This window comes from Moraxella sp. CTOTU46934 (assembly GCF_031979465.1).
GTDB lineage: Bacteria > Pseudomonadota > Gammaproteobacteria > Pseudomonadales > Moraxellaceae > Faucicola > Faucicola tetraodonis.
This window is the reverse complement of sequence record NZ_DALZEG010000005.1, coordinates 57,672-115,342: the sequence shown is the minus strand read 5'-3', so window position 1 is coordinate 115,342 and position 57,671 is coordinate 57,672. Positions and strand designations below refer to the sequence as shown.

General features: G+C 44.1%; 43 protein-coding genes and 2 tRNA genes (2 of these 45 cut by a window edge). 29 read left to right on the top strand and 16 right to left on the bottom strand.

What is annotated here, in order from left to right; all coding sequences use genetic code 11:
- Window positions 1-709 carry the 5' portion of a DegV family protein gene (locus RTN07_RS06065; protein ID WP_312176634.1) on the bottom strand. The gene continues 128 nt to the left of window position 1, outside the view, so the window shows 709 of its 837 coding nt (coding positions 1-709); the start codon lies at window positions 707-709; its stop codon lies beyond the left edge, outside the window.
- A gap of 305 nt (window positions 710-1,014) precedes the next feature.
- On the opposite strand from RTN07_RS06065, the gene RTN07_RS06060 reads away from it, so the two are divergent.
- Entirely contained in the window at window positions 1,015-3,120 is a 2,106-nt protein-coding gene (locus RTN07_RS06060) for a 2,4-dienoyl-CoA reductase FMN-binding domain-containing protein (RefSeq protein ID WP_312176579.1), read from the top strand.
- Window positions 3,121-3,187: 67 nt separating this feature from the next.
- Here the strand turns inward: RTN07_RS06060 and RTN07_RS06055 are convergent, their stop codons facing one another.
- Entirely contained in the window at window positions 3,188-3,970 is a 783-nt protein-coding gene (locus tag RTN07_RS06055; protein WP_312176576.1) for a YbjN domain-containing protein, read from the bottom strand.
- A gap of 284 nt (window positions 3,971-4,254) precedes the next feature.
- Between RTN07_RS06055 and ccmA the strand changes: the two genes are divergently transcribed.
- The 5 genes from ccmA (at window position 4,255) to ccmE (ending at window position 7,390) form a co-directional block, all read left to right on the top strand.
- A complete protein-coding gene (ccmA, locus tag RTN07_RS06050; RefSeq protein ID WP_312176575.1) occupies window positions 4,255-4,917 on the top strand; it encodes a heme ABC exporter ATP-binding protein CcmA in 663 nt (220 codons plus the stop codon).
- An 11-nt stretch (window positions 4,918-4,928) separates the two neighbouring features.
- Window positions 4,929-5,597, top strand: coding sequence for a heme exporter protein CcmB (locus RTN07_RS06045; protein ID WP_007117161.1), 669 nt, complete (start codon window positions 4,929-4,931; stop codon window positions 5,595-5,597).
- A 105-nt stretch (window positions 5,598-5,702) separates the two neighbouring features.
- A complete protein-coding gene (locus RTN07_RS06040) occupies window positions 5,703-6,494 on the top strand; it encodes a heme ABC transporter permease (RefSeq protein ID WP_312176574.1) in 792 nt (263 codons plus the stop codon).
- Between the two features lie 116 nt (window positions 6,495-6,610).
- Window positions 6,611-6,820, top strand: a complete 210-nt coding sequence (gene ccmD / locus RTN07_RS06035) for a heme exporter protein CcmD (protein WP_060994525.1) — start codon at window positions 6,611-6,613, stop codon at window positions 6,818-6,820.
- A gap of 84 nt (window positions 6,821-6,904) precedes the next feature.
- Window positions 6,905-7,390, top strand: coding sequence for a cytochrome c maturation protein CcmE (gene ccmE / locus RTN07_RS06030; RefSeq protein WP_040404183.1), 486 nt, complete (start codon window positions 6,905-6,907; stop codon window positions 7,388-7,390).
- A 219-nt stretch (window positions 7,391-7,609) separates the two neighbouring features.
- Here the strand turns inward: ccmE and RTN07_RS06025 are convergent, their stop codons facing one another.
- Window positions 7,610-7,933 carry a hypothetical protein gene (locus tag RTN07_RS06025; RefSeq protein WP_144918729.1) on the bottom strand — a complete coding sequence of 108 codons (324 nt, stop codon included), beginning with the start codon at window positions 7,931-7,933 and terminating at the stop codon, window positions 7,610-7,612.
- 582 nt (window positions 7,934-8,515) lie between these two features.
- On the opposite strand from RTN07_RS06025, the gene ypfJ reads away from it, so the two are divergent.
- Window positions 8,516-9,400, top strand: coding sequence for a KPN_02809 family neutral zinc metallopeptidase (gene ypfJ, locus RTN07_RS06020; RefSeq protein ID WP_312176571.1), 885 nt, complete (start codon window positions 8,516-8,518; stop codon window positions 9,398-9,400).
- Window positions 9,401-9,523: 123 nt separating this feature from the next.
- On the opposite strand, the gene rho is transcribed toward ypfJ, so the two are convergent.
- Together rho and trxA are read right to left on the bottom strand one after the other, a co-directional pair.
- Window positions 9,524-10,792 carry a transcription termination factor Rho gene (rho, locus tag RTN07_RS06015; RefSeq protein ID WP_060994528.1) on the bottom strand — a complete coding sequence of 423 codons (1,269 nt, stop codon included), beginning with the start codon at window positions 10,790-10,792 and terminating at the stop codon, window positions 9,524-9,526.
- A 406-nt stretch (window positions 10,793-11,198) separates the two neighbouring features.
- Window positions 11,199-11,522: a thioredoxin gene (gene trxA, locus RTN07_RS06010; protein WP_007117153.1), complete on the bottom strand. Its 324-nt coding sequence runs from the start codon at window positions 11,520-11,522 to the stop codon at window positions 11,199-11,201.
- Between the two features lie 511 nt (window positions 11,523-12,033).
- On the opposite strand from trxA, the gene RTN07_RS06005 reads away from it, so the two are divergent.
- The 5 genes from RTN07_RS06005 to RTN07_RS05985 all read left to right on the top strand — a co-directional run bounded on the left by RTN07_RS06005 (window position 12,034) and on the right by RTN07_RS05985 (window position 17,879).
- The gene (locus RTN07_RS06005) at window positions 12,034-13,557 is read left to right on the top strand and encodes a Ppx/GppA phosphatase family protein (RefSeq protein ID WP_312176569.1); all 1,524 of its coding nucleotides are present in this window, start codon (window positions 12,034-12,036) and stop codon (window positions 13,555-13,557) included.
- A gap of 125 nt (window positions 13,558-13,682) precedes the next feature.
- Window positions 13,683-14,492 carry an acetyl-CoA carboxylase carboxyltransferase subunit alpha gene (locus RTN07_RS06000; protein ID WP_312176567.1) on the top strand — a complete coding sequence of 270 codons (810 nt, stop codon included), beginning with the start codon at window positions 13,683-13,685 and terminating at the stop codon, window positions 14,490-14,492.
- 128 nt (window positions 14,493-14,620) lie between these two features.
- Window positions 14,621-16,078 (top strand): tRNA lysidine(34) synthetase TilS, encoded by a 1,458-nt coding sequence (tilS, locus tag RTN07_RS05995; protein ID WP_312176565.1) that lies wholly within the window; start codon window positions 14,621-14,623, stop codon window positions 16,076-16,078.
- A 223-nt stretch (window positions 16,079-16,301) separates the two neighbouring features.
- Entirely contained in the window at window positions 16,302-17,141 is an 840-nt protein-coding gene (gene proC, locus RTN07_RS05990) for a pyrroline-5-carboxylate reductase (RefSeq protein WP_312176563.1), read from the top strand.
- 105 nt (window positions 17,142-17,246) lie between these two features.
- The gene (locus tag RTN07_RS05985; protein WP_050324582.1) at window positions 17,247-17,879 is read left to right on the top strand and encodes a YggT family protein; all 633 of its coding nucleotides are present in this window, start codon (window positions 17,247-17,249) and stop codon (window positions 17,877-17,879) included.
- Window positions 17,880-17,928: 49 nt separating this feature from the next.
- On the opposite strand, the gene RTN07_RS05980 is transcribed toward RTN07_RS05985, so the two are convergent.
- Complete coding sequence (locus RTN07_RS05980) at window positions 17,929-19,581, bottom strand: phospholipase D-like domain-containing protein (protein ID WP_312176562.1); 1,653 nt, start codon at window positions 19,579-19,581, stop codon at window positions 17,929-17,931.
- Window positions 19,582-19,591: 10 nt separating this feature from the next.
- Window positions 19,592-20,401 (bottom strand): hydroxymethylpyrimidine/phosphomethylpyrimidine kinase, encoded by an 810-nt coding sequence (locus tag RTN07_RS05975; protein ID WP_312176631.1) that lies wholly within the window; start codon window positions 20,399-20,401, stop codon window positions 19,592-19,594.
- 318 nt (window positions 20,402-20,719) lie between these two features.
- Here RTN07_RS05975 and RTN07_RS05970 point away from each other — a divergent pair.
- From RTN07_RS05970 to RTN07_RS05960, 3 genes are all read left to right on the top strand, one after another.
- A tRNA-Ser gene (locus RTN07_RS05970) sits at window positions 20,720-20,809 on the top strand.
- 103 nt (window positions 20,810-20,912) lie between these two features.
- A tRNA-Arg gene (locus tag RTN07_RS05965) sits at window positions 20,913-20,989 on the top strand.
- 304 nt (window positions 20,990-21,293) lie between these two features.
- Window positions 21,294-21,920: an RDD family protein gene (locus tag RTN07_RS05960; protein WP_312176560.1), complete on the top strand. Its 627-nt coding sequence runs from the start codon at window positions 21,294-21,296 to the stop codon at window positions 21,918-21,920.
- On the opposite strand, the gene RTN07_RS05955 is transcribed toward RTN07_RS05960, so the two are convergent.
- Window positions 21,921-22,826, bottom strand: a complete 906-nt coding sequence (locus RTN07_RS05955; protein WP_312176558.1) for a polyprenyl synthetase family protein — start codon at window positions 22,824-22,826, stop codon at window positions 21,921-21,923.
- Between the two features lie 101 nt (window positions 22,827-22,927).
- Window positions 22,928-24,748 carry an acyl-CoA dehydrogenase C-terminal domain-containing protein gene (locus RTN07_RS05950; protein WP_312176556.1) on the bottom strand — a complete coding sequence of 607 codons (1,821 nt, stop codon included), beginning with the start codon at window positions 24,746-24,748 and terminating at the stop codon, window positions 22,928-22,930.
- A 390-nt stretch (window positions 24,749-25,138) separates the two neighbouring features.
- On the opposite strand from RTN07_RS05950, the gene RTN07_RS05945 reads away from it, so the two are divergent.
- The 4 genes from RTN07_RS05945 (at window position 25,139) to RTN07_RS05930 (ending at window position 29,641) form a co-directional block, all read left to right on the top strand.
- Window positions 25,139-26,917, top strand: coding sequence for an ABC transporter ATP-binding protein (locus RTN07_RS05945; protein ID WP_312176629.1), 1,779 nt, complete (start codon window positions 25,139-25,141; stop codon window positions 26,915-26,917).
- Between the two features lie 142 nt (window positions 26,918-27,059).
- A complete protein-coding gene (locus RTN07_RS05940; RefSeq protein WP_007117140.1) occupies window positions 27,060-27,698 on the top strand; it encodes a MarC family protein in 639 nt (212 codons plus the stop codon).
- 324 nt (window positions 27,699-28,022) lie between these two features.
- Entirely contained in the window at window positions 28,023-28,328 is a 306-nt protein-coding gene (locus tag RTN07_RS05935; protein WP_201665637.1) for a hypothetical protein, read from the top strand.
- Between the two features lie 155 nt (window positions 28,329-28,483).
- Entirely contained in the window at window positions 28,484-29,641 is a 1,158-nt protein-coding gene (locus tag RTN07_RS05930; protein WP_409455546.1) for a 5-(carboxyamino)imidazole ribonucleotide synthase, read from the top strand.
- A gap of 79 nt (window positions 29,642-29,720) precedes the next feature.
- Here the strand turns inward: RTN07_RS05930 and RTN07_RS05925 are convergent, their stop codons facing one another.
- Complete coding sequence (locus RTN07_RS05925) at window positions 29,721-30,950, bottom strand: toxic anion resistance protein (protein ID WP_312176551.1); 1,230 nt, start codon at window positions 30,948-30,950, stop codon at window positions 29,721-29,723.
- A gap of 291 nt (window positions 30,951-31,241) precedes the next feature.
- On the bottom strand, window positions 31,242-31,814 hold the full coding sequence (gene efp / locus RTN07_RS05920; protein ID WP_007117135.1) for an elongation factor P: 573 nt from the start codon (window positions 31,812-31,814) through the stop codon (window positions 31,242-31,244).
- A gap of 154 nt (window positions 31,815-31,968) precedes the next feature.
- Between efp and epmB the strand changes: the two genes are divergently transcribed.
- The 9 genes from epmB to RTN07_RS05875 all read left to right on the top strand — a co-directional run bounded on the left by epmB (window position 31,969) and on the right by RTN07_RS05875 (window position 43,762).
- Complete coding sequence (epmB, locus tag RTN07_RS05915; RefSeq protein ID WP_076776427.1) at window positions 31,969-32,970, top strand: EF-P beta-lysylation protein EpmB; 1,002 nt, start codon at window positions 31,969-31,971, stop codon at window positions 32,968-32,970.
- A 154-nt stretch (window positions 32,971-33,124) separates the two neighbouring features.
- Entirely contained in the window at window positions 33,125-34,888 is a 1,764-nt protein-coding gene (locus RTN07_RS05910; RefSeq protein ID WP_312176549.1) for a hypothetical protein, read from the top strand.
- A gap of 225 nt (window positions 34,889-35,113) precedes the next feature.
- Window positions 35,114-37,303, top strand: coding sequence for a GGDEF/EAL domain-containing response regulator (locus RTN07_RS05905; RefSeq protein ID WP_312176546.1), 2,190 nt, complete (start codon window positions 35,114-35,116; stop codon window positions 37,301-37,303).
- A 42-nt stretch (window positions 37,304-37,345) separates the two neighbouring features.
- Window positions 37,346-37,786, top strand: a complete 441-nt coding sequence (locus tag RTN07_RS05900) for a c-type cytochrome (protein WP_312176544.1) — start codon at window positions 37,346-37,348, stop codon at window positions 37,784-37,786.
- A gap of 84 nt (window positions 37,787-37,870) precedes the next feature.
- Window positions 37,871-38,830 carry an AAA family ATPase gene (locus RTN07_RS05895; RefSeq protein WP_312176541.1) on the top strand — a complete coding sequence of 320 codons (960 nt, stop codon included), beginning with the start codon at window positions 37,871-37,873 and terminating at the stop codon, window positions 38,828-38,830.
- Between the two features lie 95 nt (window positions 38,831-38,925).
- Window positions 38,926-39,942 (top strand): DUF58 domain-containing protein, encoded by a 1,017-nt coding sequence (locus RTN07_RS05890; RefSeq protein ID WP_312176538.1) that lies wholly within the window; start codon window positions 38,926-38,928, stop codon window positions 39,940-39,942.
- Window positions 39,939-42,008 carry a transglutaminase TgpA family protein gene (locus RTN07_RS05885; protein WP_312176535.1) on the top strand — a complete coding sequence of 690 codons (2,070 nt, stop codon included), beginning with the start codon at window positions 39,939-39,941 and terminating at the stop codon, window positions 42,006-42,008. Before RTN07_RS05890 ends, RTN07_RS05885 begins: the two co-directional genes overlap by 4 nt.
- Window positions 42,009-42,041: 33 nt before the next feature.
- Complete coding sequence (locus RTN07_RS05880) at window positions 42,042-42,563, top strand: SIMPL domain-containing protein (protein ID WP_081454574.1); 522 nt, start codon at window positions 42,042-42,044, stop codon at window positions 42,561-42,563.
- A 227-nt stretch (window positions 42,564-42,790) separates the two neighbouring features.
- Window positions 42,791-43,762 carry an Abi family protein gene (locus RTN07_RS05875; protein ID WP_007117126.1) on the top strand — a complete coding sequence of 324 codons (972 nt, stop codon included), beginning with the start codon at window positions 42,791-42,793 and terminating at the stop codon, window positions 43,760-43,762.
- 133 nt (window positions 43,763-43,895) lie between these two features.
- Here RTN07_RS05875 and metH read toward each other — a convergent pair whose 3' ends face one another.
- Complete coding sequence (gene metH / locus RTN07_RS05870; protein WP_312176532.1) at window positions 43,896-47,663, bottom strand: methionine synthase; 3,768 nt, start codon at window positions 47,661-47,663, stop codon at window positions 43,896-43,898.
- Between the two features lie 197 nt (window positions 47,664-47,860).
- On the opposite strand from metH, the gene RTN07_RS05865 reads away from it, so the two are divergent.
- Window positions 47,861-48,547 (top strand): hypothetical protein, encoded by a 687-nt coding sequence (locus RTN07_RS05865; protein WP_076776415.1) that lies wholly within the window; start codon window positions 47,861-47,863, stop codon window positions 48,545-48,547.
- Window positions 48,548-48,727: 180 nt separating this feature from the next.
- On the opposite strand, the gene RTN07_RS05860 is transcribed toward RTN07_RS05865, so the two are convergent.
- From RTN07_RS05860 to RTN07_RS05845, 4 genes are all read right to left on the bottom strand, one after another.
- Window positions 48,728-49,507, bottom strand: a complete 780-nt coding sequence (locus RTN07_RS05860; RefSeq protein ID WP_312176530.1) for a hypothetical protein — start codon at window positions 49,505-49,507, stop codon at window positions 48,728-48,730.
- A gap of 92 nt (window positions 49,508-49,599) precedes the next feature.
- The gene (locus RTN07_RS05855; RefSeq protein WP_312176528.1) at window positions 49,600-54,819 is read right to left on the bottom strand and encodes a hypothetical protein; all 5,220 of its coding nucleotides are present in this window, start codon (window positions 54,817-54,819) and stop codon (window positions 49,600-49,602) included.
- 212 nt (window positions 54,820-55,031) lie between these two features.
- A complete protein-coding gene (locus RTN07_RS05850) occupies window positions 55,032-57,107 on the bottom strand; it encodes a beta strand repeat-containing protein (RefSeq protein WP_312176527.1) in 2,076 nt (691 codons plus the stop codon).
- A gap of 103 nt (window positions 57,108-57,210) precedes the next feature.
- Window positions 57,211-57,671: the 3' portion of a hypothetical protein gene (locus RTN07_RS05845; RefSeq protein WP_312176524.1), read on the bottom strand. Its footprint extends 13 nt past the window's final position; the window shows 461 of its 474 coding nt (coding positions 14-474); its start codon lies off the right edge, out of view; its stop codon occupies window positions 57,211-57,213.

Sequence of the window (57,671 nt, the reverse complement as noted above, 5' to 3'; positions counted from 1 at the left end):
GAGGGTTTAAATTACCGCTAAGCACATACATTTTACCCTTTTTACCATTGGCGGCGGTGATGATAGCATCGGCGAGTCGCTCAATACATTTTTCAAAACTACGCACCTTTTCAAAGGCGACTATTTGACCTGAGTATTCGACTTTTACAATCGGTTTAATACCGAATAAATTGGCAAAAAAGCCGACTGGGGCTGAAATACGCTTGGTACGAATCATGCCTTTAAGGTTATCAACGGCCAAATAGATATGGATTTTATCGCGCAGGCGGTTGATTTCGGTGATGATTTGAGGGATTTCTGTGCCTTTTTTGAGTAAGCGTGAGGCTTCTTGTACAAGAATCGCTTCGCCATGTGAAATCGTGCGTGAATCATAAATATAAATTTTCATGCGATGGCTAAACATCGAGCTGATATTGAGCAAGTTTTTGTAGGTCTGGCTTAAAGAAGAGGACAAACAGATGAATAAAACTTCTTGCACGTCTTCTTTGATGAGTTGATAAAAGAATTCAATGAGCTGATTTTCAGTCGGGGCAGAGGTACTGATATCGATATTGGGGGTATCGAGTAGAATACGCGATAGACTGTCTAAGCTTAGGTTTTGTCCATCTAGATAATTGGCACCGCCCATATGGATATTCATTGGCAACATTTTGACATTTTCTGGAATGCCAAGGTCGTCTAGACATGACGTGGACGTGCTCACAATCATTTTTTTCACAGTAATTTCCCTTCGGTTGTACTTTTATCCTAGCTTGATATTAGCATTATCACAAAAATAAGCATGACTTTTTTGTAGACTCATGCGGACAAAATTTGCCTTATGCTTTCAAAGATGACTATTTATAATAGGTTGACCTATTTTTGGTTTGATGTATGCTTAAGGTATATTGATATAGCTACATTGCGTGACCACATTGACGAATTGATTATGATAACGAACTCATTTACAAAATGACAAGATTAATTCCTTAATGTGACCAAATAGTGAAAGGAAATTACTGCCAAGGATTATTTATGCCAAATAACAGCCAGATATCCACTCATAACACCCATTATCCGCATATTTTTAAACCCCTGGATTTAGGATTCACCACGTTAAAAAATCGTATTGTGATGGGCTCGATGCACACAGGGCTTGAAGATAGGTTTTTTAACTATCCAAAGCTAGCCGCTTATTTTGCCGAGCGCGCCAAAGGGGGTGTTGCCATGATGATTACGGGCGGTATCTCGCCCAATCGTGAAGGTTGGTTAGTGCCGGCAGGCGGGACGCTCAATCACAAAGGCGATGTGATAAACCATCGTAAAGTCACCAAAGCTGTGCACCAATATGACTGCAAAATCATCTTGCAAATTCTGCACAGCGGTCGTTATGGTTATCATCCATTGGCGGTATCAGCCAGTCCCATCAAGTCGCCTATTTCACCCTTCAAACCCCGTCAAATGAGTGAAAAAAATATTTTGGCGACTATCAAAGACTATGCCAAAACTGCCAAACTTGCACAAATGGCGGGCTATGATGGTGTTGAAATCATGGGTTCAGAAGGCTATTTACTCAATCAGTTTTTAAGCAATCACGTCAATCAGCGCACCGACCAATGGGGTGGCAGTCTAGAAAACCGTATGCGTTTTGCGCTTGAAGTCATCAAAGCGGTACGCGAGGCGGTGGGAGAAGCGTTTATTATCACCTTCCGTTTGTCGATGATTGACTTGGTGCCCGATGGCAACACCATGGATGAAGTCATTACTATCGCCAAAGCCATCGAAAAAGCCGGTGTGACCATAATAAATACGGGGATTGGCTGGCATGAAGCGCGTGTTCCCACTATCGTCACGTCGGTGCCACGCGCAGCATTTGCCGATGTGATTGCTGAAGTCAAACGCCACGTGACTATCCCTGTGATTGCTGCCAACCGTGTCAATATGCCAGAGACTGCCGAGCAGCTGCTAGCAGATAACCAAGCTGACTTGGTACAAATGGCGCGTCCGTTCTTGGCAGACCCAGATTGGGTAACAAAAGCCAGCCTTGGGCAGACCCATCTGATTAATACTTGTATCGGCTGTAACCAAGCGTGTCTAGATCATACATTTGACAATAAACGCTCAACCTGTCTAGTCAACCCCCAAGCCTGTTATGAAACCGAACTGGTCTATAAACCTGCCAAAAAAGCCAAAAAAATTGCCGTAGTGGGCGCGGGCATGGCAGGCTTATCAGCGGCGACGGTCGCCGCCAAACGCGGTCATCAGGTCACCTTGTTTGAAGCACAGGATAAAATCGGCGGACAGTTTAACTATGCTAAAGTGATTCCAGGTAAAGAAGAGTTCTTTGAAACCATCCGCTATTTTACCAATTTGGTGGACAGTTTAGACATTGAGCTCAAACTGAATCATAAAGTAAGCAAAGAGGAACTAGAGTCAGGTCAGTTTGATGATGTGATTATTGCGACAGGCGTTGTGCCACGGGCGCTTGACTTTGAAGGGGTAGAGTTACCACAAGTGATGAGCTATGCCGAATTGCTATCGGGTCAAAAAGTTGCAGGTAAGCGAGTCGCTGTGATAGGCGCAGGCGGTATTGGTTTCGATGTTAGCGAATATTTGACCTCTACCCATGTTAAACCGTTTGAAAAAGATGCCCAAGGTAACGTGATTTATCAACCCCATCCGCAAAGCGTAGACTCATGGAAACGTGAGTGGGGGGTGGACACCAACCCACACTATGACAGCGAAGGTGGACTGGTAAAACCAGAGCCCATTACCCCGACCCGTGAAGTGTATTTGATGCAGCGTAAAAAAGGTCGCTTGGGGGCAGGTCTCAATAAAACCTCAGGCTGGGTGCACCGTGCTCATATCAACAAGCATGGCGTCAAACAGGTGAGCGGCATTGGCTATGAGAAAATTACCAATGAAGGGATTTGGATTACTAACCCAGACGGTCATAGCCAATTATTGCGCGTTGATAGTATCGTCATCTGCGCGGGGCAAGAATCAGTCAATCACCTAATGCCTGCGGTGGGTGATGACTTGACAGCGCAATATCACTTGATTGGTGGGGCAAAATTGGCAGGCGAATTGGACGCCAAACGTGCCATTCGCGAAGGCGCGGAAGTCGCTGCCATGTTGTAGCAGCTTTTACTATGTCATAAAAAAGGCGATGAATGGATGTCACCGCCTTTTTTATATTGACCGCGTATTATTGAATGGCATCAGAGGCTAAGAAAAAATTGCGGGCTTGCTGAGAGTCTATCAGCTTGTCTACAGCACCTTGCAAATCATGCGTAGTGTGCGGCTGCTCAATCATCTCGCTAATGGTGTCATACAGCCGTGAAAATAACGAGAAATTACTCTGTAGCAAATAACTCATAATTAGCTCGCTCACCCCCGTCACTTCCAAATCAAGCGACGTCTTAAAGCGCAGCTCGCCATCCATCACATCCATTTCTAAATTGCCAATCATCAAATCATAATTCAGATAAGCGAGCATTGCGAGCATCTCAGGGCGATTGGCTTCAGCAATCGCAGTGGGATAAACACTGTACACCGCAATCAATTGCTGCTCACTAAAAAAACGAATCATACAACCCCAATGCCGCTCTTTATCTGACACTTGCATCGTATAATGATGAATGCTTTGCTCATCTTGATCGCTGGCAGGATGATACATAAATTGATAACCCATACTGGCTAAGATATGCTCTATATCATCGGGGGTAATCGGTTGTAGCGCTAATTCGTCATCTGCATCAAGCGACTCACTGGCTAAAAGCGATTCATCTTGTAAATGGCTATGTTCATCAAACGCCGGATTGACTTTATTTTTGACAAAAGGCTGATAGCTAGTAGCATCAGTATGCTCGTTTGTCTCCGCACAATGACTAGGGTCAGTTGTTTTATCGGCTACAGGGAGCGGCGCTGATTTTTCAGCAGTAAACAACAGTTTTAGGCGTTGCCATAAACGCTTCGGATTTTTGGACATTGATTTCACTTACCCAAGAAAAAATAGCTAAAAATAGAAAGAAAAACGAAAAGCAGAACAGTTAAAAAACAAAAAAGTTAACAAACAGGTTGGCAAAACTTTGACGCTATCATCAAGCTTTATATGGATACTTTATATGGATAATTGCAAAGACCCGTCGCAAGTTAGTATATAATAAGCTTTCTACACAACTTTAGCCAATTATCTATACAATGGGTATAAGGCCATGATTTATCAATTTAATCTGTTATCTATTTAATGACTTGCAAATTTTAACCAATGTTATGCCAAATCCAACACCCACTGCTATGCCTATCTCGGCGACCAGTTCGCTGCTAAACTGTCATAATGTCACCATACAACGTGGCGAATTTCCGCTGTGTGAAGCGGTGAATTTGGTGCTAAACCGTGGCGATATTTGTCATTTGGTGGGTGAAAATGGCACCGGCAAAACCACATTTTTGATGCAGCTTGCAGGGTTGATTCCTGTGTTGACCGGTGATATCAGCTGGCAGGGCAAGGCAGGGTTACCTGTGCAGCCATTTTATGTGGCGCACCAATTGGGTATTCATTTGCAACTCACCGTTGAGCAAAATTTGCGATTTTTGTTAGCCTTGTATGGCATCAAACCAAGCGCAGATGCCCTTGAGCAAGCACTCGATTGGGTTGGGTTAGCAGGTTATGAGAAAATCAACTGCTATCAACTCTCGGCAGGGCAGACGCGCCGCGTGGGTCTGGCACGCTTGCTGTTTGCGCTTGAGTATGTAGCGCAATTTCCTTGCTGGCTACTTGATGAGCCGCTAACCGCGCTTGATGTCAATATGATTGCCAAAATTGAACACTTGATGCAGACATTCGTTCAGCGCGGCGGGGCAGTGCTCATGACCAGTCACCAAACTGTCGCCGTCGCCAACAAGCAATTAGATTTAACCTTGTATACGGTTTAGGGGCAACTGCAATGATTGATTTTTCTGCCCTGTGGCAACGCGAATGGCAAATCAAACAGCAAAACAAAGTGCAGTGGTTATATCCACTGGTGTTGTTTTTAATTATCATCACCTTATTTCCACTGGCGATGGGCACGGAGCCAAAATTACTGCAGCAACTAGGCGTGCCTGCGGTATGGATTGCAGCGTTATTGTCGCTGATTATGGGTATGGAAAACTTATTTCGCCCAGCGCTCGATAACGGCACACTGGCGCAATTGGTTGTCGCTCGTGCCTCGATTCCCACTTGGGTTCTAGTACGGCTCATCGTGCATTGGCTGACCAGTGCGGGGATGGTGTGTCTGCTCGCATTTTTAGCGATGCCGCTTTTTGGCTTGACCAGCCAAGCAGCCATTGCCCTGAGTGCTTCTATTTTGGTGGGTAGTCCGATTTTGCTATGCTTATCAGCGATTGCCAGCAGCTTGACATTATCGCTAAAAAACGGCGCGGTGTTAGTGCCATTGATTTCGTTACCGATGCAGCTCCCTGTACTGATTTTTGCCACGGGGGCAGTGGGGCAATTTGCCATGGGGCTTAACGGTTATCCGATTTTAGCCCTATTACTGGCGGGCAGTATTTTGGCAGTCATCGTCACGCCTTTTGTGATTGCATTTTCATTAAAACTGGCTTGGTTAAGCTGATGATTTTTAGATGAAAAAATCCCCAAATACCAGTAAAATAAGCGAACAAATATCTTATTGTTGATGGCTTACATTCATTTTAGAAAAAAAAGCAAGGCGCATTCCATGGCAGAAATTACCCCAAACGTTGGCAAAAATGGCTTTTTTTCTCGCCTTTGGCAAGGGTTTCTTAAAACTGTTGGCACCAAAGAGTTTTATCGTATTTTTGCCCCTTGGGTGAAATATTTAGCTGTTATTGCTGCGCTGCTATTAGCGGTGGGTGCCGTTTGGGGATTAGCGTTTGCGCCACCCGACTATTTGCAAGGCAATAGCTATCGTATTATCTTTATCCATGTCCCCACTGCCAGTCTGGCCATGTCAATTTATTTGGGTATGGCAATTTTGGGGGTGATTTTTTTGGTCTGGAAAATTAAAACCGCCAATTTGGTTGCCCAAGCGATTGCGCCGATTGGCTTTATGCTTTGTGTGTTAAGTCTACTTACAGGCTCGATTTGGGCAAAACCTACCTGGGGCACATACTGGGTATGGGATGCGCGTCTGACTTCTATGCTGATTTTGGCGTTTTTGTACGCAGGCGTGATGGCACTATTTGCTGCATTTGAACATACCGCCAGTCGTGGCAAAGCGGCGGCGATTTTATCGATTGTCGGTGCGGTTAATTTGCCGATTATCAAATATTCTGTCAACTGGTGGAATACCCTACACCAAGGCTCGACATTTACCGTAACTGAGCGTCCAAAAATGCCGCCTGATATGTATATTCCGTTATTACTGATGATGTTAGGCAGCTATTTTTTAGTGGCTGCGCTTACCATCTATCGTACCAACACCTTGATTCTACAGCGCGAAAGTAGCAAACAATGGGTGATTGATGAATGCAAACGGCTATATCACTAAAGAGTTATTGTTAAAGCCTCCTTACTGACGTAAAGTATCGCCATTTAACTAGCGATAGCTTCAATCCTATGACACCAATCCATTCTCTAAACCTACATTCAAACCTGAGGTGACCAATGAGCCCGTATTTTCATAATTTTGCCGAATTTATCGCCATGGGTGGGCATGGTAGTTATGTGTGGTCAACTTGGCTACTGACTTTATTAGGGATTGTCGCGCTCGTCTTTTTTAGTCGTAGTCAGCGTAAAGCAACCTACCGAGATATCACTACCCAGCAGGCGCGCCAGCAACAGCGTCATCAGCGTACGGCTAAGAGTAGCGGATAATAGTATTTATCGCCCTAATCAGTGTTATAATAGACAAGTAGACCCATAGGGTGTGGTTCATCAAAAGTGAGATGAAAAAAAGCGATGAATAAAGTACGACAAAAAAAATTAATGTGGGTGATGGCAACCTTATTTGGCGCAATCATTGCTGTCGTCCTTGTAATTTATGCGGTAGGACAACAAACCGACTATTATTTTGACCCCACAGCCATTAGTCAAGGCAAAGCACCTGAAGATACCCGTATCCGAGCAGGGGGCATGGTCGTGCGTGGTAGTGTCGAGCGAGATAGCACAGACCCACTGAATGTCAAATTTAAAATCACCGATTTTAAATCCACCGTACCGGTATCTTATAAAGGCATCTTGCCAGATTTATTCGCCGAAGGTTCGGGCGTGGTAGCCACAGGTTCGCTTGAAGGCAATACCTTTGTAGCAAGCGAGGTACTAGCAAAGCATGATGAGAATTATATGCCGCCAGAAGTAGCAAAATCATTAAAAACCCAGCATCAAGCCAATGGCACGGATGTCAACCAAGCGCAGTTTATGCCGGCTACCCCTGTCAAACAATAAAGTCACTTAACTAAAAAGTCACTTAGCTAAAAAATTAATTAGTTAAAAAATCAGCTGGCTAACAAAGCCAGGTAGCTGAAAAAGTGGGCAATTGACCCACTCTTTTAGTGTCTAGATGATGTTAAAAAATAATGTGAAAAATTTTGTGCCATACAAAATCTTTAACCATAAAAAAAGGAAACCGCTCGGGTTTCCTTTTTGTTCAGTTTAAAAAACTGATTATTTTGCAGCAGATGCAGAAGCGTCAGCAACAGTTGCAGCAGCAGAAGCGGCAGCAACTTGGTTGGCAGCGTCAGCAACAGCAGAAGCTGGTGCAGCAGCAGATGCAGTGTCTACAACAACAGTAGAAGCGTTAACAGTTGCAGCAGATGCAGTTACTGCAGGTGCAGAAGCTTCTACAGTGGTAGTAGTTGTTGATGAAGCAACTGTAGTTGAAGCAGTTGTAGAGGCAGCAGCTGGTGCAGCTTCTTCTTTTTTGCTACATGCAGTCATAGCTAAAGATGCAGCAACTAAACTCGATACAGCGATTAATTTAACGTTCATTACGTGTTCTCCTAAAGAAAATAACCCCGTATTCACTCGACGATACTCTAAATAAACGGTTTATTTAGAATTAAAGACACACGGGACATGAAACTGGCAATATTGTAGCGGAAACTTAGTCAAGATAGAATAACTTTCGCATAAAAAAATATAATAAATCTGATAAAAGGTTGTAACAAAATAACACCGCAATCACAAATACAACTTTTTAGATTTATTGATATCGCACGAAAAAGATATCTTTTTTAGCTTTTCGCGGAAAATGTCGTATTATACGCATAAAAATATGGCAAAGATATCTTTATTTTTGTAAATTTACAAATTTTTTTTGTTTTAGCGGTCTATTGGATATAGTTAAAAAATAATTTTTTATGGTGATAATTGCTTAATCTTAATAAGATTTCTAAGGCTTTGATGGGTAGATAAGTTACATTAGTGGTATATTGTTAGGGTTTATTGTCAAAAATCTGTATAAAACTACGATTTCACACAGCAATTTTTAGGCAAAATGCTACAATGCCAAAATAAGCAAATTCTATGAGCATATTATAAAAGTAAGATAGTATTTAAGGAGGTGTTGGTATGAAGTGGGAAGATCGTGACGGTAGTTCGAATGTATTGGTCAGCGGCGGTAAAGCCGTGGGTGGCGGTATCGGTAGTATTATCATCGGCTTGATTTTGTGGCTGGTGTTTGGTATGAATCCCATGACTGCCATGCAAACAGGTTCTGCAATCACAGGTGGAAATAGTAGTGGTCAACAAACCCTTGACCAGCAAACGGCTGACCGTGACCAAAAATTTGCCTCAGTGGTATTAAAAGACACGGAAGAAGTTTGGGGTCAAATTTTTAGTGAAAACAATATGCAATACCAACAGCCTAAATTAGTATTATTTAATGGTATGGTACGTTCAGGTTGTGGTAACGCTTCTTCAGCCACAGGCCCTTTCTATTGCCCTGCAGACCAACGCGTCTATCTTGATACCAGTTTTTTCCAAGAAATGCGCCAAAAATTGGGTATTACAGGTGACCAAAATGGCTCAGGTGATGCACAAAACCAAGGTAAAGCAGGTGACTTTGCACAGGCTTATGTGATTGCTCACGAGGTGGGTCATCATGTGCAAAATCAATTGGGTATTAGCCAAAAAGTGGATGAAGCCAGTCGCCGTGCCACTGAAGCACAAGCCAACAACTTATCAGTGCGTCAAGAGCTACAAGCGGACTGTTTCGCCGGTGTTTGGGCAAACCGTAACCAACAACGTGTTCAATTCTTAGAGCAAGGCGATATTGAAGAAGCGATTAATGCGGCGCAGCAAATCGGTGATGACCGTTTAGCCCAAGCCAGTGGTCGAGCAGCGGTGCCTGATAGCTTTACCCATGGTACCAGTCAACAACGTATGACGTGGTTTTCACGCGGTCTAAAATCGGGTGATATCAACCAATGCGATACTTTTAGTGGTGCAATTTAAGTAGCGGTGCGATTTAAGCCCAAAGCAGGCGAATAAAAAAGATGCCAACAAAAAGCTCAACACTAGGTTGAGCTTTTTTATTTTTACGAGTCAGCTAATTAACAGGATTAAGCGATAACACGATTAAGATTTATCTTTACGCGTCATTTGCTCAAAGAATTCATCATTGGTTTTTGAGTCTTTAAGTTTTTCTAGCAAAAACTCAGTGGCTTGTAGTTCATCCATGGGGTGTAACAGTTTGCGCAGAATCCATACTTTGCGTAACATCGCTTCATCCATCAAACGCTCTTCACGGCGAGTGCCCGATTTTTTGATATTGATGGCAGGGAATACCCGTTTTTCGGCAATGTCTCGCTCAAGGGTAATTTCTTGGTTACCTGTCCCCTTAAACTCCTCATAAATCACCTTATCCATGGTACTGCCTGTGTCAATCAAAGCGGTTGAAATAATGGTCAAGCTACCGCCTTCTTCGACATTACGCGCGGCACCAAAAAAGCGTTTTGGGCGTTCTAAGGCATTGGCATCCACCCCACCAGTCAATACTTTACCCGATGAAGGCAATACAGTATTGTAAGCGCGGGCAAGGCGTGTGATGGAGTCAAGTAAAATCACCACGTCTTGTTTGTGCTCAACCAAGCGTTTGGCTTTTTCAATCACCATTTCGGCGACTTGTACGTGACGGGTTGGCGGCTCATCAAAGGTCGATGCGACCACTTCACCACGCACCGTGCGCTGCATCTCGGTCACTTCTTCAGGACGTTCGTCAATGAGCAGCACGATGAGATAACATTCTGGGTTGTTTTTGGTGATGGATTGCGCGATAGATTGTAGTAGTACGGTTTTACCCGCTTTTGGTGGGGCGACAATAATTGAGCGTTGACCTTTACCAATCGGGGCAATCAAGTCAATGATACGACCCGTTAAGTCTTCTGTGGTACCATTACCAAGTTCTAAGCGAAGCTGCTGGGTGGGAAAAAGAGGGGTTAAGTTTTCAAAAATCAGTTTGTGGCGAGAGCGGTCTGGGGTGTCGAAGTTGATTTCGTTAACTTTTAATAGGGCAAAATAACGCTCAGAATCCTTGGGTGGGCGAATCGTCCCTGCGATTGAGTCACCCGTCTTGAGATTGAAACGGCGAATTTGGCTCGGACTCACATAGATATCATCGGGACCCGCTAGGTAAGAGCCTTCCGACGATCGTAAAAAACCAAAGCCATCGGGCAAAATCTCAAGCACGCCATCCCCATAGATAGCTTCACCGTTTCGGGCGTGGGTTTTTAAAATAGCAAAAATGATATCTTGTTTGCGACTACGGGCCATGTTTTCTAGACCCATTTGCTCGCTAATCAACAACAATTCAGCAATCGATTTTTTCTTGAGTTCAGTCAAATTCATAGGTAAATCATCAATAACTAATTTTGAACCACCTCAAAACGTGAGTCGAGCAAAGGCGCTGCATCGTTTTAAGACAGTAGGGTGTGAAGAGAATATAAAGAGAAAAAAATAGAAACGTTTGAAATGATTAACTGAGCGTTGCAAACAGACAATACCAAGTACTAAACCAAATAATAGTAAATGCCTGCTAACGTAACGTTAAGCATATCGATAAGATAGTTATTTTGTGAGACACACTATACGACTTGACATATTCATTTGTCAATGTATGGGCATAAAAAACCGCGATTTTTTTACTCACAAGTATCAAAATCGCGGCGAATCTCACTGGTAATTATCAAAAAAATATACCGTTACCAATATAAAAATTCAATTTAACCTACGCTAGTGATTCTTACCCTAGCGATTATAAGTGTTTGTTGATAAGAGCAGTCAATTGGGCTTTTGGTTGCATACCCATAGTGGCATCCACTTTTTCACCGTTTTTAAACATAAATAAGGTAGGGATACTACGAATACCATATTGTGCGGCTAGGTTTGGATTTTGGTCAACGTCGATTTTAACGATTCGCGCTTTACCCTCAAATTCTGAGGAAAGCTCGTCTAATACAGGGGCGATGGCTTTACATGGACCACACCAAGTTGCCCAAAAATCGACCAATACTGGGGTATCTGATTGTAGTACTGCTTTTTCAAACGTACCTTCATCGGCATGAATAACTGAAGACATAGTAACTCCTACGTGTTAATATTGTTAATTGTTAGGTTTTGGATTACGGTTAAGTAATGACCCAAACGCTTGTTTTTGCCCAGTGCTTGTTTTTGCCTAATAAAAAAATCTTAATATTGGATACAATCAAACAGTGATAGAAACATTGAAGTGATAGAAACAATGATAGGATAGTGAAATCTATTAAACAGACACCCAACGGCAAATTACTTTATTGTGCTTATTATGATAGGGTCATCTTAGCATAACACAACCCCAAAACAGGGTATGGCTATGGTTAATTGTTTTGATAGTTATGATAAGAAACATTAATGGCATCTAATTAATTGTATCTAAATGATTGTAACGATAGAAGTTTTTAGAAAATATTACAGTCAATTTTTTTCACCGATGGACAGGTATGTGGGGATGCAAAAATGGCAGTTGCAATAAAATGGCTTTTACTCAGGGGGGAAAATGCGTAAAATGGTGTCTAATCGAATTATTGACTTTAACCAACACTAAGTGACATATGCCTGACTTACTTGCTAATAACGAACTTATGGCCGCCATTGATATTGGCTCAAATAGCTTTCATCTTGCCATCGCGCGGTTAGACCATGGGGAAGTACGCAAATTAGCATCAATGTCAGAAAAAGTGCAGCTTGCCGCTGGACTTGATGAAAACAACTATTTGTCGCTTGAGGCACAAAAACGCGGGCTGGATTGTCTGACACGCTTTGTCGGACGTCTGGACGCTGTTTCCCCACAGCGGTTACGGATTGTGGCTACCAATGCGCTGCGCCAAGCCAAAAATGCGGATGAATTTATTCGACAAGCCAATTTAATTTTACCCAAACCCTTAGAAGTTATTGCGGGGCGAGAAGAAGCGCGTCTAATTTATTTGGGAGTTTCTCATACCAATGCCAGTACCGACAAACGCTTGGTGATTGATATTGGGGGTGGTTCGACGGAGTTTATTATTGGCAAAGGCTTTGACCCGATTTTGACCGAAAGCCTACAGATGGGCTGTGTTGCCTTTACCAAATCCTATTTTACTGACGGCGCTATCACCGAGAAAGCGTTTGAAAAAGCGATTGCTGCGGCGAGAAAAGAAGTGCTTGGCATTAGCCGTTTGTACCAAAAAACGGGCTGGGACAGTGTCACGGGCTCAAGTGGCACGATTAAAGCGGTCAATCAAATTTTGCTGCAACTTGGACTTGCCGATGAAAATGCTCGTGTGACCTACAGCGGTGTCAAAGAAATCCAAAAATTACTGATTAAAGCAAAACATATCGACAATATTGATTTTGCCGACATTAAAGACACCCGTAAAGTAGTGTTGCCGGCTGGTGTCGCCGTGCTGCTCGCAGCGATGAATGTTTTGGGCATTGATACCATCTCTTATTCAGATGGTGCGCTGCGTGAAGGTGTCATGTACGACATGCTCGGGCGTTTTGCCAGTGAAGATGTACGCGATCGCAGTGTACAAGCCTTGATGACGCGTTATTCGGTTGATAGAAAACAAGCAAAACGTGTGGTACGTACCGCGCAGCAGCTGTTTGACCAAGTGAAAAACCGCTTGGGGCTTGATGAAGAAGACGCGGATTTACTTCGCCGTGGTGCCTATTTATATGAAATTGGTCTTGCCATCAGCCATAGTAGCTATCACAGGCACAGTGCCTATTTGCTGGAAAATTCGGATATTGATGGGTTCTCACAAGTCGATAAAACACGCTTGTCGCAGCTCGTCATGCACCATCGCCGTAAATTAAAACCTGATAGTTATGATGAAGTCAAAATGGTCGGCGGTGATAATCTGGTGTATTTAACTTTGATTTTACGCCTAGCGGTACTGGTGCATCACAGCCGTAGCAAACATGATACGCTACCGATTCAGCTAGCGGCTAAAGATAACCATACTTGGGAAGTTTCGGTAAATTTAGCCGATGATAACGCAAGTCTTGTGCTATCAGATTTGCAAGATGAAATTGATATTTGGCAAAAGTGGGGCATGAGCTTATCCGTTGCCACTTATGAGCCAGCTATTGGGTAAGCAAATAGTTAGATAAACAGCTAAGTAAATAGCTAAGCAAATTTTTAAATTTTAAATTAAGAGCTTAGGTCTGTCATACGATATTAAGATGACAACAGTCGCAATAAAACAAGGGAATAACGACAATGAGTGTCTGGGAAAAAGTACAGCTTGCACGTCATGCAAAACGACCATTATTTTTGGATTATGCCAACCAGCTGTTCACGGAATTTGATGTGCTGCAAGGGGATCGCGCGTATGCCGATGACAAAGCGATTTTGGGGGGCATGGCGATGTTTAACGACCAGCCTGTCATGCTGATTGGTCAACATCGCGGTCGCAGCACCCGTGAGCGTATTGAGTACAATTTTGGTATGGCAAACCCAGAAGGCTACCGCAAAGTAGTTAGACTGGTGCAAATGGCAGAACGGTTTAAATTGCCGGTGTTTACCTTTATTGATACCCAAGGCGCATATCCTGGCGTAGGTGCAGAAGAGCGTGGTCAAGCCCAAGCGATTGCCCAAAGTATTGCGGTATTTTCATCTTTGAACGTCCCTGTGATTGCTACGGTAATCGGAGAAGGGGGGTCAGGCGGTGCCCTGGCGATTGGCGTCGCGGATCGTATCAATATGCTAGAAAACAGCATTTATTCTGTGATTTCGCCTGAAGGTTGTGCATCGATTCTATGGAAAACGGCTGAAAAAGCGCCCCAAGCCAGTGAGGCGTTGAAACTCAGTGCGACAAATTTAAAATCTCTTGGCTTAATTGATGAAGTGATTGGGGAAGGCGAGGGCGCGCATATTAACAGCGATGTGGCTATGACCAACCTTAAAGCCACGCTCGAGCAACAGCTAGCACAGCTTGAAAAGCTTGATGAGCAAACGCGTCTGCAACAACGCTATGAAAAATTGATGAGCTTTAATTCTACGGTGTCCTTACCAAAAGCCTCTGCTTGATTGTCAGTGATTTAACCTATTTTAATGACCCATGGGCGTTTATTGAGGCGCCCATTATTTTATCGCATTTGTTTTATCTCATTTGTTTTATCTCCTGGTTTTTCTCTCGCCGCATGAGCTTGAGCACTATGTCGTCTATCCCTATGTCATCTGTCCCTATGTCACCTGTCATTGAAGCGATTAAACAAAGTTATCAAACTCATATCAACCCGCACCCCAAGTCTACCACTAAAATTTATATTGCGTGCAGTGGCGGGCGAGACTCGATGGCATTACTGTTCGCCTGTCAGCAGCTACAACTACCGATTCATGTGATTCATATCAATCATAAATTGCAAAAAGTCAGTGATGACTGGCAACAACTGGTAGAAGCCTATTGCCACAAGCACCACATCGACTATGACAGCGTTTGTATCGATTGGCAATCGCAGCAAGTTTATGCAGCCGATAGCACAATCAGCCAAGAACAACAAGTCAATGAACAGCAAGCCAGAACTGCTCGCTATCGTGCCATCATACAGATTGCAGGCGAAAATGCCATTGTTGCCTTGGCGCATCACGCCAACGATCAGGTGGAAACCTTGTTGATGAACCTATGCCAAGGGACAGGGTTGGCAGGGCTGACAGGCATGCCGGCATTTGGGGTGCAACACGAATTTGGCAAACCTATTTGGTTATGGCGTCCGTTGCTTGGGGTAACGCGTGATGAGATTAGCGATTTTGTAGCGGCGCAACATATTCCTCATGTCGATGATCCTACCAATTTTGGCGTAACTAATCAGCGCGCTTTTTTACGTAATCAGATTTTGCCACTCCTTGATGAGCGCTTTCATAAGGTAGTGCAAAATATCACCCGCACCCAGCAAAACCTGACCGAAGCGCAGCGTATAGTCGAGGAGCAATATCAACAAGATTTGGCGCTATGTCAGTGGTCAAATAGCTGGACAAGTCATCAGCAATGTTTGCATATCCCCAATCTAAAAGCATTGAGCCAAGCAAGACGCTTTAACCTATTGCATCATTGGGTCAAAGGCTCACAAAAATTTGCCCCCACTCGGCAATGGATTGTACAAATTGAGCAGTTACTACAATCAGTGCAAACAGACCAGCAAGCGATTTTGCAGTGGCAGGGGATTGAGATTAGAAAATACCGCGATACGTTATACCGTCTTGATGCCGATTATGTGAAGGCGATTCATGGCAAGTCAGATAACAAGGTATTAGCCAATTTGACTGCTGATTTGGGATTATCTGTGGGGCTATCTCCAGAATTGGCGCTTGCTAGCAGAGCCGTGTTGCCCAATGAGTCTTTTCAATTATTGTCACAATCGTTTCATCAATCGTTTAAAAAACTGTGCCAACGATTTGATATTCCTAGCTGGGAGCGACAATTTGCCAAAGTGGTCATCATGAATGTCAACAAAGAAAAGGCACCCATTGCATCCCAAACACCGTCACGATTCGCTTTATTATTGCCGAATACCAGTGTTTGGTTGGCAGATGCCGGTGAGCTGAATTTGGCTACCCAAGCGCCTTGTCCGTGGCACTTGGTTTGGACAGACAGCTTGATGAGTGAATCTCATTGATTTAAGACTATCATGGACTGAGGCTATCATGGATTAAGGTTATCAAACCGCCATTAATCGCTTGAATTTGCGCCATGGACACCAATTTACGCTGTAAATTTGTCATCAAAATTTGCAGTAGGTATGGTAGACTTATTTGCGAATAATAGCGAGGGCGAACCCTTTAACTGCTTTCTTCTAACTGCTTTCGTCACCCCACAAAAAATGACTACAAAGGACATCTATGGCAACCACAACTTTTCTTAATATCGCTTTTATTGGTGGCGGTAATATGGCATCGGCACTTATCGCAGGGCTATTGGCAAAAGGTCAGCCAAGTAGCTTACTGCATGTGGTTGAAACCGATGCTGAAAAGTTAGCGGATTTTCAAGCCCAAGGGTTAAATACTTACAATGCGAGCAATATCGACGATACCAAGCACGCCATCGAAAAAGCTGATGTGGTCGTGCTAGCCGTCAAACCGCAGGTCATTAAAGATGTACTACTGCCAGTCAAAGATAGCTGGGGTGAGCAAGTGGTTATTTCAATTGCCGCAGGGATTGGTACTGATAGTTTAGCCGAATGGTTGGGGCCGCAAGTCAAACTAGTGCGAGCGATGCCAAATACCCCTGCGATGATTCAAATGGGTGCCACAGGCTTGTACGCGACAGCAGCGGTGAGCGAGGCGGAGCAACAACTCGCGCAGCAAGTGATGTCCGCGGCAGGACTGGTGTTATGGGTAGATGACGAAGAGCTACTGCACGCCGTGACTGCTATCTCAGGGTCAGCGCCTGCGTATTTCTTTTATATGTTAGAAAATATGATTGCCACGGGTGAAAAATTGGGGCTCACTCAAACCCAAGCAACGGCTTTGGCAATGCAAACGGCACTGGGCTCAGCGCAAATGGCATTGACCAGTCATGATACGCCAGCTGACCTGCGTCGCAAAGTGACCTCGCCCAATGGGACTACCCAAGCGGCAATTGAAGTGATGGATGACAAAAAAATGCATCAAATTATTGCCGATGCCATGCTAGCATGTGAGCAGCGCTCGCGTGAGCTAAGCCAAGCGTTTGGCAAATAACTCGATTTGGCTATAACATTGGCTACAACAGCAAATTTTAATTGACTATCTTAACGGCTTATCGTTAACAAGTGTGTAAGCAGCAAATAAGGATAAAAACAGGGCATGACTAATCTTTTGGCAGGGTTGTTTGATATCGTCGTCGCGGCGGCGATGATACTGGTTTTCTTTCGATTTATGCTGCAGTTTGCTGGCATTACTGCAAAGGATGCGTTTGCCAAACCCATTTATCGTATGACACGCATTGTCGATGTGTTTGGACGTATTTTCCCAACCCTTGGCGATGGCAGAATCAATACCGCAAGTTTGGTGTTGCTGTTTTTGCTGCGGATGATTTTTATTTGGGGCGTGCTTGGCATGATGCGTATTGATAGTCAAAATATTGGTCTGTTTTATATGCCAGAAGTAAACTTAGCCATGGTTGATTATCTATCGCGGCATTTTTCACCTGTCATGATGTTTTTTGTGGCGGCGGTGACCTTGCTGATTGATTTTTTAAGAATGTGTCAGTACATCATTATTGGCTCGTTTATCGGGGGCTGGGTGATGCTTTTTACCCAAAAAATGCCAGCAATTTTTGGCCTGCTCACCTTGCTTAGTGAGCCAATTATTCAGCCGTTTCGCAAAGTCTTACCTGCTACAGGCATGCTTGATTTGGCACCTATGCTGGGTTTTTTCTTGATTATTTTGCTAGAAACCTTGGTGCAAACCGTAGGTGTTTATTTATTAACCCTATAGTCTTTGTAACCCTATAGTCTTTGGCAAACGACGATTAAATGAGTAAACTTTAAAGCAGTGGGCTAAACAGGCGAATAGCGTTGTCCAAGAATTTTGCCCCAAAGCTACGCTGCTGCCATCCATAGCGCTGTAATGGCTCACTTTGTTGCAGATATTCATGCTGGCAAGTGAGCATTTGCTGGGTCATGGTACGATTATAAATCGCCATACTTACCTCCATATTCAGATAAAAACTGCGCATATCCATATTGACGGTACCAAATAAGCAATAATCATCATCCACGCACAAAATCTTGGCATGTAGCAAGCCTGCATTGAACAAATAAATCTGCACCCCTGCTGACAACAGCGGCTCAAAATAAGCCTGTGAAGCAAACCGTACCAATAGCGAATCTACTTTTTTGGGTACATTTAAAATCACCTTGACCCCACGCTTGGCAGCGGTAGTGATGGCAAGCAGTAGTGCATCATCTGGCACAAAATAAGGCGTGGTAATAACCACTTGTTTTTTGGCAGCAAAAATCGCACACACCAAGGTTTCGTAGATGACATGTCCCGTTAATTCTGGCGCCGATGGAATCAGCTGCAAACTGACTTGACTCACTGACGGATAAGCTTGTAGGTCGCTTTGCAGCGGCAAAATGTTTAACAAGGGCGGCTGAGCGACACGCGTGTTAGCGTTTTGACCTACCCCGCGAGAATTAGTCACGTGTTGTAATTTGCGATGATGCAGCTTTGATGTGCCAATATACAGCGACTCGGTATAGAACGACTTGGTAAAGCGATTAACGATTTTTTTAAGGCCGGAAAAATTGGCGTTGGTTTCTGCGCTGATATCCGTGGTCGTGACAAGTGCCATGGCTTTCACCGAATTGACGTTATCATGACCTTCCACCCGTATCATGACATCAATCCATTTGCCCACATGCTCGTTTTGTTTGAAAAAATCGGGGTCGATTAAATTAAAACTTCCCGTATAGCCATAGCAGTTGTCAAAAATAGCCAGCTTACGATGATTGCGGATATCAATGCGTTTGACAATAGTTTTGAACAAACCCACGGGCAGCGACTCATGCACAAAAACATCAGCGTCTTTGAGTTTTTGCACCCACGAACTGCGAAAAAACGCATGACTGCCAACGCTATCAGCGAGCAAATGCACGGATACGCCGCGCTGGCTAGCCGCCATCAAAGCTTCTAATAACTCAATCACCCGGCCTTGTGGCGACACAATATAAAATTCCAGCAAAATCATCGTGTTTGCCGCACGGATATCGGCTAATAAACTGGCAAAAATATGGTCAGCGTCTGTCATCAGCGTCAGCGTATGATGGTCGTACACGCCAAGCCCGGTTTTTAGTAGGGCGATATTGCTCAGTTGTCGTGCTTCGGTATCTAAATTTTTGGAAATTTCATTAAAATCAATCTGCTGGGCGTTGGCAAAGTCACGCAGTAATTTTTGCGCCATCAAACTGCGCTTACGATACTGATGCCCAATATTGATTTCACCAAATAACATATAACCGATGATGCCAACAACAGGCAGGGCAAATAACACCGCAATCCAAGCAATGGCTACGCTTTGGTGGCGCTGCTGTTGAATAACCCGCACAACTAGCCAAAGCGTGATGAGAAAATGGGCGATCACACCTAGCTGCAATAGCAACGTCTTGACAATCGACCACTCCAATAATAACCCCATATTAGCTTGCCTAACCTAGCATTGAGCTGTAATGAAAGCGTTTGGGAATTCTTTGACCATGAGGATGGACAATGTCAGCGACTTTGAGCACGTGTTGCGTCCAAATATCTGCGCATTGTACCGCTGTCACAAGCTTATCACCCAGTGCCAAGCGACCTGCAATATAACTTGCTAGACTGCAGCCCGAGCCATGATACTCACCCGCCAGTCTTGGCAAAATCGCTTGGTATGCCAGTCGGCAGTTTTGGTTATCATTAACGTATAAATATTGCTCGATACCAGCGGCTTGGCTATCGTGAGACGTCTTGACTAGCACTGCTTTGGCACCTTGTTGACACAAATCTTTGGCGGCGGCGTGGAGATTGTCGATGCCTGTCAAATCACGCAGTTCAATGCTGTTAGGGGTCATTAGGGTTGCAAAAGGGGTCAACTGGGCGAAGGCAGCCACCAAGGTGTCTTTGTCACCTAACGCACCGCCACTGTTGGCTACCAGTACCGGGTCAAGCACATATGGCGTACCTGTTGCAATACTGCCATCGGTGAAAAGCTGCGCGAGCATCGCAATATTATCAGTGGTGCCAAGCATCCCTGACTTGATGGCTTTGACAGGCAAATCATTGAGCACCGCCAGTGCTTGCGCCCTTACCAGCTCACTTGCGCATGCCTCAAACCCAAAAACTTGCTGTGAACTTTGAACGGTCACTGCGGTACAGGCAATCGCTGCATGACTCCCTGCTTGCCCAATCGACTCAATATCCGCTTGCAAGCCTGCGCCACCTGATGGATCTAACCCCGAAAAACACAATACAGTGGGGCGCAGTGTCATGCTAGGTGCTAAAATAGGGGCAAGAGTAGCAGGGGTTGACATAAGATTCTCACAGGCTTGTTATCAATCCTCATAAAGGATTGGTTAAGTGGTTTTTTTAATCATTACTTTCAAACAGATTATCACATAACGACTTGTTTCTGGGCAGGCATGGTGCCACTGCCAAGGTGATGTAATTATTCTCACATAATTTTTTTAAAAAGTCTTGCAAATTTGGATTGGTTTGTTATAATGCCCACCCACAATGCTTGAGGTTAATGGCGACATTGACTAAAATTATTGTACGGTGTTATAGATAAGTAAGAGCAATTCGGTGACGTGGGTGAGTGGCTGAAACCACAGCCCTGCTAAGGCTGCATACGGGAAACTGTATCGAGGGTTCGAATCCCTCCGTCACCGCCATTTATTGAATCAAAATTAGTTTTTAAATTATTTAAAATAAAGTTTGACAAAATAAATATTCTAACTTATAATAGCGCCCACTTCAAAAGAAGACATTAGTTAAGCGCTTGTAGCTCAGTTGGATAGAGCATCAGGCTACGAACTTGAGGGTCGGGGGTTCGACTCCCTCCAAGCGCACCACTAATTACTTTGTTAAAATTAATCGCCACTCTTTGAGTTCAGGCGATTTTTTTTATGCCTTATTTTTTTATGTCTCATATTACTCGGCGGGTTATTTTGCCGTTAGTCCTCCCTTGTTTGCCAAAGTTGCCTAAGGCATTTTCATCCCAGTTATGTTGAGCTGAGTCATGTTTATCCCAGTTATGCGCTGATGGGGCTCGAGTGTGCGTTTGAGTCATAGCCTTTTGGTTGTATTTAGGCTACAATTTCGCTTAATTACTCCTATCATTCGCCCGCTATACCTATGCCTAAGACCAAAACCCCAATGTTAAAAACAGCTGAGACCAGCAGCCAGCCGCAATCTCTGCCATCAGCGCCATTGCCAGAACAACAACCTGTGATGGCAAAAGCGGCTACTCGGCTGATTGCTATGCTGTATGATGGTATGTTGATTTTGGCGATGCTATTTTTTGTGCAGATGCTGCTGATTGTATTGGGGACTAAACTGCTAGGTTTGGCAGGGACGGATATGAAGCAAGCGGCGACATTACCGCTATGGTATCGAAATATTGTGCAAATCCCTGCGTTTGTGATTATCTTGGTCGGGTTTTATGGGGTGTTTTGGCGTAAGGCAGGGCAGACGCTTGGCATGCAGACTTGGCGGCTTAAAACCATGAACCGTGATGGCTCATTGCTAAGTTGGCGGCAATCGATGATGCGGATATTAGCCGCGTGTTTATTGCCGGTGGTCTGCGGGATGATAGGCTATCTTATCCACCAGTCGGTGGGTGCGCTGTATTTTAGTATGTTTATTGGGCTATTGTTTAATTATTGGTTTGCATGGGTCAATAAGCAAGGCTTGGCGCTACATGATTTGCTGTCAAACACCGTGACCATGAAAATGCCAAAAATTAACCATGAAGGCTTGTTTGCTGGGTTTAGGAAAAAATGACTATTTGTCTCTCGCCCACAACCAGTCTGCCAAATCGAGCAAATAGTTATCATTGCCAAATTCAGCAACCACCGCATTTTTCGCGGTATCAAATAAGCTTTGCGCGTAGGTTTTGGCAGCTTCCACGCCCAGTAATTTGACATAAGTGGATTTATCCAATTTTTCATCACTCCCCGCAGGTTTGCCAAGCTGCTTGGTGTCGGCAGTCACATCCAAAATATCATCTTGTACTTGGAAAGCCAAGCCAATCTGCTCGGCAAAGCTATTGAGTGCTTGGCGCTCGCTGTCAGTCGCGTTGGCACAGATGGCACCCATCAATACTGACGCTTCAATGAGCGCACCTGTTTTGTCACGGTGGATGGCTTCAAGCGCAGTTTGGCTAAGCTGTTGGTGCTCGCCATTTAAATCCAGCATTTGCCCCATGACCATCCGCCGTGCCCGTGGCGCAAACGTGGCAGATAGCGGGGTAGCAAACTCACTGTTTTCACCAAAATACGTATGGGTTAGGGCTTCAAATGCCAAGGTCTGTAGCACGTCACCGGCAAGCATCGCAGCGGCTTCACCATAGGCGATATGGGTGGTAGGGCGCCCTCGGCGCAGCGCATCATCATCCATACAAGGCAAGTCATCATGCACCAGCGAATAGCCGTGTAGACACTCTACCGCCATCATGGCACGGCGCACGTCATTAGATAATTGATGGGATGGGTGGGTAAGACTGCTTTCGGTTTTTACTGTGGCAAAAGTTGCTGCAATCAGTAAAGGACGTACCCGTTTGCCGCCATTGGTCATCGCGTATAGGCTTGCTTCATGCAGCGGTGAGGGTAACTTGCAGGCTTGGAGGTAGGCTGTGATATCCGATTCTAGTTGGTCAATGACTTGGCGCGAAAAAGCAGTAAATTCCATAATCAATTCTTTTGTAGGTGTTAAAATTTTGAGCAATAAAAAAGCTGCCCCCATTAAGGTTGAGCAGCCTTTTTGCAAAATGGCGCAACAAGTTTAACCCATTAGTCTAGGAAATTAAAGCTATCTAAATCCATCGCCATTAACTCGCTTGGTGCCAACATGCTCTCTGAGTGACCTGAGGCGCGTGGCAATAGTTTTTCAAAATAGAACTCAGCGGTTTTGATTTTGGCTTCATAGAATTCTTTGGTTTCGCTGCCGCCATTTTTGAGCTTGTCATACGCTACCGCCGCCATGCGTGCCCAGTGATAGCCCATGATGACATAGCCTGAGTACATTAAGTAATCATCGGATGCTGCTGAGACGATTTCACGGTCTTTACGAGCCGTGAGCATAATACGTGTGGTTAGGGTATTCCACTCTGCACAGTATTTGGTCAATTCCCAAACAAATTTACGCATCCCTTTATCTAGTGCGTATTCACTACACCATTTCATGATATTGGCGGTGTAATCCAGCAGCACTTTGCCTTTTGATTGGATTAACACTTTACGACCTAATAGGTCAAGCGCTTGTACGCCTGTAGTGCCCTCATAAAGGGTTGAGATACGTGCATCACGGGCGATTTGTTCCATGCCCCATTCTTTGATATAGCCATGACCGCCGTAGATTTGCATACCATGTTTGGCGCATTCAATGCTTAGTTCAGTTAAGAAGCCTTTGAGTATTGGGGTATAAAAGCCCAATTTATCATCCCATTTGTGGAACTCAGCATCGTCACCGAGCATCGCGCCTTCAAACATTTTATCAGCATAGCGTGATGCGTGATAAATCATTGAGCGCGCGCCTTCTGAGAAGGCTTTTTGGGTGAGTAGCATGCGCGCAACATCGGCATGATGGATAATCGCATCAGCCACTTGGTTTGGCTCTTTGGTACCTGATAGGGTACGCATTGAGCGGCGTTCTTTGGTGTAGGGCAATGAGTTTTGGAAAGCCAATTCCATATGCGCTAAGCCTTCCATGCCTGTGCCTAGGCGAGCAGTATTCATAAAGGTAAACATGGCTTTTAAGCCTTTATTTGGCTCACCGATTAGATAGCCTGTGGCATTATCAAAGTTGAGTACTGCAGTTGCTGAAGCTTTGATACCCATTTTGTGCTCAATTGAGCCACAGTTAACGGGATTGCGCTCACCAATGTCGCCGTTTTCTGTGACCAAGAATTTTGGCACGATAAATAACGAAATACCCTTGGTACCTTCAGGCGCATCGGGTAGGCGTGCTAAAACGATATGCACGATATTTTCTGTCAGGTCATGTTCACCGGATGAAATAAAGATTTTGGTACCACTAATCTTATAAGTACCATCGTCTTGTGGGATGGCTTTGGTTTTAACTTGACCCAAGTCGGTACCACATTGTGGTTCAGTCAAACACATGGTGCCTGACCAGCGACCTTCTACCAAGGCTGGCATATAAGTGGCTTTTTGCTCGGCGGTGCCGTATTGCATGATGGTATTCATACAGCCTACCGACAGTCCTGGATACATGGCAAATGCCCAGTTTGCCGTGCCCATCATTTCACTTTTGATGAGGTTGACAGACATTGGCATATTCAAGCCACCAAATTCTTCAGGAAACGGTATGGCTTGATACCCAGCTTCAACGAACATATCATAAGCTTCTTTAAAGCCTTTTGGCGTGGTGACAACACCTTTGTCAAAATGGCAGCCTTCAGCATCGCCTGATTGGTACAGTGGCATCAACACATTGCTACAATAATCCGCAAAACTCTCAAGCATCATATCCACGGTTTCAGGATCGGCATTTTCACCAGATTTTAAGGTTTTATAGTGTTCGGGGTAATTAAATACTTCATTGGTTAAAAAGCGAATATCACGCAGGGGGGCTTTATATGATAATGGCATACGCTGAAATCCTTTTAATAGGCTATTAACTAAGATAAAAAGGGAAAGGTAAAAATAAGTCCGCTCAGTATAAAGGTATTTCCCACTAAAAGCTTCAAATCATAATAAATATTCATAAATAATACTAATTATCATAAAATTATTTTATGATTTTGTGGGGCGAAGCTTTGCATGGACAAGAATGCAACAATTACCAACTACCTTAAACGCACTCGTTTTATTTAAACTTTACCAAACATATTAAACAACCAAACGTATTGAAAAATCATTTGTGAGCAACTCTTGCCAAATCTTCACAACCAATCTCCTAATCCATCGCTAGCTGATACGTCGACACTGCCAGCCAAACCTGCACCGATATCACTCAACAAACGCGAGCGCGGCGCCGTACTGTGGTCAATTATCAAAAAATTATCCGTTTTTGCAAAACCTTATCATTCATTAATCATAGCGACGTTGCTCCTTACGGTGATTGGTTCATTTGCCGCACAGGTCAATGCTTTTGTACTGCGTTACACAGTCGATCATTTGACCGAGATTCTCAAGCTCAGCGAGCCGTGGCAGGAAGGTGCAAAACTGCTCACGACTATCAGCATCGTGCTACTGCTCAAAGAACTGTTATACGCGGCAATCAGCTTTGGACAGCGCTATTTTGGTGAAAAAATCCGTATTAATTTGTCCCGGGATTTATCGCAAAAAGTCGTGGCGCGTATTTTAAGTTACCGCATGGGGTTTTATACCCACCCTGATAACGACAGTGGTAAGCTGCAGACGCGCATTGATTTGGGTGTCAGTAGTCTCACGCGCTTGGTGCAAAACTTTTTTATCGATATGTTGCCGTTATTTGCCAATGCGATCGTAGCGCTGGTAGTGATGTTTAGCGCCAATGTGTGGGTGGGGCTGGTAGGGCTGGTGATTGTGCCGATTTATTTTTATATCAGTCAAAGACAAGCCACGCGCTTGCAAGGCTTTCGTCGGCAGATGCGCCACTACCGGGAGAGCAAAAGCGAGCAAATCATTTCGCTCATTAACGCTATCACCGTGATCAAATCCTTTGTCCGCGAACCGATTGAAGCGCAAAAACATTTTGCCATTCAAAAAGAGATGACCGATAACCAGCTCAAAACGCGCGGTATTGGCTTTGGCTATGATGCACTCAAAAGTTTTATCGAGCAGATTGGTGTCGTGGCGATTATTATTTTAACCGCGTATTTTGTGCTTGATGGGCAGATGACCATTGGCATGATTATGTTTCATGTGTTGTTATTTCAAAACGTCGCATCGCCGATTCGCCAGTTGCATCGTATCTACGATGAGGTCAATGATGCCCTGACTTATGCCGAAGGGTTTTTTGATATCTTAGAAGATGATAGCCAAATCGAAGTGGTAGGCGGTGTCAATCCTGCGACGGTGCAGGGCGATATCGAACTTCAGCACGTGGATTTTGTTTATCCCAACGGCAACCAGGCCTTGCAGGATGTCAGCTTTCGCATTCGGCGCAACCGAATTACTGCATTGGTCGGGTTGAGTGGCGCAGGTAAAAGCACCATTATCAATCTGTTGGTAAAATTTTATCAGCCCACGCACGGGCGAATTTTGCTCGATGGCAAGGATTTGCAAGACTATGATACCCATGAGCTACGCCAACAAATCGGTTTGGTGTTGCAAAAAAACCATATTTTTGGCGGGACTATTGAAGAAAATATTCGTTATGGCGATTTAACTGCCAGCCAGGCTCAGATTGAGCAGGCAGCAATACAAGCCTCTATTCATGAACAAATCAACCAACTGCCCAAAGGCTACCAAAGCGAAGCCAAATCCTTGTCAGGTGGACAGCAGCAGCGTATTGCACTGGCACGTATGTTTCTCAAAAATCCGCCAATTGTCTTTTTGGACGAGCCGACCGCAAGTCTAGATGCCATTGCCAGCCAGCAAATCAAGCGCAGTTTGGATTTAATCAAACAAAATCGCACGGTGATTATCGTGTCGCACAATATCGCGCAGATTATTGACGCTGATGATTTGGTGGTCATCGAGCAAGGGCGCGTGGTGGAGACAGGCACGCATGATGAACTGTATCGCAAGCAAGGCAAATACTATGAGATTTTTAATGCCATGTCCGATAGTTTAAATCTTGATAAAATCACCCAAACGTTAGACAGCCATTAATTTAGGGCTTATTGTGCAGGCTTAGCATGCGTACTGGTGGCGCTAAGCGAATTAACGCCGTAACCCTGCTGACTTAAATTTATGCTACCATAACTGCTTTGTCATATTCACCCAACCTCACCCAATAAGTTAGTCAATACTCATGGAATCTCAAGTCTTAAAAATATTTTTGGCACTGGTGGTACTGGTCAATCCATTTGCCGCGTTATCGTTATTTATTGATATCACCAAAGACGCTAATCGACAACAAACTCGCAAAGTTGCACTGATTTCAGCCATTACCGTGTTTGTGACCATCGCAATATTTTCGTTGGCAGGCGAGCCTATTTTAAAGGTGTTGGGTATTTCGCTTGGCTCATTTCGTATCGCAGGCGGTATCTTGGTATTGATTATTGCCATTGGCATGATGAATGGCGCTGGCAATGTTGCCAAACCGCATGTCGGCAAATCTGGGGATTTAAATGGCGTGGCGTTTCAAGGGGCGGCATCTGCGGTGGTGCCGTTGACGATTCCGATGGTGATTGGTCCAGGTGGGATTTCTACCGTGATTATTTATGCCGCAAGTGGGCATAGTTATTTTAATATGTTAGCGATTATCACCGCAGGTTTGATTATCAGTATTATTACTTATCTAAGCTTTATGGCAGCGGGGCAGGTGAGTCGTTTCTTAGGTGACACAGGGCTTAATGTGCTCAATCGTATCATGGGCATGCTACTTGCGGCCGTTGCAGTAGAGATTTTTGTTGGCGGCTTAAAAAGCGTATTTCCGCAGTTGTTGTAAGTTCACCGGGTCGCTAAATCGGGTCGCTAAATAATTTATCACAGCAACCCTTAAGCATTAAGCATTGTAGTGGCTGTGTTAATATCACAAATTATGCTTGATTTTTACCGTTAAAGTCGCCATTTTAATAATCATGCAAGATGCCAAACCCTGTTAATAAGCTGTCAACAAGCTTCTAAAAAGATGCAAGCGTTAAACCATGCTTACGTTGATTAAAGCGATATCACAGGGTGACTAATAGTTTGACTATCCTAGTTAATCAGATAGTTACTAAGGTAGTAACCAAAGTAGTCACTGGGGCGGATAAAAGATTGAGGAGCGACGATGCAAAAAGATACAAAATCAGATTACCAAAGCCTACTGCAAGCGGCAAAAGAGGCCAAAGCAGAAGCGATGATGCTAGAGTTTATCGAGCAAGCTGACGGCAAAATGGTACTACGTACCTCGAATGACGAATCAGAAAACTTGGTAAGTATTGAATTTTCTGACAAAGTGAAAGAACTGTTGGGGGATGATACCCAGCTGATTGGTCAAAGTATGATTCATGCTGCCATTCAAACCTTAATGCAAAAGCAGCTCTCGCAGTGGCATGCCAATGTGTATGACGAAGAACCCGTGCATTATAGTTAAGGCGTAACGCCTATGCATTGATTTGTTGAACCCATAAGACTAAAGACTTATGGGTTTTTTTGTGCTTGGATTTTTTATTTGTGGGCAAATCCTTTATAATTAGCCATAATTTTTCTTCTGTGTTTCACTTATCAAAAAGAGTTGCCACCATGCCTATGCAAACCGCCAATTTTTATACCATCAATCATTCCAATTATCCAGTCAAAACGATTGGGATTTTAGGTGGCGGACAGCTAGGTATGATGTTGGCGCAAGCGGCGTTGCCACTGGGCATTCGCTGCGTGTTTTTGGAGGATAGTGCCAATTGCCCCGCACGCTTACTGGGCAAAGTGTTTAGTAGCGAGCAATTTGAAGATTTTGCCAAAAGCTGCGATATTTTTACCTTAGAATTTGAAAACACCCCGCTCAAACCTGCCCAGTTTTTGGAATCGACCAAAACCTTGTACCCATCGTCATTTGCGCTATCGGTGGCACAAGATCGGTTAAATGAAAAAAAATTGTTTAATCAATTAGATATCGCCACCGTGCCTTTTATGGCAGTGCATAACAAAGCCGATATCCAGGCCGCCGCCGACAAATTGGGGCTACCCTTGGTACTCAAAACCACACGCGGGGGCTATGATGGTAAAGGGCAGTTTGTGGTCAAATCCGCTAACCAAATTGACACCGCGTGGGCAGAACTTGGTGACGCAACCAAAACAGCGCCGCTCATTGCCGAAGGCTTTATTCACTTTGAGCGCGAAGTATCTATCATTGCAGTGCGCGCCCAAAACGGTGAAATTCGCTATTATCCGCTCGTGCAAAATGAACATAGCGATGGTATTTTAGCCAAATCAACCGCACCTGCACCCAATGTTGATAACCTCACGGAGCAAGCCCAAAGTAATATCAAAAAATTGCTCGAACATTTAAACTATGTGGGCGTGTTGACGTTAGAATTATTTGTGACTTCTGAAGGCGGCGCTGAAAAATTGCTAGCCAATGAAATCGCACCCCGCGTGCACAACTCAGGGCACTGGAGTATTGAAGGTGCGGTAACCAGTCAATTTGAAAATCACATGCGTGCGGTGGCAGGGTTGCCATTGGGAGACACAGCCATCGTCAAACCCTCTGTCATGCTGAACGTCATCGGAGAGTACCCAAAACTGGACGAAGTCCTAGCCATCGCTGGCGTGCACGTGCACAATTATGATAAAGAAGAGCGCGAAGGTCGAAAAATCGCTCATATCACTGTCATGCCGAGCGATAGCAGTCAACTGAATAACACGGTCGCGCAAGTGGTTGCAAAATTACCCAATAAATTGTCTGACTAAAGCCATGTAACTAAAGCTATGTGTCAGCAAACACACCGCAATCATCCGTGAGGTTGCGCATAGTCAAATCAAACGGGGGTTAAAGTTTGATATTACCCAATTTCTCCTCATCAATTTGCAGCTCGTTGGCAACTTCACTCACCGTTTGGCGATTGGTGCGGTCAAGGTAGGTTTGTGCGCGGTCAACTTCTTGGGTCAGTACATTGAGCGTTTGCTGCATATTGCCCAGTGCTTTGACTTTAAAGGCGTCAATGGCATGCATGGTCTCATAGATGTGATTAAAGGATTTTTGCAGTTTTTCCAAGTCCAGTGAGCTGCCGCTGGCTTGCTCATGAACTTGCGCGGTTTGGCGTTTGAGCATGACTGACGTTGACTCAATCAAACTACTGGTCGTTGAGTTAAGCGCATTGATTTGGTCGAGTACCAATTTTTGACTGCTCAGCGCTTGTGACACCATCACCGCAGTACGTAGCGCAGCAATCGTTGTCGTCGTGGCACGGTCAACGCCTTTGATGAGCTCTAAGTTGTTTTTGCGAATCATATCAAGCGCCAAATACCCTTGGATGTTCACCGCCAGTTGGGTCAAAAAATCCATATTTTTTTGGCGCATATAAAACAGCAATTCTTCTTTGACCACGCGTGCTTTTTCAGGGTCGGTGGCTTCAAGCTCACCGATTTTTTGCTCAAGGCGTTCATCAATTTTTTGACCGACATAAATATATTGACGGAGCGACTGCATCAGTGCCCACATATTGACCTTTTCTTGCTCAATGCTGGCATTGTCTTTCATCAGTTCATCTTTGCCGTGATACAGGCTTTCGATGATGGCATTGATATGGTTTTGCGAAGATTGGTATTTACGAAAATAATCTTGTACGGATTTGCCCATTGGGATGATGCCCAAAAATTTGCGTGGACTTGACAGCGAACCTTGTCGGCTTGGATCTAGGTCTTCGACCACGCTGCGTAGCTCAGTCAAGGATTTGGCAATCGGGGAGTTGTCAAATAAGGCTTTATCCATGCTTTTGGCAGGACGATCAAGCATGCGATTTGCAATCTGCGCGGAAGCGCGAATTTCGGCACTACCTAGCTGATGAATGGCTTTGACTTTCTCATCGAATACAGACGTGTTGACAGGGGTTTGTAATACATGCATCACAAAATCGTTCACTTTGGCATCAAGTTCAGGCACTTTGGTTAGGTCAAGTTTGACCAGTTGGTCGGCTTCGTCTTGTGGCACAACGGCAACGGGTTGCGGCGCTTCAAGGGTGATGACAGGGCTGGTTTCTGGCGGGGTGAGTTCTGGCATGATATATCCTTGAGTTGTCTATATTGGTATTTGTATATTAACTTGCCTTTTAGTTTGTCTTGGTATTTTAGCGGTTTGAGCTAACGCTAGTTTGATTATCTTGGTGAATTATTTCATTTGTTGTTCTATTTGGGTAATCATTTTTTCCATGCGCGTTTGACGAATGATTTTTTTATGATGCTACGTCAGTGTGACAGCGTAACAAAAAATTTTTCAATCACATGTTAAAAAATAAAAGCCCAACAGTTAGTTGGGCTTTTATTTTTTCAAAATTCTTGGTAATAGAATATATTATTGTACCCGTGATAGGTATTCGCCAGTGCGGGTATCGACTTTGATTTTTTCGCCTTGTTGGACAAATAATGGCACACGTACGACTGCGCCTGTTTCAAGGGTTGCAGGTTTACCGCCGCCACCTGATGTATCGCCTTTTAGACCTGGGTCAGTTTCAGTAATCACTAACTCAACAAAGTTTGGCGCGGCAACGCTTAAAGGCACACCATTGAATAGGGTAATGGTACATTCTTCGTTGCTATTTTCTTTTAACCATTTTGCCGCATCGCCCATCGCATTTTTGTCGGCTTGTAGCTGCTCAAAGCTTTCTGGGTGCATAAAGTGCCAGAATTCGCCATCGTTGTATAGGTAGTTCATTTCAGTATCAACAACGTCAGCGCCTTCAAGGCTATCGCCAGATTTAAAGGTGTTTTCTAATACTTTACCCGTTTTTAGGTTACGCATTTTGACGCGGTTGAATGCTTGACCTTTACCTGGTTTAACGTATTCATTTTCTAAAATTGCAAAGGGGTTGCCTTCGTGCATGACTTTTAAGCCAGCTTTAAATTCATTGGTTGAGTAAGTTGCCATAAAATTTCCTAATAAGGTGTTGCGACTAAAAAATAACCGAGGTAAATCAAATCTTTGTATAATAGCCAATTTGCATAAATGCGCTACCTACGCTGTAACCCTATCCGCAACAGGCGTTATCAGCAAGCGGCATTGACAATTGGATAAACACTATATGATAAACTATTTGGCGACACAAAAAAACTGGCAAAATGCGTTTTCTGATACCATCACGAGCTTTGCTGAATTGGCGCAAGCATTAGATTTGCCGATAGATAGCTTTGATAGTCAGGTCGGTCAATTTCCCCTCAAAGTGCCACGCCGCTTTGTGCAAAAAATGGGGAAAGGCGATATCCATGACCCGCTGCTTAAGCAAGTGTTGCCGACGTTTCAAGAAACGGTACAAGTCACCGGCTTTGTCACCGACCCACTCGATGAACAACACGCCAATCCGGTCAAAGGCATCATCCACAAATATGCATCACGTGTGCTGATTCCTGTCACCGGGGCTTGCGTGGTCAATTGTCGCTATTGTTTTCGCCAGCACTTTGACTACCACGAGAATCTACCAACCCAAAACGATTGGCAAGCCATCAGTGCCTACATCACAGCGCACCCCGCCATCAATGAGGTGATTTTAAGTGGCGGCGACCCGTTATCGCTGAGCAATCGTCGTTTATTGGAGATTTTCACCACCCTTGAAGCACTACCGCAAGTGCAGACCATTCGTATCCACACCCGTGTACCTGTGATGATTCCTGAGCGCTTAGATGAGCCGTTACTTGCGCGATTTGCTAACAGCCGCTGTCACATCGTCATAGTCATTCATGCCAATCACCCCAATGAAATCGACCAAGAAACACAAATATTTTTGGCTAAGGCAAAAAAAGCAGGTGTTACTTTACTTAACCAAACCGTGCTACTCAAGTCGATTAATGACGATGCAAATACGCTTGCAAGCTTAAACGAAAAATTATGGCAAGCGGGCGTATTACCCTATTATTTGCATGTGCTTGATAAAGTTGCCGGGGCGAGCCATTTTTATATTTCAGATGAGCAAGCAGTCGCTTTGTACTGGGAGTTACTCGCCAAATGTGCTGGCTACTTGGTGCCAAAGTTGGTGCGAGAATTACCTAATAAGCCATTTAAAACGCCCATTGATTTGTATAACCACTAACATATTTTGAAACACAACAACTAAAATAATGGGTTATCTGTTACTTATCTGATAAATAGTACAATTATCTTAAATATCTAGCTAAAACCTGGCTTTTGTGTTATTTATTGTTGTTAAATAAGTCGAAAAATGTTGTGCATTTTGGTACAAAAAAATGGTTACGGATCTCACACTAGACGATTTCTTACAGCGCATAAACGATATACCGACCAGTCCTATTGAACTCAAAGTTACCCAGGATTCGTTGCAGGATACGACCGATTGGCAGATACAATTTAATCGTATGTCGGCGTGTGAGATGTATAACGAATATAAATTCGTGATAAACCAGTTGATGTTTGCCGATATTGACGATGTCAAACGCTTTGCATTATTTGATGAGGTTAATAAAGCCGTCAGCGTATTACTTGGCAAATTGCGGGTGAATTACCAAACCCAGCCGGGGATTTTGGATGAAGAAAAACAGCAAGGCTTAGATACCGTGCTATCAGTGCTTTATCTAAGCATCATGTTTTACCATGTCATCTGGCAACGTGCGGCGGCTCGACCTGAAGGAGCTGAGAAAAAAGGCATCATTAGCCTATTTCGCCAAACACCTCAATCACTTACCCCCACCCAAGTCATTCAGCGCTCCCTCTACAGTACCATGCTATTACTGCGCCAATCGCTGTTTGAAAAATATATCGGCTATCGTAAAGATACACAAGTGATTTGGCAATATCTGAATGCCTGCTATCGATTTGCGGTCACTAATGATTGGCAGTCTATCTCCTTGCCAATCAAACTGCATTCTGCCAATGAGTATAACAAACAAGGTGCACCGCTATCGATTGAGGAAATATATTTTCATTGCTTGACGGTAGCGGTTACCAATCCGTATGCTTGTCGGCGTGCGGATATTGTAGCCATACAAAAAGTAAGTACCCAGTGGATTGAAGCGCTAATAATTAGCAAAGACTTGCTAGAAAAACCTTACCTGTATATTGATTTAGAAGGTAAGCAGCCGCCCAAACTGCTAGAAATCGATGGTACATTCAATCCCTTTGCAGCAGCCAGCAATTGCCTGTTTGTCATGTTTAGCCGGTTGTTTAAACACTTACATCAAACCATCAGCCAAGGTCAAAACAGTAGCGATGCTGAGATAAAAAACAGCGCGCGTCAGGCCAAATTGGTATTGAATAATATCCAAGATGGGTTAAAACCAGCGGCACACTATCATCAGAACCATTCAAAATGTGAAGTGGTACTTGGATTTAATAATATCCATTACATGCTTGCGAATAAAACCAGTTTGGGCAATCTCATTCATGCCAATGAGTTGCCTGAGCGGTTAAAACCCAAAACTCAACATACGGCGTATCTTAAAAAATCTACCGTTGTGGAGCTAAACAAAGAAAATCCCCAATCCATGTGCCTGTCGCACGTGTTTAACTACGCCAATCAAATCGTTGACCCATATCCAAGCAGCAGCCGTGGCGATAGCTATCATCCGCTGAGGCAATTGCAAGTCAATTGCTTAATTGCGCTGCGAAAGGTTAATGGCGCAAAAACTTGGCAGCTCGGCTACATTAAAGATAACCGTCAAGGTTTTATCGATACGCCAACCGGTCAACCCACCAACAAGACCTACTTAGAAATTGAGGCACAAGTACAAGTGCATTGTCAAAATGCCATTCCCTGTGGCGTGCGCTTTCAAAATGCGGGTGGCCGTCAGCCACATTTTGTTGCGGCATTTATTATCCCTAGCGATCCAAACAACGCTGATACCCAGCCCCGTTTGCTGATGGCACGCTTTGGCTACCAAGTGGCAGACAAGCTAGTGGTGCGTATTGAGAGCAAGGAAATTAACGTGCGTCTGACTGAGCTACTTGATATGACTGATGATATCGAAGAATACGCTTTTGTAAGAATTCCGTAAACTTTTAACCGCTAAGAAATGGCAACAAAACCTGCCATTTTAACTCTAACTTATTAAAAATAAAAGATTTTCATATCCTTGTAGCCGTTTTGACAGATTAATCATATAATAAGAAATTGAATCTAATATTATAAATAATTTATCAAACAGTTCGCTTATAATAGCTTGCACATGGCTCTATAAACCAAGCGTTAATGGGCAAGCGTTTAATGGGATAGTGAATCGATGCAAAAACACAACCAACTCAATCTGTTAATCATTGATGATAACCAGCTGTATGCCGAGCAGTTGGTTGGGTTATTAGAAAAACATTATTATAGACAGGTTAATTTAGGATTTTTGGATGCCAAAGACGAGCTGATTAAGTTATTGCGCCAGTCTTGGGACATTGTTTTGGTGGGAAATGCGTATGATTTATCGTTTAAAGACGTCAAAGAGATTTTAAAAGCCCACGATACTCACATCCCCGTCATCGCTCTGTTGCCTGATGACGCGACTGCTTACCCAGGCGCATTAACTGCCAATGAGCAAGCCCAGACGCAGCTTGTTAGCGACAATGATAAAACCCATGTTTTATTACCTTTATATACCTATTGGGGCGCGGCGGATGCTTTGCCCAAAAGTAGGTTATTGCGCATGGCTATTCGTATCTGCCATGAACACGAGCATCATAAACTCGTCCGCGAGCTTGAGCGGCTAAAAATGGTGTTGAGTGATGCCGAACAGCGTGCCAATATTCTTATCAAAAACTCCAAGAGTGCAGTGGCTTATATTGAAGATGGTTTACATATTTATGCCAATGAGCCCTATCTTGAAATGTTTGGGTTTAAAACGCTCGATGAATTGATGGGGATACCCGTTGTTGACTTGATTGCGCGCAACAATATTCAAGATTTTAAAACGTTTTTAAAAGACTTTGAAAAAGGCAACCGTAAAAACGTCGAATTTAAATTTGAAAGTGTGAGAAAAGATAATACTACCTTCGCGGCTAAGCTGCAGTTAGCGGCTGCTACCTATGATAGTCAGCCGTGTCTACAAGTCATTATCCAGCCCAACGAACAAGCCAATAGCGCTGAGCTTGCCAAAAAACTTGAAGCAATGGAACGCATTGACTCAATCACAGGGCTATTTAATCGTCATGGTTTTGAAAGACTGTTTAACCGACTACGTGACGTGATTGTTGAGAAAAACCTATCTGTGGGTTTGATGGCGCTACGCGTCGATAATATTGGTAAAATCTATGCCAGTGTGGGGATTGAAGGGATTGATGGGGTGGTGGTTGCCGTTGCCAATATTCTTGAGCAACATCTCACTGAGATTATTGGGGTAGAGCGGGTGAAAAATGGCTATTTGAGCCGGTTTAATGATAGCATGTTTATGCTAATTATCCCTAATATGCGACAACAAGATTTGACAGCATTGGGACAAAAATTAGTTGCCGATATCAATAGTACCATTATTGAAATCGGTCATCGTACGGTTAAGACCACAGTAACCATTGGTGCAACCTTAGTCAACGCCAGTGCACCTGATACCAATACTATTATTAACCGTGTCATCCAAGCCGTCGGCATGGCAGCCAAAGCCAATAAAGACAGTAACGACGATAAAGATTTATTCTATCTATATGACCCCAGTAGTTTTGCCAGCAGTGATGACAGTGCGCTGTACGAATCGCTACGTGATGCGCTAGAACACAGCAAATTTAAATTATTATATCAGCCGATTTATGACGTTGAAAACGATGTCAGTAACATGTTTGAGGTGTTTCTACGTCTGCCGCTAGCAGATGGCAGCTTAATGGCACCTGATAAATTCTTAGAAGTGGCGACCAGACATCAGTTGATGGATAAAATCGACCGTTGGGTGTTAATTCAAGCCTGTAAAGATTTAAAACGTTACCGTCATGAGGTCGATGCCGGCGCCCGATTATTAGTGCATTTAAGCGCGATATCACTAGCAGATGCTACCTTGCCAAGCTTTATGAGTCGATTGATGCAAGCATTAGGTACCAGCGAGCAGGGGGTGTTGACGTTGCAGTTTAATGAAACCATGGTAATTGATTATCTAGCGGTGGCAGCCAAACAAAGTCAGGAGCTTAACCAAATGGGTTGTCACCTAGGTATCTATAATTTTGGCTCGGCGGTCAATGCGATGGAAGTATTGGAATTTGTCAAACCGCAACTGGTACGACTCGATCGCAGCTATATCAAAGATTTGAGCAACAATGACAATGTCAATACCGTGGCAACGGTGGTGCGCGAAATCACTGAGCGCGGTTCTAGTTGTTTGATGCCTTTTATTGAAGACCCTGCCGCCATGTCAGCGGCATGGACAGTCGGTGCGCGTTATTTGCAAGGGGCCTATTTGCAAAAAGCGAGTGACACCATGCACATCGAGACTGAACCAAGCTAAATCCAAGCGCTGAATTTATAAAGTAAAAACGAGTTAGCCAACATGCACCAAACAATCATTCATAAATCAAACCGATTGCCTATGCTAGGATGGGGTCTTTGTATCGTCATTGCGACAGGTTGTCAACATCAGCCACCCGCCGAGCGCCCAGCAGTTACCTTGCCCGTTTATAGCCAAGGGGATGCCGATAACGGTAAAAAGCAATACGAAGAAGCCTGTCTAAAATGTCACAAGCTGCAGCCAGGAAATAACGAGAAAGGCCCACAATTACTGCGTATTTATGGGGCAAAATCCGCCTTATTAACCGATTATCAATATACAGACGCACTAAAAAACAGCAATATGACGTGGACAGCGGAAAATTTGGATAAATATATCGCCCATCCAAAACAGACCATCGCAGGAACGCGTATGCGTTCTGACCCGATTACTGATGCCAAAGTCCGCCAAGATATTATTGCCTATATTTCGACACTTCGTTAAATCGCTTTGTGGCTATACCTTTAAGCGATATTTTTAGCGAACATGATTGATAAACAAAATTTAAACCTTTAAAGGAAAGACCACATGGTGATGGGTAACTTAGACAATCAGCCGTTACAACAACGATTGCAAGCCATGTTGGTGAGTATTAATGAGATCATCTTGGATAAACCTGCCGTGGTGAAGCTAGCGGTTGCTTGTTTGTTAGCCAATGGTCATTTACTGCTTCAAGATTTACCAGGAATGGGTAAAACCACGCTAGCGCACGCGATTGCCAACCATTTAGGGTTATCGTTTAATCGGGTGCAATTTACCAGCGATATGCTACCTGCCGATATTCTAGGGATTTCGCTGTATAAAACCGATACTGGCACATTTGAATTTAAGCCAGGTCCGATATTTTGCCAGCTGTTACTTGCTGATGAAATTAATCGCTCAAGCCCAAAAACCCAATCTGCGCTGTTAGAGGCGATGGAAGAGCGGCAAGTGTCGCAAGATGGGGTAACGCGAAAACTCCCTGAACCTTTTTTTGTGATTGCCACGCAAAACCCGACGCAGCAATCGGGTGTGTTTATTTTACCTGAGTCACAGCTGGATCGGTTTTTGATGTGTTTATCGCTGGGTTATCCCTCAGTTAATGCAGAGCGAGAGTTGCTACTGGGTAAAGATAGACGTCAAATGCTGAGTCAAATTACCCCGATGTTAGATACCCAATCATTGCAGCAGGCACAAGCGCAAGCCAAAGACATATATATCGCAGATGTCGTGATTGACTACTTGCAGCGGTTGGTAGCAAAAACGCGTGAAAGCCGGGACTATCATGGTCTATCTACCCGTGGTGTGCTAGCGCTCAAGCAAGCGGCCCAAGCCTTTGCTTATTTGGGTGGCTACAATGAAGTGACGCCAGAAGATATCCAAGCGGTATTTGCTGCCGTCGTCGATCATCGCTTGGGGCAAGCTTTTATCCCATTTAATCATTTGGGCGGTGAGCAGCCGCAATCGATTGCCACCCAGTTGTTGCGCCAGGTGCCAGTACTGGTGTAAACCATGATGTATAACGTGTTTTAGTGTTAAAAACTTTCTCATTACTGTATTTTTATTATTTGATTAAATTATCCGATTAAGAGCCCGCGCCTATCATGTTTGCCATTCGCCAGCGACTTGAAAACTACTTGCAAACATGGTTTAAGCGTCGAGCGCCGATTAGCCGCGACATTACCCTCAACCTGCGTAACGTATATATTTTTTTGAGTAAAGAAGGATTGCTGTACGCTTTTTTACTCATCATTACCTTTGTCGCAGGGATTAATTACGCCAATAATTTGGTGTTGGGTTTGTGCTTTTTGTTGGGTAGTCTACTGGTGGTGACTATTCATTATACCTTTGCTCACTTGGCAGGGTTGCAAATCAAATTGGTGGATATCAGCGACACGCAAGTGGGTGACAAAGTGCAAGTGCGACTGCAAATTAGCAGTGAGTCAAGTCAGCCGCATCGGCAAATTCGGTTAAGTTTTGCCAACAACGCCTTTGACTTTAAACAGCCGATACGCCGCAAACCCAATGCACAGTCCGAACCAAATGATTGGCTGTTGGTCAGTCAAATACAGGCGCCGCAACAGGTGAGCTTATGGTTAGCAGCCGATAAACGTGGCAAATTTGTGTTACCCAGACTCACGGTGAGTACCGTATATCCCTTAGGGATTTTACAAGCTTGGTCATATGTGTTTTTTGAAGGACACGCGTGGATATATCCTGCACCACTGAGCTATGAGATGAAAGCCAGTCAGTTTGTGCCATCCGATGATGAACAAACCGCTGCCTTACACACCCAAGCGGGGCAGGAAGATTTTGACCAACTGGATAATTATGTCCCAGGGGAATCATTGGCGCGTATTTCGTGGGCGCATGTCGCGCGCGGGCAAGGACTCATGTCAAAACGTTTTGTGGAGAGTGTGGGGCAGCAGCAATTACTTGATTACTATCAAATGCCTGCGGTAACGCATGAAGAAAAACTCAGCCAGCTGCGCTACGGGGTGGATAGTTTGACCCAGAGCCAAATCGCTTTTCAATTGCGACTGCCTGATGGTGAAGGCGCAATAGGTGAAGGACAAGCATTTCGTCAGCAATGTTTGCTAAGATTGGCAAAAACGCCATGAGTCACCCTAACCCAAATCGCCCTAGCTTAACTTTATCTGCGCGCCTAAACCAAATCTCGGCGTATCAGTGGATATTGCTGTCTCAACTGTTGATTGTGGCTTTTCACGTCAAAAATTTACCCATTTGGCTATCGGTGTATGCCTTTTTTATTATCATCTTTCAATTGCAACCCCTGCGACGTTGGTTGCCCAACGCCTTGTATCGTCCGCGCTCATTACAGTTGATACAGTACACAGGATTCATTGCAAGTTTGGTGGGGCTGTATTTGACCTATCGTACTGCCTTTGGATTGGATGTCGGTATCGCGTTTTTGCTATTGTGTGCCGTCAGTAAGCTACTGGAATTGCATACCAGGCGTGATGGCTATGTGGTGCTGAGTTTATCACTGTTTGTATTGGCAGGGCTGTTCTTAATCAACCAAGATTTGATTACAACGCTTCAAGTGGCGATTGGCACGATGGTCGTGCTGTTTGCCATGATTGCGCAAAATGATGATGGTACAGGACGCTACCGCACGCTTGGCTTATTGGTCGGTCAAGCGATTCCTCTGACCATTATTCTGTTTTTATTTTTTCCCCGATTGCCGCCGCTATGGTCGGTGCATTTGAGCGGCGCGCAAGCAAAGACCGGCATGTCAGATAGTATGTCACCGGGCGATTTTGCCAACCTCAGTCAATCGACTGAATTGGCGTTTCGGGTAGAATTTTTAGGCCATCAGCCAAGCCAACAAAATTTATATTGGCGCGGTTTGGTATTTTCTGATTTTGATGGTACCACCTGGCGAGCCAATCCTAACACCTCGCTTTGGACGCCCAATCAGCCGTTTGCTGATTGGTTGTTGCCGACGTTGAAGCTGAGTAAACGCTTTACCTTAGCCGTTATCCCTGACTATCGGGTGATTTTGGAGCAGACGGGACAAAATTGGTTGTTTGGGCTTGATTATCCGATAACCAACCAAAGAGGCATTGGGCTGACGTCGGATTTTACCTTGCGGTATTGGGACACTGTCAATCAGCGTTTCACTTATCAAGTGCATTGGTTAGATGATGCGCCTATCAATTTAGCCTTATCCACCCAGCAGCGTCAGGTCAATTTAGCATTGCCAGCAGGCGGTAATCCGCAAAGTCGCCAATTTGCCCAGCGACTCTACCACCAAGCAGGCGATGACCCGATTGCCTATACCAACGCCATCGCCCAGTGGATGCGTAGCCAGCAGTTTCGCTACACCTTATCACCCCCTACCTTGGGTAGTAATCGCATTGATGATTTTTTATTTGCTACCCGTGCAGGGTTTTGTGAGCATTATGCGTCAAGTTTTACTTACCTTATGCGAGCGGCAGGTGTACCTGCTCGGGTGGTAGCCGGGTATCAAGGTGGGCAGTTAGGGCGTGATGGCAAAAGTTGGGAAGTGCGCCAAATGGATGCCCATGCATGGAGCGAGATTTGGGTGCAAGGGCGTGGCTGGGTGCGTGTAGATCCTACGGGCTTTGTCGCACCCAATCGGGTCGAGCAGGGTATGGACACTGTCACCCAAGACGCTGGGGCAAAAATGTTTGGTGAGGGCGTGGCAGGGCAAATTAGCTATCAGCAGTTTCAAATGCTGCAGCAAGCGCGCCGCTTGTTTGACCAAGCTAGCTACTATTGGCAACGCGATGTGGTCGGCTATGACCAAGACCGCCAGCGGTCATCGCTGTTTAAATGGCTGAATATCCAATCTGTCTATCAGCAAGTGATGGTGATGTTTGTCACCCTTGTGAGCGTCCTTGCGCTATTTGGATTGTGGCTGTGGTGGCGTCGTCGCCGGGTGTGGGATAGACATGATTGGATTATGGTGCAGTTATCCAATCGCTTGGCAAAAAAAGACAAAACGCTTGCCAGGCAGGATAGTGAAGGGGTGCTGGCTTGGCTTACTCGACTTGAGCCAAAAGTCACCGATAAGGCAGCCATTCAAGCACTTGCCGCGCTATATCGACAAATCCGCTATCAGCAGCCCACGGATAACAAACATTCCATGCGGCAATTAGACAATTTGGCGAAAACCATCGCGCTAAAAAAATCCCATTAATATTCAATATTTGTTTGCTATACTCTATAGGATATAAATAAAGCGCTGCAGCAATTTGTGGCAAGTAAAGGTTTTAGCGTATCTAGTCAAAATGTCACGCCCATAAGCGTTGAGCCGTATAATGAAGATTATGTGGATGAGCAGGGACAAACCCGCACCCGCCAAAATGGCTATAAAGCCACCCAAACGCTGTCAATTAGCAGTCAGGAACTCAATAAAATCACCAACATGCTCGCTCAAGTGCAAAATTATCGTATCAGCCATGAATCCGTGACGTTTGAAAAGCCACAATATCTGCTCAATGACCTTGAGAAAATCAAGCATGATTTGATTGCCAAAGCCACCGATGATGCCAACAAACGCGCCGAAGAATTTGCCAAAACCGGTCATGCCAAAGTGGGGGTGATGCGCTCAGCGTCGCAAGGGTCGTTTAATATTTTGGATGCGCATAACCCTGATACCGATGACTCAGATTATGGCGGGACGTATGATAAAGATGGCGTGGATAAATTGGTGCGGCTCGTTGTCACCATTGATTATGCGATTGAGCAGTAATTCAAATTTCTATAAAAGCTTATAACCTGCAATTTCGCAGGTTTTTTTAGGTTAATATTATTTTTAATCTTTGGCGCTTTCAAAGCTACTATTTTATCAAATATGTTAAAATCTTGTAACACACGATATTATCGCCAAAATGATGGATTTGAGGGTGATTAGGATTGCACTATTTTAAGAGATTCAAAATACAACCTCATAACCCCGAAAATCTTGTCGAATTGGCGATGCAGCAAGCAAGTAAACACAAGCAAGAGCGTGGTATCAAAAACAATATGACGAATAACCCACTAAAACCCTGCAAACCTTGGAAATCATATCAACAACAAATCCAACTACTCGAAAGTCGTGGTATGTGCTTTGAAGATAAAAAATCAGCGGAGCACATCATTTCCCAAATCAATTATTATCGACTTAGTGGGTATTGGTATCCATTTCGTCAAACAGACAATGCTGGACAAAGACAAGATAAATTTATTAGAGATACAAATTTTCAAGACGTACTAAACCTATATAATTTTGATAAACACTTACGTCTGCTAGTCTTACAAGCATTAGAAAGCATAGAAATGTCTGTTAGAACACAGATTGCTCATCTCATGGGAAGAACTAGCCCCATTGCTCACCTAGACCCAAAGAGCTTTGATAAAAGCTTTACTCAATACAAAGATAAAAAAGGTAAAACTAGTTATGATAGGTGGAAAGAGAAATTTGACCAACAGATTGAAAGAGCAAAAAAGAATCCTGCTATCATACACCATGCCACAAACTATCAAGCCATTCCTATTTGGGTAGCGATTGATCACTTGGACTTTGGAGCAGTGTCGGTACTTTATACAGGATTACCTAATAAGCAAAGAACCCTAATTGCCCAAAGTTATCAAGTGAGAAATGCCGATGTGTTCGCCAGCTGGCTACGTTCACTCAATTACATTCGTAATATCTGTGCCCATCATAGTCGTCTGTGGAATGTAAATATTGATGTTATTGGAAAAAAAGACCATCAAATTAAGGGATTAAACAATCTTGATAATAAAAGACTATTTTTTTATTTGATTGTTATTGACCATCTATTGAATATAATTAGCAAGGATACATTTTGGCGAGAAAATATCAAAGACTTGCTCTTAAGCTTTCCTAAACCAAAGAATAATGCCGTTAAATTTGAAAATATGGGGTTTATTCAAGGATTTTTTTGATAGGCAATAGAAAACCACTACATATTCTAAACCAATGTTTCCAGAGAGAATAGATAGCGGTAGTGGTGCTGTTACACAGTAGTTTACACAAAATGTTTATATCACTGCAAGCATTTTTACAAAAAGGTAAACATTATAAATTCGGATTTAGCCACTTTTCTGCGGTAGCTTTATCCCAACCCTTACGTCTAGCATAATCTTCAAGCTGGTCTTGACTGATTTTACCGACATTAAAATAATCACTCTCTGGGTGGCTATAATAAAACCCACTCACGCTAGAGGCAGGGTACATCGCATAGCTTTCCGTCAAATACGTCCCAATGGCGTTGGTGGTATCAAGCCAGTCAAACAGCTTGCCTTTTTCGGTGTGGTCAGGGCAGGCAGGATAACCCGGGGCAGGGCGAATACCGACATATTTTTCTTTAATCAGTTCATCATTGGTTAGGCTTTCATTCGCTTGATAGCCCCAATACTGTTTACGAATCAACTCATGCAAATGCTCAGCAAATGCCTCAGCAAAGCGGTCGCAAAGCGCCTGTACCATAATGGCACTATAATCATCGCTTTTGGCTTTATAGTCATTGGCAAGTGCTTCTGCGCCAAACAATGACACGGTAAAACCACCGAGATAATCGGTTTTTTCAGGACTGATAAAATCCGCTAGGCTGTAATTAGGTTTACCACTGGCTTTATCAGACTGCTGGCGTAAATGCTCAAAGGTATGCGTGACATTGCCTTGCTCATCGAGTACCTGCACCGTGTCTGAGCTTGGGCGTTGGGCAGGGCTTAGTTTAAACACCGCTTTGGCTGTGACCAATTTTTCCTTGATTAATTTGTCAATCATGGCTTGGGCATTGGAAAATAAGTCTTTGGCTTCTTCCCCGACGATGCTATCATCAAATATTTTGGGATATTTGCCGACCAATCCCCAAGAGATAAAGAAAGGCGTCCAGTCGATATAAGGCAATAAATTTTGTAACGGATAATCGTCCAGAATGACTTGTCCCAATTGGTTGGGCTTAGGCGGCGTGTAGTTCGCCCAGTCGTATTGGAAACCGTGTTCAATCGATTCGGCATACGATAGCTTCGCCGCTTTGGGTTGGCGATTGGCAAGACGTTCACGGACTTCGCCATACTCTTGACGCAGCTCACTAATAAAATCGACGCGTTTTTCTTTGGATAGTAAAGTCGTCGCTACGCCCACTGCGCGGCTGGCATCGGCAACATAGACGACCGCATCGTTTTGATAGTTGGGCTCTATTTTTACCGCGGTATGGGCTTTTGAAGTCGTCGCACCGCCAATCAGTAGGGGCAGATTAAAGCCTTGTTCCTGCATTTGTTTGGCGACATATACCATTTCATCAAGGCTTGGGGTAATCAAGCCTGACAAGCCGATGATATCGACGTTTTCATCTTTGGCGACTTGTAGGATTTTTTCACAAGGCACCATCACGCCTAAGTCGATGATGTCATAGCCATTACAGCCGAGCACCACGCCGACGATGTTTTTGCCGATGTCATGCACATCGCCTTTCACCGTTGCCATGAGTACTTTGCCTTTGGTTTCGCCTGCAACTTTTTCTTTTTCGATATACGGATTAAGCCATGCCACCGCTTGCTTCATCACACGGGCGGATTTTACCACTTGCGGTAGGAACATTTTGCCTGCCCCAAACAAGTCACCGACCACGTTCATACCGTCCATCAAAGGTCCTTCGATGACGTCTAAGGGACGCGAGAATTTTAGCCGTGCTTCTTCAGTGTCTTCATTGATATAAGTGGTTACCCCTTTAACTAACGCATGTTCAATGCGTTTTTCGACGGGCAATTCACGCCATGACAAATCGACGGTGCTGTCTTTTTTCTTACCGCTCAAATAGTTTTCTGCCACTTGCATCAAATGGTCGGTGGCGTCTTGACCTGACTCGCCTTGGTTGCGGTTCAAAATCACGTCTTCAATAGCATTTCTAGCGTCTGGCTCGATATCGTCATACAGCTCTAGCATGGCGGGGTTGACAATCCCCATGGTCATGCCGTTTTTGATAGCGTGGTACAAGAACACGGCGTGAATGGCTTCACGAATGGGATTGCCACGAAATGAGAACGACACATTCGACACACCACCTGATACCATGGCGTTGGGCAAATTATCGGTAATCCATCGGGTGGCATTGATAAAGTCTAAGCCGTAATTGTTATGCTCTTCAATCCCCGTGGCGACGGCAAAAATATTGGGGTCAAAGATGATATCTTCACTCGGAAAACCGATTTCATCAACCAAAATATCGTATGAGCGTTTGCAGATTTCGATTTTACGCTCAAAACTGTCCGCCTGTCCGTCTTCATCGAACGCCATGACGATAATCGCCGCCCCATAACGCTGACATAGCTTGGCTTTTTCCACAAACTCTGTCTTGCCTTCTTTTAACGAGATCGAATTGACCACAGATTTGCCTTGCGTGCATTTAAGACCCGCTTCGATGATGTCCCATTTTGACGAATCAATCATCAGCGGTACACGGCTGATATCTGGCTCACTGGCGACCAAATTGACAAAGTGAATCATCGCCGCCTTACTATCTAGCATGGCTTCATCCATGTTGATATCAACGACTTGGGCGCCGCCTTCAACTTGGTCACGAGCCACGTCCAACGCTTCGGTGTATTCTTCGTTTTTGATGAGACGCAAAAATTTCTTTGAACCTGTGACATTGGTACGTTCACCGACATTGACAAACAGGCTATCACGGGTGATGTTGAACGCTTCGAGTCCCGACAATCGGCAAGCTGGCTTGTAGTCTGGCAGCTGGCGTGGGGCAAAGGGTGACGTCATCTCGACAATTTTGGCGATATGTTTGGGCGTGGTACCACAGCAGCCGCCCACGATATTGACCAAGCCAGACTTGGCATAGTCGGCAACCATGCTGGCAGTTTGTTCAGGGGTTTCGTCATATTCGCCAAACTCGTTGGGCAAGCCTGCATTGGGGTGAGCGGACACAAAAGTTTCGCACACGTCCGACAAGGTTTTGATATGCGGCTTTAACGCATCTGCCCCCAGCGCACAGTTAAACCCAATTGAAATCGGCTTGGCGTGGCGGATGGAGTTATAAAATGCTTCGGCAGTTTGCCCCGACAGCGTACGTCCCGACGCATCGGTAATGGTGCCCGAAATCATAATCGGCAATTCAAATCCAATGGTCTCAAACACGCCCGCCACCGCAAAAATCGCTGCTTTGGCGTTTAGGGTATCAAACACGGTTTCTATCAAGATGATATCGGCACCGCCTTCAATCAAAGCATAAGTCGCCTCGGTGTAGTTATCAACCAGTTCATCAAAGGTGACGTTACGAAAGGCGGGGTCATTGACATCGGGTGAAATCGAGCAAGTGCGAGAGGTAGGACCAATCACGCCTGCGACAAACCGAGGTTTGTCTGGGTTTGTCGCAGTGACCTCATCACACACTTGACGAGCAAGGGCAGCGGCGGATTTGTTAATCTCATAGACGAGATTTTCCATGCCGTAATCTGCCATCGAAATTTGCGTGCCATTAAAAGTGTTGGTTTCAATGATATCTGCGCCTGCCTCAAGATACGAGCGGTGAATATCACGGATAATATGCGGCTGGGTCAGTACCAATAAGTCATTGTTGCCTTTGACATCACGTCCAAAGCCTGCAAATCGCTCACCACGGTAGTCTGCCTCGATGAGTTTATAGTTTTGGATTTCTGTCCCCATCGCCCCGTCAAGGAACAAAATCCGCTGCTTTAACAGGTCAGCTAAACGGACTTTGTTGGTCGCTTGTATGGCTTTGAACGGAAAGCTGGCAGGGGGCGTAAGTTGAAAATTGGCTGGGTCGTGGGGTTTGTGACTGGTAGGTGCGTTACTGGTGCTAATGCTCATGCTAATACTCACTGAGAGGGCTTGTCCTGATTCAAATTGTCATAGGTATCTGTTAATAAGTCGATTATAACATTTTGTCGCCGCTCAATCGTTAGATTTGTGGAATAAGCGGTTGAAGTGAAAGTTTACAAAAAATTTAACTTGAGCCGGACGGCCTATTGTGGAAGGATAAAGCAAACCCAAATTTAGTTAGTGATATGTCCAATAACTTATACCCAATACTGGTCACGATTGCCAGGCTTTATAATGTCGCAGCCGTCATCATCGCTTTTTATGTTGCGCCCAATTACTTATTGGCCGTGGGTATCATTGCCGTAATCACATTTTCTATGGTGGTTGGCTATGCTGCAAAATCGCCCAAAGACCTGCCAAGCTTAAGGGTGTTTTTCACCAGCCATGCCGTTATTGCCTTGATGGCCATCGCTATTGCCCATTTTTTCTCCATCACTGACACGCCACTTGAACAAAAAGACTGGCAAACCATCACCGCTACACTGCCCAAACAACCGACCGAATTGGTATTTGCCCAGAGCAAATCGGGCAGCAGCCGTGATGAGTTTTTGGTGTTAAATGGCAAGCGCTTTCGCTGTTTGGAAACCGACGGTTATCATTCAAGTTGCCCAAAAGCCTACCCGTTGGCAGGACATACGGCCAGCATTCACTATGCTGAGGACTACCCGTATGGGTTTATCGTCTATGAGATGAGGGTGGCCGAACAAGCGCTTTATAGCATTGCTGATTATGATAAAGGCGTTCAAGCCATCGCGGCCAGGCGTCGCAAAGGTGATCAATGGTTATTGATTCTGTTTGTGTTACCCGCTGTTATAATGTATTTATTAAACAAAATAAATAGATTAATAAAGCATAAATCAAGCGCGGGCTAGTCACCAGTCAAACACTCATTGATACTGGTAGATGCAGCAATCCATAATCAATAAGTGAACTAGCCCTAAAAATACAAAAACCAACGCTAGGCCAAATGTAAAGCGGACAACGATGATACGTTGTCCGCTTTGTGTTGGGCACTTTATCCTACAATGGCAGGTTTGGACGCAATGTTGAGTTCAATGAGGGGATACAACAAGTGGTGGTAGAGGTTGCGGGTTGGGCTCAGCTATGGCAACTTTGTGTGGCTCGATATAAGGTAACACAGCGCCACGGCAACTTTCTCTACTATTTTTAGTCGCAGCAAGCAGCTTTAAGCGCGCCAAATACTGGGCTTTTAACGCATTAAAGCTTTGTTTATCCACACCCGATGTATTTAAGGCGGTTAATTCAGCCGTAGCTACCCAGCGGTCAACAGTATTATAGTGCTCGCGAGAATGGCGCCAACCAAACTCACAAAATTCTGCTTCTGCCCAAATAAGTTTGACTTCACTATCGGCTACTGTTTTGACGAGCGGGGTAAACGCAGGCGTTTGTTTAATGGTCAACAGACTTGCCCAAAGATCGGGACGCTGTAAACCTGATGTAGGCGGAATGTCTGCTGTCAAAGGCAGTTTGTCAACTTGGTTGGTTTTTAACGCCTCAACAATACTTAACGCTTCAGCCAGCGCATAACGACTTGCTTTGGTGAGGCTGGCTTCATTTCTTTCATGTGCCACATAACTTAGCCATGCATCGGCTTTATACGCTTGAAAGCGAGTATTGATTGGCTGGTGCTCAGCTTGATAGGGCTGTAGCTGCTCACGAATACAAAAAACATCTGCGGCAAAGGCTTTATTTTGGGTGCCTTTAGCTATAACAGGTGCAACGGCTTTTGTATCAGTTGAACAGTAAGCCCCTGGTTTATATTGAGTAGGCACGGCTTGGCTGGCAAGTTCAGCATGACCAGGATTTACCATGAAACCTATCATGATAGCGAAAGAGCAAATTGATAACGATGGATGGGCGAATAAAGACGCAGCCGAGACACGAGCCTGAATTGGGTTTAATTTCATTTTTTAGCAACCTCATCATCTGCCATCATACGGCTATTGACGGTAGGGCGTTTTTTGTTAAATAAATCTTCGTCAAATTTATAACGTAATCGGACATACGCGCCTTGTTGGTTGTCGCTGCCACTGGCGATATCATCGTCATGATAGCCTTTGAAGTTGTAACCTGCAGAAACCCACAGATTTGCCATGGGTGTATAACCCACCTCGGCGCCGATTAAATAATTACGTGAGTCATTATCGCTCCACATGGTACCCGCTTGGATACCCGCATCCCAACGTTCGTTGATGTCATACATGGCGCGAGCGGATAATACTTGAGAGGTACTATCACTGGTGATGCCATCCATCGTCAATTCATTGTATTTACCCGCGTAATGACCCGATAAAGTCAAGCGGCGTACAGGATGATAATTGCTATGTAAAGAAGCAATATAGGTTTCTTTTTTGTAAGGGCTATCAGCGTCTAGACCGTTATTGTCATAGCGGTATTCAATTTTTGCTAGATGGTCGCTGATGTTGTTATCGTAGTCACGATAAGCCACACCCAACTGGAACCGATCAATGGTGCGATCTTTATTTTGCTCATTATCTTGTTGCAGCGAATAGATATTTTTGGCTAGCAAGGTAACGTCATCATTGATTTTGTTGGCATAACCAAAACTAGTCAGCAAAGTGTCAGTTTGTACGCCCCAACGTTTTTCAACACGCCCACTCACTTTATATTTGTCACTGGCTAAGTAGTCAATACCTACCGTTGCTGCTGTTGCTGTGTTGTCGCTCTCACCTTGCATAGATTCAAGGTGTTCAAATGATGTATTGACGTAGACGCCATCTTGCACTTTCCATTTATTGCGTAAGCCAATCGCCGCTTCGGATTCGCGTGATGATATGCCGTCTTTGACACGGTATTCACTAAAGACTTGACCGTCTTTCATGTAGTTGGCATCTACCCCGATGATGGTTGATTGGTGTTCATCTGTACTATCTAGACCATAATCACCGGTTAAGGTTGAAGCCAATTCGTGACGCGCATATAGGCGACCTTTATTCCATAGGCTCGTTTCACCACCAATACTCCACGCATTACGGCTAGCATCATCAATATCCTGCTCGTATTCGACAAACACTTTTGATTTATTCAATCTTGGTAAATCCGCAGTCAATTTACCACGAAGTGTCGTACCTTGATAATTGCTGTCATTGTTAGTCACGCTTGAAGTCAATGACTGATTAAGGTCATCGGTATTGACCACTTCTTGATAATTGGTGGAAGCCGCTTTGGCATCTTTTTCGTAGTAACGTACGCCCAATTCACCCGTTAAGATATCGGTAAGTTTACGCTCAATACTGACCGTCGCACCTTGACGTTGGCTGTCATTGGTGTGGTCTTTGGTTTGAATGGCTTCAGCTTTTAGCAAGGTTTTATCATTAATACGGCTATTGACCGTCAAGCCAGTCTCAGTACGCCCAGCAGTAATGGGTGACGTTGCAGGCGTAAAGCCTTCATCGGCTTGGTTATAATACAATTTGGCATCACGCGCTTTGTCTTTATAAGTCAATTCAACGCGCGCCGCATCCCCGGATGTCTGTGAATTTAAGCTTTGAACATTAATGGCTGATGCAAGTGAGTCATTGATTTTATCCGAATCATAATGGGCAACCTCGGCGATAAGTTTTAATTTATCGTTAAATTTAACAACGCTATTCACCCCTGAGAGTTTCTCGTTATTGGTGGGGTCATCACTTTGGGCATAACTTGCGCCAATATTCACTCGTTTGGTGAGCTGATAGTTACCAGCGGTACCAACAATGGTGTAGTCTTCACCAACATCATCCGCTTCAACGGTCACGCGCAAATAAATAGGGTTGCCATCAATATCCGTGCTAGCAATCGGTGCGCGTAGATAAATGGCACGGCTAACACTATCAAAATCGTAGTCACTATAACGGTTGAGCGCTTGACGAGAGATAATGGTACCTGGATTGTTGCGGTCACGAACCAGCACTTCAACCGTTTCACTGTTGAGTAGGATGTCCGCAAAATCTTTAACGCCAGTCGGATAGGGACCTGAGATACCCAAACCACGAGTTTCTGTGACGTGTTGGCTTGAGCTTGTTTGTGCCGCAAAGGCAGTGACTTTGGCTTTATCGGATTCGTAGTGTGCTTTTGCACCTGTTAGGGTACGGTCATATTGACCCAATGATAAGCCTTCTTCGTTGTCGATATGGGTTTTGATATCGCCATACATCACGAATGAACGACCTTTGTCTAAACGTACGTAGAATTTTTCGCTAGACTGGGCATCAAAACCTTTGGCAGAGGCATCACCATACACAGGATAGTACTGATCGGGGTCAATATCACGAAATAGACGATCTTTTTTGTCTTTATCCGAATCATACGCCATGGTCAATAGCATATTGCCGCGCACTTTGCCTTTTAAGAAAAATGCCGCACGACCATGCGTACTGGTGTTATCGCTATCATTGCCTGATAGACTGCGTAATTCTTCTTCAAAACCGTCATTGTTGCTGACGGATTCAATTTTTGAGCCAAGGTTGTTAAAGGAAATCGCCCCTTCAACAATACCTGCTGCGATCATCGGGCGTAGTTGTGGCACGAATTGGATAGGGATAATTTTTTGTAAGTTACCGGCTTTGACCACCAAGTTGCCTTTGCCTGGATTGGTGGGAGCACGGACGCTCACGAGCAGTTCACCGCCTTCAGCCATCATTTGAATGCCAGCTTGGTCTTTACTGTGATCTGGCTGATGACTGACAATAGTACCAATATCAGTATCAAGTGATACCGTGGCAGGCGCAGCATACTGACCGTGATCGGTGTCATTTAGGCGAATTACCACTTGATATTCACTAATGCCATCCGCTTCTACGGTGTTTGATTGATTAACGGTAGTAATATCTGCAATTTGGTTGGGTGCATATAGGTTGATAGATTTGCTAGAAACGACTTTGCCTGTGCTATCTGTTGCGCGAATCGAAAGGGTATTATTGCCACGTTGTAACGGTACGGCAAAATAATCAAACCCTGAGATACCTTCTTTATCCCAAGCGACTTCTTTACCCATCAAGCTACTATCAACTGGCTGGTTATTAACCAATAATTGCGTGCTTGCGCCTTTCGGCGCTTTAATTTGAACGCGGATTTTTGTACTATCGACACGTTGGTTATTGGTCAAATTTAAGAAATCTGCATCGGCTGTCACGCCTTCGATGCGCTTGTCATCGGCTGTCGATAAGGCTTTTTCAATCTCAGGGGCTTTGACAGGCGCAAGGGTATGCACTTCTAGCTGCCCCGTTTTTTTGACGGGCGCTATCTTGTCAGCAATCACGGATTCACAGTTGATCTGACCATCAGCGATATTGGGGTTTTTACAGCCAGAGGCTTCAATATTGGTGTTGTTATCAACCGTGTAAGTAGGCTCTAAAGCCAAGTCTGTTTTGATGGCTTGCTCTAACGCATCGTTCTTAATCGCAATTTGTTTGGCGCGTTTTTGCAAATCGCTAATTAATGCAGCATGACCTTGGTTATCATTGCTGTCGATCCCATCGGTTATCGCAAAATCTGCACGATGCAATTCACCAAATTTTAAGTCAACAAAACGGCTCCCTGGATCGCCTGCATTGCGATTGCTTTGTTCGATAAGTTCAACACCGCGCGGTAGCGTGGTACGGTCAAGTTTGATAACGTGGGTTTTGGCTTTCATGCCATACACGCTGTATTTACCTTCGCTATCTGTGACAACAAAGGTGCCATCTTCTAGATAAAGACGAACACCTGCAACACCCAGTTCATTTTGCGCTTTTTGCTGAATGCCATCTCGGTTAAGGTCAGCATATACTTTACCAATGATAATGCCATCGGTGTTTAATACGCCTGCTGTTACATCAATATGTGCTTCACCTAAGGGCGATTGAACGATACTGCCAGTTAATGAGTTTTTACCTTCTGCAAATGCGATGTTGGTGCCTGTGCCTGAGGCAGCATTAGAGCCCAAAGCAACGCGATAGGTGACTTTTTTGGTTTCATTGGCTTTTAGGCTGTTTAAACCCAATGTCATGTACTTGCCAGACTGGGCAAAATCTTGCGTGTATTTTTGACCATCTACTCTGACCGAGTTTTTGACATAGGTAAAACCTAAGGGTAAATCGTCTTTGACTACCACGTCTGCCGCATCGGTTTTACTTATATTTGTGACTTTGATGGTGTAATCAACAAAATCACCAATTTCGGCAGATTTGACATTCGCTTCCTTGCTAATGCTTAACGCAGTCTGGTCGTTATTAACATTGATTAATGTTAAGATTTTGTCTGAAATCACCCCAGTAGTACTACCATCGGCACTTTCGCACTTATCGGCTTGGGCGGTTAACGTATCACCATCCAATGTCTGAATGACGGCATCGGCAATGGCATTGGCATTGAGCTCAGTAGTGGCTGAGATACGGTATTTACCTGTATTCACCCCTGTTTCAATGGCTTTTAGACGAATGGTATCGCCTGTTTTGCTAGAAGTAACATTGAGCCATACATTGTCAACCTGTGTTGGATTGGCATTACAGTAGGCAAGACCGACTTCAATATAGACAGGCTGTCCAGCAGAGGTTTGACTCAGGTTGTTTTGGTAAGTTGGGTCTTTATATACAATGCTTGGCACGATAGCTACTAAGCTATCAGTTGCGCTAGCTTTTACTGTGTTATCTTCTTGGACTACGGCAGTGATGGGCACATCGACTGTGTCGCCATCTTTAAGCTCGGTGCTGGACAAGGCTTTGACAATCAGATGAATTTGCTCACCTGCTTGAATACTAATAGTAGGCTGTAGCTCGGTTTCATTGCTATCAATAATGCCATTGTTGTTGGCATCAACATACACTTGGAGGTTCGAAAGTGTGTTGGGCGTGTTAAAGCTGACCGCAACATTGGCATCAAAAGTCCCTGTGTTTTCTAGGGTGTTTTGCCATTGCACTTTATTCCCTGGTTTGATCGTGATTTTAAGGGGTTGGGTAAGCTTGATATCGTAACGAGGCAGAGTAAAAGATTGAACGATGGTGGTATTTGATTCGATTACGTTATTAATATCAGCGTTATCATATACTCTATAAGTAGCATTGGCAGTATTATTGATTTCGATAACACCGTGACCAATCGCAGCATGTGCTAAATTTACTTGAATAAGTAACAAACTTGTCATTAGTAAGGTAGGTTTACTTAGACAAGTTTTTCTTGCACTAGGTAACTGGTCAATACTAGCTAGCTTCGGCATATGATGACAAAAAAGTGTCATATCAGCGTTTCTCACTTATACAAATAAATAATCAACTAACTTTAATTGAGGGGAAGTCTAGAGAAATCGCCACCTTGCTAGACTTCCACCTCATATCACAATAATTAGTATTGCACTGATTATTTTGAAGTTTTAATTTTAACTATAAAACGTAAAAACACTGAACTTGGATTGGCTGTATCAGTTGTTTTCGGTATAGACATCAACGAAGAAACTACTGAACCAGTATCTGTGCCCGAAGCATCTTGAGTTGGCGTTGTTACTAAGCCATTTGCAGAATCGCGCGCAGTACCCGCAACATAGTTCGCTGCTTTAGACCATTTATCAGCAGTATCCGTAATTTGTACACCAGTAAGGTCTTTTGTGGTAAATCCATTTAATGCTTCAATACGATAAATAATACATTGACCAGGTAAAACATTGCTAATGGCTGCGTTTGAGTAACTTGCGCCTGCATCAGGATTACCATCACAGTTAGAATCAATGACTTGGGTTTTAACTAAAGTCATAGATTTAACACTAAAAGTATCTGTCGCAGTTACAGCAGCTGGTGCACCAGTACCACTTGGGGTTAACGTAAGCGTGGTTTTTTCAGTTTTGGTAACAACTACACCATCAGATGTCGTGTTGTTACTACTAGCTTCTGTATAACTTATCGTTGCTGTACCACCAACTGGAATACCAGTCGCTAATACATCGCTAACATTAATAGGATTGGTAAGCTGAGTATAAGTTTTGGTGGCTACTTGGGAGCCATTCTTATCAAAAATAGTAACAGTTACAGGTCCAGTAGGTTGTACATTATTGCCAGTAGTTGCATCAGTGATGGCAATCTGTAATGGATTAGTCGTAGAGCCTTCAGCTTGGTTACCAGTATTGGTAATCGTATGCTTAATAGTTTGGGTTGATGTTGGTGCAATTTCAAAACTACCATCGGCTGCAGTAACACCAGAGCTAGGCGTGCCAGCTGAAATGGTTACATTACGGTTAGTAAACACAACGGTAGAGTTTTGGTCGCCACCTGGTTGAGCTGGATCCGTACCATCATCTGTGGTGGTTGTCTTAGTACTGGTGTTAGGAACACTAGAGTCTGTACTATCACGAATTTGTGGATTTGCTGTATCTGGGGTAGATGTGTCGTAATTGTCATATACCTCTGCATTATTAACCACTGAGCCAGCAGTGGCTAAGGCTGCTTTGTCAGTTACTTTAACAGTAAAGGTAATGGTCGCAGTTTGACCACGGTTGAGATTAACGCCGCTTACCACAAGCTTAGAAGCAGTAGAGCCTGAAGTGCTACCATTGTTGGCTGCACCTGTCACTGTAATCGCTTGAGTCGTATCTAGTTGCAGACCTGTTGGAATCACGTCTTGGATTAAAATATTGGTAGCATCAGCGCTATAAGTAAGTTTGTCAGTATTGGTGACTTTAATCGTATATTGATAAGAGGTTGTAGTATTCAAATCAATCGTACTAGCTGCCGATTTTACGATACTAAAGATAGGGGTTGATACAATCGCCTGATTTTCATTGATAAGATTGGCTTTGGTTGAATCAACTTTTGTAAGATAAGAACTGGTAGCACTTAACGTTGCAAGAATTGAATCACCCGCTAGTGGTGTGGTGCTGGTAGTTTGCACTTTCAAAGCGTAGCTTAATTCAGCGGTATAACCTGCTAAAAGCGTGATAGTTTGACCAGAATTAATTGTGGTAGCAGTACCTACTTGATTCCCATTCGTATCTTTAATAACTACTGTAATAGGTCCTGTTAGATTGCCAAACGTACCATCTTTTTTAGCACCAATAATATTAGAATTAACATCTTTTAGGTCAATGGTATAAGTATCGTTGACATTACCTGTATTTTTTAAGGTATTAGTAAAGGTAACATTGCTTCCAGGCAATGCTAAAATTCCTTCATTTTTGTCATCTGTCGTACTTGTACCTTGCGTTGCGACTAAGGTGAAACTACCAATTTCATTCACGTTAACAACAACAGCATTTGAAGTGACCGTAGGCTGTGCTACGCCGTCAACACTATAAGATGCTGTTGCTTTATTCTCGATTTGAACGCCACCAGATGGGGAAGCCGAACCCGATGATGTACTTGCTGATACACCTGTTGCAATACCGAAACCCAGGGCTAAAGCCACACCAGCTGTCAGTACATTAGGGTTAAAATTGAATTTTTTCATTCATAACTCCGAAAATAGGAAAAAAATAAGACTTGGGAAAACGCCCTATTAAAATAAGACGTTATAGGTAACAGCAAAACATTAAAAATAAAAAATTACCCAGTTATTGCACTTTTGCATTCAAACTAACAGTGGTACTCTGCTGAGCAGGTAAGGTTTTAACAATCCAGCGTAGCGCACGATACTGTGATACGGGCACTTCAACCATTTTGCCATTGACCTTACGCATGATTGGCAAATTCTCAAATTTTTTGCCATCTAGACTGGCTTGTGTAGGCGCAGGGGAGCTTGAGCTGACATAGACCATATTCGCTGGCACAGGAAGGGTCAAAGCCAGATCCGTCATAGGTTTTTGGATGTTATTACGGTAAATCGCTTGATATTGGATGATATCACCACTGTTGGCGCGATTGACTGTTTTTAGTACTTGCTTGCCATTTTCTGTGACGATTTGTTTGGCTTGTAAATTGACCGATAATGCCTCTGCGGCATTAGCACCATTTGCCAAACTTATGCCCAATACAGTGGATAGGGCTAAAGTTTTGGCAATTTTTAAATTGTGTG

Bases quoted from the DNA above. Each gene is read 5' to 3' on its own strand.
- RTN07_RS06060 (WP_312176579.1), top strand. From the start codon at position 1,015: ATGCCAAATAACAGCCAGATATCCACTCATAACACCCATTATCCGCAT.
- RTN07_RS06055 (WP_312176576.1), bottom strand. From the start codon at position 3,970: ATGTCCAAAAATCCGAAGCGTTTATGGCAACGCCTAAAACTGTTGTTT.
- ccmA (WP_312176575.1), top strand. From the start codon at position 4,255: ATGCCAAATCCAACACCCACTGCTATGCCTATCTCGGCGACCAGTTCG.
- RTN07_RS06045 (WP_007117161.1), top strand. From the start codon at position 4,929: ATGATTGATTTTTCTGCCCTGTGGCAACGCGAATGGCAAATCAAACAG.
- RTN07_RS06040 (WP_312176574.1), top strand. From the start codon at position 5,703: ATGGCAGAAATTACCCCAAACGTTGGCAAAAATGGCTTTTTTTCTCGC.
- ccmD (WP_060994525.1), top strand. From the start codon at position 6,611: ATGAGCCCGTATTTTCATAATTTTGCCGAATTTATCGCCATGGGTGGG.
- ccmE (WP_040404183.1), top strand. From the start codon at position 6,905: ATGAATAAAGTACGACAAAAAAAATTAATGTGGGTGATGGCAACCTTA.
- RTN07_RS06025 (WP_144918729.1), bottom strand. From the start codon at position 7,933: ATGAACGTTAAATTAATCGCTGTATCGAGTTTAGTTGCTGCATCTTTA.
- ypfJ (WP_312176571.1), top strand. From the start codon at position 8,516: ATGAAGTGGGAAGATCGTGACGGTAGTTCGAATGTATTGGTCAGCGGC.
- rho (WP_060994528.1), bottom strand. From the start codon at position 10,792: ATGAATTTGACTGAACTCAAGAAAAAATCGATTGCTGAATTGTTGTTG.
- trxA (WP_007117153.1), bottom strand. From the start codon at position 11,522: ATGTCTTCAGTTATTCATGCCGATGAAGGTACGTTTGAAAAAGCAGTA.
- RTN07_RS06005 (WP_312176569.1), top strand. From the start codon at position 12,034: ATGCCTGACTTACTTGCTAATAACGAACTTATGGCCGCCATTGATATT.
- RTN07_RS06000 (WP_312176567.1), top strand. From the start codon at position 13,683: ATGAGTGTCTGGGAAAAAGTACAGCTTGCACGTCATGCAAAACGACCA.
- tilS (WP_312176565.1), top strand. From the start codon at position 14,621: ATGTCGTCTATCCCTATGTCATCTGTCCCTATGTCACCTGTCATTGAA.
- proC (WP_312176563.1), top strand. From the start codon at position 16,302: ATGGCAACCACAACTTTTCTTAATATCGCTTTTATTGGTGGCGGTAAT.
- RTN07_RS05985 (WP_050324582.1), top strand. From the start codon at position 17,247: ATGACTAATCTTTTGGCAGGGTTGTTTGATATCGTCGTCGCGGCGGCG.
- RTN07_RS05980 (WP_312176562.1), bottom strand. From the start codon at position 19,581: ATGGGGTTATTATTGGAGTGGTCGATTGTCAAGACGTTGCTATTGCAG.
- RTN07_RS05960 (WP_312176560.1), top strand. From the start codon at position 21,294: ATGTTAAAAACAGCTGAGACCAGCAGCCAGCCGCAATCTCTGCCATCA.
- RTN07_RS05955 (WP_312176558.1), bottom strand. From the start codon at position 22,826: ATGGAATTTACTGCTTTTTCGCGCCAAGTCATTGACCAACTAGAATCG.
- RTN07_RS05950 (WP_312176556.1), bottom strand. From the start codon at position 24,748: ATGCCATTATCATATAAAGCCCCCCTGCGTGATATTCGCTTTTTAACC.
- RTN07_RS05940 (WP_007117140.1), top strand. From the start codon at position 27,060: ATGGAATCTCAAGTCTTAAAAATATTTTTGGCACTGGTGGTACTGGTC.
- RTN07_RS05935 (WP_201665637.1), top strand. From the start codon at position 28,023: ATGCAAAAAGATACAAAATCAGATTACCAAAGCCTACTGCAAGCGGCA.
- RTN07_RS05930 (WP_409455546.1), top strand. From the start codon at position 28,484: ATGCAAACCGCCAATTTTTATACCATCAATCATTCCAATTATCCAGTC.
- RTN07_RS05925 (WP_312176551.1), bottom strand. From the start codon at position 30,950: ATGCCAGAACTCACCCCGCCAGAAACCAGCCCTGTCATCACCCTTGAA.
- efp (WP_007117135.1), bottom strand. From the start codon at position 31,814: ATGGCAACTTACTCAACCAATGAATTTAAAGCTGGCTTAAAAGTCATG.
- epmB (WP_076776427.1), top strand. From the start codon at position 31,969: ATGATAAACTATTTGGCGACACAAAAAAACTGGCAAAATGCGTTTTCT.
- RTN07_RS05910 (WP_312176549.1), top strand. From the start codon at position 33,125: ATGGTTACGGATCTCACACTAGACGATTTCTTACAGCGCATAAACGAT.
- RTN07_RS05905 (WP_312176546.1), top strand. From the start codon at position 35,114: ATGCAAAAACACAACCAACTCAATCTGTTAATCATTGATGATAACCAG.
- RTN07_RS05900 (WP_312176544.1), top strand. From the start codon at position 37,346: ATGCACCAAACAATCATTCATAAATCAAACCGATTGCCTATGCTAGGA.
- RTN07_RS05895 (WP_312176541.1), top strand. From the start codon at position 37,871: ATGGTGATGGGTAACTTAGACAATCAGCCGTTACAACAACGATTGCAA.
- RTN07_RS05890 (WP_312176538.1), top strand. From the start codon at position 38,926: ATGTTTGCCATTCGCCAGCGACTTGAAAACTACTTGCAAACATGGTTT.
- RTN07_RS05885 (WP_312176535.1), top strand. From the start codon at position 39,939: ATGAGTCACCCTAACCCAAATCGCCCTAGCTTAACTTTATCTGCGCGC.
- RTN07_RS05875 (WP_007117126.1), top strand. From the start codon at position 42,791: ATGCAGCAAGCAAGTAAACACAAGCAAGAGCGTGGTATCAAAAACAAT.
- metH (WP_312176532.1), bottom strand. From the start codon at position 47,663: ATGAGCATTAGCACCAGTAACGCACCTACCAGTCACAAACCCCACGAC.
- RTN07_RS05865 (WP_076776415.1), top strand. From the start codon at position 47,861: ATGTCCAATAACTTATACCCAATACTGGTCACGATTGCCAGGCTTTAT.
- RTN07_RS05860 (WP_312176530.1), bottom strand. From the start codon at position 49,507: ATGGTAAATCCTGGTCATGCTGAACTTGCCAGCCAAGCCGTGCCTACT.
- RTN07_RS05855 (WP_312176528.1), bottom strand. From the start codon at position 54,819: ATGACAAGTTTGTTACTTATTCAAGTAAATTTAGCACATGCTGCGATT.
- RTN07_RS05850 (WP_312176527.1), bottom strand. From the start codon at position 57,107: ATGAAAAAATTCAATTTTAACCCTAATGTACTGACAGCTGGTGTGGCT.